This window comes from Streptomyces sp. NPDC053069 (assembly GCF_044546895.1).
Classification (GTDB): domain Bacteria; phylum Actinomycetota; class Actinomycetes; order Streptomycetales; family Streptomycetaceae; genus Streptomyces.
In genome coordinates, this window is sequence record NZ_JBITZN010000001.1 from 169458 (window position 1) to 224618 (window position 55161).

Below are 55161 nucleotides of genomic sequence, written 5' to 3' on the forward strand. Positions count from 1 at the left end.
GGTGACCTGGATCGGCGCCGTGGCGCTGTGGAAGCTGCGCCGCTACGACGAGCGGTATCCCACGCGCTCGGGCCTCCCGCTCACCTCCGCACCGCAGTCCGCCCCCTCGCCCTCCGCCGACCACGGCTGACCGGCGCCGACCGGGGCAGGCCCTGGCACGGGGACCGGCCCGGACGGAGAATGAAGTGTGGGGATGCCTCCTGGGGAGGTGAGCTGCGGTGATGTACTGGGACGGCGGCTGGGTCTGGATGGCGTTCATGCCGCTGCTGTGGATCGTACTGATCGGGCTGGCGGTCTGGGCCGTGGTCCGCCTGACACGACACCCGGCCGGTCGCGGTGACGGCCCGGATCGTGGGTGGACGCACAGGGAGACACCGGAGGAGATCCTCGACCGACGCTTCGCCTCCGGCGAGATCGACGCGGACGCCTACAACGAGGCACGCAAACACCTCGCCGCCCACCGGCCGGGGCCCAGGTGAACCGGCTGCGTGACCTCCGGCCCCGGCCCTTGGGAACGGCGCATCCAGCTTTTCGGAGTCAGACAGCGGTGGAGAGCGCGACGTGCCGCCATTCATCGAGTTCACGTCGCACCAGATCCAGCTTCGCCTCGACGCGCTCGACCGCGTCCGCGCCCAACTGCAGGCGCAGCGGGGGCTTTGCGACCTCGGTGACGTCGACGATGGCTTTGGCTGCCTTCACCGGATCCCCGGGCTGACGGCCGTCGTTCTTGGCCAGTGCCTCGCGCACCGGTCCCGCGCCGGCGACGTAGTCCACGATCGAGGCCGGTTCGACCTGGATGCTCGAACTGTTGAGGAAGTCGGTGCGAAAGCCGCCCGGCTCCACGACGGTGACGTGGACGCCCAGCGGTGCCAGCTCACCGTGCAGTGCCTCGGAGATGCCCTCGACGGCGAATTTGGACGCGCCGTACAGGCCCACGGCCGGCGCGGTGGCGAAGCCGCCCACGGAGCCGATGTTCACGATGTGCCCGGACCGCTGGGCACGCAAGGTCGGCAGGGTCGCCCGCAACGTGTTGAGTACACCGAACACGTTGACGTCGAACAGGTCCCGTACAGCCTCGTCGGAGACCTCCTCGACCGCGCCCACGAGGCCGTAACCGGCGTTGTTGACCACGATGTCGATCCGGCCGAACTCCTTCAGCCCGGCCTCCACCGCAGCAGTCAACTGCCCCGGTTCGGTCACGTCCGCGCTCACCGCCAGCAATCCGTCCGGCTTTTGCGGGTACGCCTGAAGCACCGCCGACACGTCCCTCGCCGTGGCGATCACGCCATGCCCCCGGTCCAGCGCCTCACGGGTGATCTCCGCGCCGAGCCCACGTGATGCACCGGTGACAAACCAAACGCTCATTCTTCTCCCCTGTTCCGATCGCCCGTTGGCCAACAGCTCGACGTTAGAAGCTGGAGTCGGCTCTAGATCAATAGCTGTGTGACGGAGGTCGCTCATGGACCGTCCAACGGCAGCCCTGTCGTCACGACGCACACCGCGCTCTCCCCGTCTCGACCGTGTCCTCCCGCCCCATTGTGTTGCACCTTGCGCCCCCTTACTGTTCGACTTTGCCTGAGTCTGTTGGATGTTGATTGCTCAGGCGGTATGGAGGCCGCAGTGCGGAGTAATCGGATCGGTTCAGAAACTGCGAGACCCGGTCGCCGTGGACGGTGGAGGGCGGTCCTCGCGACGGCCGCGACCATCGCCCTGGCCGCCGGCATGACCGCGCCCGCCACGGCGCAGGACGGCGGCGCACAGGCACCCGCCGCCGTGTCCGCCGCCAGTCCGGGGGCGCACACGGTGAGTTTCGACGGCTACTCGTTCCTCGTCGACGGGAGGCGCACCTACCTGTGGTCCGGCGAGTTCCACTACTTCCGGCTCCCGAGTCCGGATCTGTGGCGCGACATCTTCCAGAAGATGAAGGCCGCCGGATTCAACGCCACGTCGTTGTACTTCGACTGGGGATACCACTCGCCGAAGCCGGGTGTGTACGACTTCAGCGGGGTGCGTGACGTCGACAGACTGCTCGACATGGCGCAGGAAGCCGGGCTCTACGTGATCGCGCGCCCGGCGCCGTACATCAACGCGGAGGTCGACAGCGGCGGCCTGCCCGGCTGGTCGACCACCAAGGCCGGGCACAACCGCAGTGACGATCCGCAGTTCCTGAGGTACGCGGACGAATGGCTGACCCGGATCGACCAGGTCATCGCCCGCCACCAACTGACCAACGGCACCGGGTCGGTCATCGCCTACCAGGTCGAGAACGAGTACTACAACGGCTCGGCCGCCGGCCGCTCCTACATGAAGCACCTGGAGGACAAGGCCCGCGCCGACGGCATCACGGTACCGCTGACCGGCAACAACAACGGCACCTTCAACTCTGGTACCGGCGCCCTGGACATCGACGGACCGGACTCCTATCCGCAGGGCTTCAACTGCTCGAACCCGTCCAAGTGGAACGGCGTACCCGACATCGGCTACGACCACCCGGACGGCAGGCCGCTGTACACACCGGAGTTCCAGGGCGGCGCCTTCGACCCCTGGGGCGGGCCGGGCTACGACAAGTGCGCCCAGCTGATCAACGACCGGTTCGCCGACGTGTTCTACAAACAGAACATAGCCGTCGGCGCCACCGCGCAGAGCTTCTACATGACCTACGGCGGCACCAACTGGGGCTGGCTGGGCATGCCGGAGAACTACACGTCCTACGACTACGGGGCCGCGATCCGCGAGAACCGCCAGCTGGATCCGAAGTACTACGAGGACAAGCTCATCGGGTACTTCACGCAGTCGGTCGCCCCGCTGACCAAGACCGAGGCGATCAGGGCCACACCGCCGGACGACTCCGCGGTGGTCGACACCGCCCGGATGAACCCCGACACGAAAACGCAGTTCCACGTCCTGCGGCACGGCAACTCCACGTCCACGGCGGTCGACAGGACCCACATCTCGCTGGACTTCAACGCCCAGCCGTCCGCGGACACCACCTACACCTGGGACGACCCCGATTCCGCGCTGCAGTACGCCGGTTCGTGGTCCCACGTGGCCGACCAGAGCTACACGAGCGGCGACTACAGGCACACCGAGTCGTTCTCGAACAAGCCCGGTGACTCGGTCACCGTGCCCTTCGACGGCACCGCGATCCGCTGGATCGGCTCGAAGACCGACAACCACGGCTACGCCGACGTCTATCTGGACGGCACCAAGGTGGCGACGGTCGACGACTCGGGCGGCGAGAACCAGGCGGTGATCTTCCAGAAGACCGGGCTGACGGCCGGCGCGCACACCTTGAAGATCGTCGTAGCCGGGAAGCACAGCTCGGGGTCGTCCGACAACTACGTGTCCGTCGACGCCATCGACGTGCCGACGGCCGCCACCGCGACGCCGACCTACCCGGTCGTGCCGCAGCAGCCGGGGACCGCGATCACCCTCGACGGACGCGACTCGCACGTGATCGTGGCGAACTACCGGCTCGGGGACGCGCAGCTGCAGTACTCGACGTCGGAGATCATGACCCACGCGGACATCGGCAACCGGGACGTCGCCGTGCTCTACGGCGACCCGGGCAGCGACGGCGAGACCGTGCTGCGCTACGCCTCCGAGCCGACCGTGACCACCAGCGGCGGGCCGGCCACGACCACGTGGGACGCGGCCACCGGTGACCTGCGCCTGAACTACACGCACAAGGGCTTGATCCGCGTCGACATCAGCGGTGGCGGGAAGCGCCCGCTGCAGCTGCTCGTCGGCGACAGGGCGACGGCCGGGACCTTCTGGCGCCAGGACACGGCGACCGGCCCGGTGCTCGTGCGCGGCACCCACCTGCTGCGCACGGCGACCAGCTCGGACGGCGGCCACACTGTGGCTCTGACCGGCGACAACGCCGATGACAAGAACATCGAGGTGTTCACCTCCGCCGACCACGTCACCTGGAACGGCAGGGCATTGGACACCCGGACCGCCGACGCAGGAAGCCTCACCGGGACGATCCCGGTGGCTGCCCCGGTCCACCTGCCGACGCTGACCGACTGGAAGCACGCCGAGGAGTCGCCCGAAGCGGCCCCCGGTTTCGACGACTCCAGCTGGCAGGTGGCGGACAGAACGTCCACCAACAGCATCTCCGGCATCGACTCGCTGCCGGTGCTCTACGCGGACGACTACGGGTTCCACACCGGCACCACGTGGTACCGCGGCCGCTTCCGGGCCACCGGCAAGGAGACCGGCATCCACCTGGTCTCGGACTCCGGCGGGAACGCGCAGGCGTTCTCCGCCTGGCTGGGCGGCACCTTCCTGGGCAGTTCCACCACGGGCAGCGCCGACTTCACCTTCCCGGCCGGTTCGGTGAAGGCGAAGGGTGACAACGTCATCTCCGTGCTCACCGTGAACATGGGGCACGAGGAGGACTACAACTCGACCAACGGCAACAAGACCGCGCGTGGCCTGACCAGCGCCTCCCTCGTCGGGGCACCGCTGACGGCCGTCACCTGGCGGCTGCAGGGCGTACGGGGCGGCGAGGACCTCCAGGACCCGGTGCGCGGTCCGCTCTCGACGGGCGGTCTGTACGGCGAGCGGGCCGGCTGGTCCCTGCCGGGCTACCCGGACGGCGGCTGGAGCCGGGTGTCCCTGCCGACGACCGACACCCGTCCCGGGGTCTCCTGGTACCGCACGGACGTCAACCTGGACCTGCCGCACGGCCAGGACACCTCACTCGGGCTGACGTTCACCGACGACCCGTCACGCAAGTACCGTGCCACGATCTTCGTGAACGGCTGGCAGGTCGGCAACTACGTCAACTACCTCGGCCCGCAGCACACCTTCCCGGTCCCCGACGGCATCCTGAATCCGAACGGCCACAACAGCATCGCCATCGCCGTGTGGAACCTGGACGGCAGCACCGGCGGGCTGGGCAAGGTCGCGCTCACCGACTACGGCAGCTACGCCTCGTCCCTGCGCGTCGCGCAGAACGACAGCCCCCGCTACGACCACAGGAAGTACGCGATGCCGAAGCGTCCGGGAACGGATGTCACCCTGGACGTGCCCGACACCGCTCAGTCGGCACAGGCCTTCACCGCCGAGGCGACGGTGCGGGTGCCGAAGGACCAACCGTCCGCCTCCCGGCTGACGGCCTCGCTCTCCGCGCCCGACGGCTGGAACGTGACGGCCACGAGCCCCACGTCGGTCAAGCGCCTGCAACCCGGCGCATCGGCCACCTTCACCTGGAAGGTCCAGCCGCCGGCCGGGATGCTGCCCTCCGCCTCGGCACTCACCACCACCGTGCACTACCTGCAGAACGGACGGCAGGCTGCCGGCGGTGACGAGCGCATCGTCGGCGGGATCCCGCCGGCCCCGCCGGCCGGGAGGAGCGCGGTGAGCGACCTGCCGTTCCTGTCGTCCACCAACGGGTGGGGGCCGGTGGAGCGCGACACCAGCGTCGGCGAGCAGGCGGCCGGGGACGGCCGTCCGATCCGTATCGCCGGTGTCGGTCACGCCACGGGCCTGGGCACCAACTCGGTCAGCGACGTCGAGCTGTACCTCGCCGGAAAGTGCTCTCGGTTGGCGGCGGACGTCGGTGTGGACGACGAGACAGACGGTGCGGGAACGGTGACCTTCTCCGTGATCGCCGACGGCAGGACCTTGGTGACCACGCCGACGATCCGCGGTAAGCAGGCCGCGGTGCCGATCGACGTCGACGTCAGCGGCGTCCAGGTGGTCGACCTCAAGGTCGGCGATGCCGGTGACGGCAACGGCAACGACCACGGCGACTGGGCGACGCCGACGCTGACGTGCGGCTGACGTGCGGCTACCCATGCACCTGACGGACGCCTGGGACAGCGGATCCGGGGAGCACAGTGTCACCGGACGCTACAGACCGTACAGTCGCGCGGTCGCAGGTGACCTTCGCTGATGCAAGGTCGATACTTCCAGTAGACGGGACGGACGGCCGCCTCCACCGGGCGGCCGTCAGCACCTGACGTCCCGTCACCGACGTCAGCACTGAGTCGGCAGAAGCCCTGCCGCGAACCGCCTCCGACCGCAACGGACCGCCAAGATCAAGAACCGCCCTTCCGTGCCGGTGACCTGCTAAGACGCAGATCCCGGAGCGCCGGCGCTACGCGAACGAGGAGATACAGATGAGGATGCTGATCAACGTGCCGGAGACCGTCGTGGCGGACGCGCTGCGCGGGATGGCGGCCGCGTATCCGGACCTGACCGTGGACGTGGAGAACCGGGTGATCGTCCGCCGGGACGCCCCGGTGGCCGGGCAGGTCGCACTGGTGTCCGGCGGCGGGTCGGGGCACGAGCCCCTGCACGGCGGGTTCGTCGGACCGGGCATGCTCTCCGCGGCCTGTCCCGGAGAGGTGTTCACCTCGCCGGTGCCGGACCAGATGGCGCGCGCCGCGGCCGCCGTGGACAGTGGCGCCGGGGTGCTGTTCATCGTGAAGAACTACACCGGTGACGTGCTGAACTTCGACATGGCGGCCGAACTCGCCGAGGACGAGGGCATCCAGGTCGCCAAGGTGCTCGTCAACGACGACGTGGCCGTCACCGACAGCCTGTACACCGCCGGCCGGCGCGGCACCGGTGCGACCCTGTTCGTGGAGAAGATCGCGGGCGCCGCCGCGGCCGAGGGTCAGCCGCTGGAACGCGTCGAGGCCATCGGCCGCCAGGTGAACGAGAACGCTCGCAGTTTCGGCGTGGCCCTCAGCGCCTGCACCACCCCGGCGAAGGGCAGCCCCACCTTCGAACTACCCGATGGTGAACTGGAGTTGGGCATCGGCATCCACGGTGAGCCGGGCCGGGAGCGGCGGCCGATGATGACCTCCGGGGAGATCGCCGACTTCGCGGTGAACGCGATCCTGGAGGACATGCCCCCGCGCAACCCCGTGCTGGTGCTGGTCAACGGCATGGGCGCCACCCCGCTGCTGGAACTGTTCGGTTTCAACGCCGAGGTGCAGCGGGTGCTGCGCGAGCGCGGCGTCGCCGTCGCCCGCACGCTCGTCGGCAACTACGTCACGTCCCTGGACATGGCGGGTGCCTCGGTGACGCTCTGTCAGGCCGACGAGGAACTGCTGCGGTTGTGGGACGCGCCGGTGAAGACCCCGGCGCTGCGCTGGGGGATGTGATACGGCGGACGAGGCGACCCTCACCCGTGGCACGCCGGTCATCATCCCTACCACGCAAGGAGATCCAGTGCTCGACGCCGACTTCTTCCGCCGTTGGATGGCGGCGACCGCCGCATCCGTCGACCGTGAGGCGGGGCGGCTCACCGCCCTCGACTCGGCCATCGGGGACGCCGATCACGGCAGCAATCTGCAGCGCGGCTTCACGGCCGTGCGGACCGCCCTGGAGAAGGAGGCGCCGGACACCCCCGGTGGCGTACTGACCCTCGCCGGGCGGCAGCTCATCTCGACGGTCGGCGGTGCGTCCGGACCGCTGTACGGCACTCTGCTGCGCCGCACCGGCAAGGCGCTCGGCGATGCCGCCGAGGTCAGCACGGACCAGCTGGCCGAGGCGCTGCGCGCGGGTGTGGACGGGGTGATGGCGCTCGGCGGGGCGGCCCCCGGCGACAAGACCATGATCGACGCCCTGGCGCCGGCCGTGGACGCACTCGGAGCCGGCTTCGCCGCCGCTCGGGCCGCCGCCGAGGAGGGCGCGGTGGCCACCACGCCGCTGCAGGCCCGCAAGGGCCGGGCGAGTTATCTCGGCGAGCGCAGCATCGGCCACCAGGATCCGGGCGCGACCTCGTCGGCGCTGCTGATCGCCGCGCTGGAAGAAGCGGCGGAGGGCTGACGGTGAGTGACGAGAGGCTGGTCGGGATCGTGCTGGTCTCGCACAGCGCGGAGGTGGCCGCCTCGGTCGCCGAGCTGGCGAAGGGGCTGGCGGGCGGGGCCACGGCGGTGCCCGTGGCCACGGCGGGCGGCACCGAGAGCGGCGGGCTCGGCACCAGCGCCGAGCTGATCTCCGCGGCGGCGGCCTCGGTCGACCGGGGCGCCGGGGTCGCGCTGCTCACCGATCTCGGCAGTGCCGTGCTCACGGTGAAGGCGCTGATCGCCGAGGGCGACGAACTGCCGGACGGCTCACGGCTGGTGGACGCACCCTTCGTCGAGGGCGCGGTGGCCGCCGTGGTCACCGCCGCCGCCGGTGCCGACCTGGACGCGGTCGAGGCCGCGGCGAAGGAGGCGTACGGCTACCGCAAGGTCTGACCGTGCCAGGGGCGCGCGCTGGTCACCTGTCCGCGACGAACAGTCTGGCCAGCCGCGCTCCCGCGGCCGCCGCCGCCGTGTCGTCCTCCATGCGGTCCACGCGCGAGTTCTTGAAGATGATGTAGGTGACACCGGAGGGCGCCCCGCCACCGCGCGGGTCGGCCCGGATGCCGAGGCGCCGGGCGGTGGCGTAGGAGGCCTCGCCGATGAGGTCGCGCGGACCGGTGTCGCCGACCACGGCGTACTGCACCCGGTCCCGGTAGACGACGGCGGCGATGGCGCCGCCCCGTACGCCGTCCTTGCGGGGGTTCCAGATACGGCTGGGGGCCGGCACGACGATGTAGGGCAGGGTCTCGGCGTTCAGATGGCGGCCGTCGGACTGCTCGTAGGCGGTCGCGTCGGCGAACTGCGGGTCGGTCCGGCTGTTGCAGCGGGCGGTGGACTGTCCATCGCAGTCGATGTCCAGGTCGGCCTTCCAGTAGACGGCGTCCCGGGTGCCGCAGACGGGGACGCTCGCGGGGCTGTCGGTGTCGGTGCGGTACCGGCCCCGGGAGATCTGGTGGCACTCCCCGAGCCGGGCCAGCAGGTCGGTGGCTGCGACGGCGCCCCCGCCGCGGGCCATGGACCGTTCCCCGGGTGGCAGGGCGACCGCCGGAACGGGCAGCGCGGCCGGGGCGAGCAGGGTGGCGCCGGCGACGGCCAGCGTCAAGGACGGGACACGCACGATCAGGGACCCTCTCGACAGGGACGGGCGGACATCCAGCACACTGTGGTGCGCGTACACGGCCCCGGCTGTCCAGGCCACTCCGAATCGGCCGGATGGAGCACGCTTATGACACCCCGTGAGGGACAACTCCACCAAAAGGGCTAATGCACAGCGACAACAGGGGCCGGGGATCGCGACCGGAGCCGGTCCTGATCCCCCGGCCACCCGCGCCGGCGCGGATTCGGCGACGACAGCGTGCCCGCGCCGCAGGCGTGAACTTCCCTGCCCTCGCGGTCGGTTCAGCCGTAGAGAGGCTCAGCATACGAAACGCCCACGGCGGCCACCACTGCGGCCCTCTTGCCACCCCGCACCCATCGCGCCATATTGGTCCGGACCTTTACGTGATGCCGGCGCCGCCCCGGGGAGGCAGAGACGTGCGACGCGTTCCCTGGCCGCTCGTCCCGGTCTGCGGGGTCCTGCTGCTGGTGGCGGCCTGTGGCTGGACCCGGACCGCCGACGACGAGGGCCGGGCGCCGGGTCCTCCGACCGGGGTCACCGCGCAGGCGGGCAGCGCCACGAGCGTGCACGTCATGTGGAACGCGGTGGCAGGCGGGCCCGGCATCCGTTCCTACGAGGTATGTCGCGGCGCCACAAAGGTGGCCGAAGTGCCGGGTTCGCAGCACATGGTGGACGTCACCAGGCTCAGGCCGTCCACCGTGTATGCCTTCACCGTGCGGGCCCGGGACACCGCGGGCCGGCTGGGCCCGCCGAGCCGTGCGGCACGGGCCCGCACACCGGCCAGGGCGGCGGCGGACCGCTCGGCACCGACCCGGCCGTCGGGACCCGCCGGGCGCATCGTCTCCAGCCGCGCGGTCCAGCTGTCCTGGGGCGCCTCCCGGGACGACCGGGGCGTGGTGTCGTACGACGTGTACCAGGGTGGGACGAAGATCCACAGCGTCGGCGGGAACCAGACCGCGGCCGTGGTGACCGGACTGCGCCCCGGCACCCGCTATGTGTTCACGGTGCGGGCCCGCGACGCCGCCGACAACCTCTCCCCCGCCGGCGCGCCGGTCCACCTCACCACCCCGGGCACCGACGACGGCCGAAACACCGCGCCCACCGGCTTCACCATGACGACCCACCGGGCCGGTGGCGCGTACTACCTCGACCTGACCTGGGACCCGCCGCGCATGGACGGGGTGATCACCGAGTACCAGATCCGGCTCGACGGCGCCTCGGCCACCTCGCTGGTGTGGGGCGGCACGCCGCCGCGCGGAAGGGCGAGCTACAGCTTCTACGTCGGCCGCAGTGCGGGCGAGGAGCACCGGGTGCGGCTGCGGGCGCGGCTGCCCGACGGCACCTGGGGCGGCTGGTCGGCGCAGCGGAGGGTGACCACGGGCGGCTGACGGACGCCTCTTCGCGGCGTGTCGCCTTGCGCCGGACGGAGGAAACCGTCACCTGGCCGGGTGTCTCCCGGGTGCGGGCGGACCCGAGGCCGCGTTGGCTGCTGCCCAGGCAGCACGGACGTTTCCCGACCCCAGGCGGCGCATGGGACGTACCGCCAACCGTGCCGCCGGAGGCCAGCCCATGCACACCTCGCGACTCCTCGTCCGCTCCGGTCTGTTCCTGGCGGCCGCCGCGGCGCTCCCGACCGCTCTCGCCGGCCCGTCCGCCGCGGTCTCGGGCATCTCCGTCAGCACCACCGGGTCCACCGTCTCGGTGGTCACCAGCGCCTGTACCCAGATCAACGGCAGCTGGGGCACCGCGGCCCTGCTCGACAGCCGGCAGGCGAACTTCGCCCAGGGCCGGCAGGTGGCGCTGTCGGGCACGACCATCAGCCAGTCCGCGGCCTGGTCGGGGGTGAGCCCGGGGACGTACACCGTGGTCGTGGTCTGCTCCAGCGGCACCACGGCGGGCACCCAGTCGGTGATCGTCTCGGCGCCCTCGGCGCCGACCATCTCGTCGACGCGCACGCCGGCGCCCTCGCGGGGTGTGATGGGCGGCGCGGGCGGCGCCACCCGGGACTACGGCCCGCTGACGCTGGGCGTCGGCGCGGCTCTGGTCGGCTCCGGAGTGATCGCCGCGGGCTGGTATCTGCGCCGGCGTTCGCGGCCGTACCGGCTCTGAGCGGTACTCAGTCGCCGGGCAGTTCGGCGAACTCGGCCAGGGCGTGGGTGAGCCACTGGGTCCAGAAGGTCTCCAGGTCGATGCCGGCCCGCAGCACGAGGTGGCGCAGCCGGTCCTCGGGGGCGTCGCGGTCCGGCGGGAAGTCGCGCTCCTCGATCGCCCGGTATTCGGCCAACTGCCGCCGGTGGAGCTCCAGATGGCGGCGCAGGTCCGCCTCCAGACCGGCCGTGCCGACCACCGCCGCGGCCCGCAGCCGCAGCAGGAGCACGTCCCGCTGGGGCTTGGGGTCCTGGGCGGCGGCGGTCCAGCGGGCCAGTTCGGCGCGGCCCGCGGGCAGGACCTCGTAGCTCTTCTTCTGCCCGCGGGCCGGCTGCTCGGCCGGCAGGGTACGGATGAATCCCTCGGCCTCCAGCTTTCCCAGCTCGCGATAGATCTGCTGGTGCGTCGCGGACCAGAAGTAGCCGATCGACTTGTCGAACCGGCGGGTCAGTTCCAGTCCCGACGACGGCTTTTCCAGCAGGGCGGTCAGGATCGCGTGCGGGAGTGACATGGGATCATCCTAGGGACGTGCGTGGGGCGCCCTACAGGGCCGCCGCCAGCTCCGTGCCCTGCTTGATGGCCCGCTTGGCGTCCAGCTCGGCCGCGAGGTCCGCGCCGCCGATCAGATGGACGCTGCACCCGGCGGCGGCCAGCTCCTCGTACAGGTCGCGACGCGGCTCCTGGCCGGTGCAGAGCACCACCGTGTCGACGTCCAGGACCGTGCTCTCGTCCCCGACGGTGATGTGCAGGCCGGCGTCGTCGATCCGGTCGTAGCGCACGCCCGGCACCATGGTCACGCCGCGGTGCTTCAGCTCGGTGCGGTGGATCCAGCCGGTGGTCTTGCCGAGGCCGGCGCCGACCTTGGTGGTCTTGCGCTGGAGCAGGTGGACCTGGCGCGGCGGCGCCGCCCGCCGGGGGGCCGCGAGGCCGCCCGGCGCCTGGTACTCCATGTCGACGCCCCAGTTCCGGAAGTAGGTCTCCGGGTCCTCGCTCGCCTTGTCGCCGCCGTCGGTGAGGTACTCGGCGACGTCGAAGCCGATGCCGCCCGCCCCGAGGATCGCGACGCGGTCGCCGACGGGCGCGCCGCCCTGGAGCACGTCGAGGTAGCCGACGACGCGGGGGTGGTCGACGCCGGGGATGTCGGGGGTGCGCGGGGTGACGCCGGTGGCGACGACGACCTCGTCGTAGCCGGCCACGGTCTCGGCGGTGACCCAGGTGTCGAGGCGTACGTCGACCCCGTGGGCGTCCAGCTGGTGGCGGAAGTAGCGCAGCGTCTCGTCGAACTCCTGCTTGCCGGGGACCTTGCGGGCGACGTTGAGCTGGCCGCCGATCTCGCTCGCGGCGTCGAAGAGCGTGACGTCGTGGCCGCGTTCGGCGGCGCTCACCGCACAGGCGAGCCCGGCCGGTCCCGCGCCGACGACGGCGACGCGCTTCTTCAGCCGGGTCGGGGCCAGCACCAGCTCGGTCTCGTGGCAGGCGCGCGGGTTGACCAGGCAGGAGGTGATCCTGCCGCTGAAGGTGTGGTCGAGACAGGCCTGGTTGCAGCCGATGCAGGTGTTGATGGCCTCCGGTGTCCCGGCGGCGGCCTTGGCGACGAAGTCGGGGTCGGCGAGCATCGGACGGGCCATGGACACCATGTCCGCGTAGCCGTCGGCCAGCAGCTCCTCGGCGACCTCGGGGGTGTTGATGCGGTTGGTGGTCACCAGGGGCACGGACACCTCGCCCATGAGCTTCTTGGTGACCCAGGTGTAGGCGCCGCGCGGCACGGAGGTGGCGATGGTCGGGATGCGGGCCTCGTGCCAGCCGATGCCCGTGTTGATGATCGTCGCCCCGGCGGCCTCGACCGCCTTGCCGAGGGTGATCACCTCGTCCAGGGAGGAGCCGCCGGGCACCAGGTCCAGCATGGAGAGGCGGTAGATGACGATGAAGTCCTCGCCGACGGCCTCGCGCACCCGCTTCACGATCTCGACCGGGAAGCGCATCCGGTTCTCGTAGGAGCCGCCCCAGCGGTCGGTGCGCTGGTTGGTCTGCGCGGCGATGAACTCGTTGATGAGGTAGCCCTCGGAGCCCATGATCTCCACGCCGTCGTAGCCGGCCTGCCGGGCGAGGCGGGCGGCGCGGGCGTAGTCGTCGATGGTGCGCTCGACGTCGGCATCGGTCATCTCGCGCGGCACGAACGGGCTGATCGGCGCCTGCAGCGGGCTCGGCGCGACGAGCTCCTGGTGATAGGCGTACCGGCCGAAGTGCAGGATCTGCAGCGCGATCCGGCCGCCCTCGCGGTGCACGGCCCCGGTGACGACCTTGTGCTGCTCGGCCTCCGCCTCGGTGGTGAGTTTGGCGCCGCCGTCGTACGGCCGGCCCTCCTCGTTGGGTGCGATGCCGCCGGTGACGATGAGGCCGACGCCGCCGCGTGCGCGGGCCGCGTAGAACGCCGCCATCCGCTCGAAACCGCGCTCGGCCTCCTCCAGGCCCACGTGCATGGAGCCCATGAGCACGCGGTTGGGCAGTGTGGTGAAGCCCAGGTCGAGCGGGGTCATCAGGTGCGGGTAACGGCTCATGGGGCCCTCCGTGCGCGGTGTCGTCGCCTCTTGTTGTAGAGGACACCGGAGCGGTTATGCAACTAGTTGCACAACCGAGCTTGCGTGACGCCGCCCACTCTGTACCTACTAGTATGTACACGACCCGAGGAAGAAACGCGCGCCCGCTTCGAAAGGACACTCCGCCATGCCCCTCGTCCGGATAGACGCACTCGGCACCGACCCGGCCCGGCTCGACGCGCTCGGCCGGGCCGTCCACGACGCCCTGGTGGAGACGCTCGGCGTCCCGCCCGAGGACCGCTTCCAGGCGCTGACCGGCCACGACGGCGTCAGCAGCACGCTGCGGTACGACGACCACCTGGGCCTGCGCAAGGACGGCTCGGTGGTGTTCGTGGCGATCACCATGCGCTCGGGGCGGACGCCGGAGCTGAAGCGCGCGCTGTACCGCAGGATCGCCGAGCTGGTGCACGAGCGCACCGGTACCGAGCCGCGCAACGTCGTCGTCACCGTCACCGAGAACACGTCCGTCGACTGGTCCTTCGGCGACGGCGAGGCGCAGTACGCCCCGGCCGGCGCGGGGCCGGACGGGGCGTCTCGGTAGCGAGAAGCAGGGTCAGCGGCTCTGCAGCCGCAGATGCAGATCCCGCTCCTGGTCGCCGGAGGCCGTGCAGGTCTCCTCCACGGTGAACATCGAGTCCAGGGTGTGCCGGAACCGGTCCACGGCCCAGTAGCCGCCCTGGACGTCCGCCTGGACGGCCGCGCCGAGGTGGACCGGCGGGCAGCCCGGGCCACGGGCGTCCGCGACGTCGTACGTGCCGAGCCACACCATCGGCCGGACCTCGTGCAACTGCTGAGGGATCTCGTCCGCGCCCCGGTCGGACGCGAAGCAGGAGCTCAGCGCGTCGAAGACGAGGCGGGCGTCCTCCTTGTCACCGCTGATCTCCACCGTGACGGTTTCCGGATGCGACCGCTCCGTGGGTGCCATTGATCGCTCCTTTCGTGGCCGCGCTGCGGTGGAACGGGGTACCCCGCCGAACCGCGTCCACCCTCAGGAAAGCACCACCGGCCGGTCCGCACACCCCAGGCGGGCTCAGCCGCGGGAGAACTTGTACGTCTTGCTGTCGGTCAGGACGCAGAAGCCGGGCGACATGACGATCACGCGCAGGATGCCGGTGCGGCGGTCGTAGTCGATGCCCTCCGCCTCGAAGGCGCCCGAGCAGGAGCTGCGCAGCGGCAGCTGACGCAGGGCGGTGACATGGCCGGTGACGTCCGCGGAACCGCTGGGCGGGGCCGACAGGTCGATCTCCAGCAGCGGCTTGGTGAGCCCGAAGAGACTGCCGTCCGGGTCGTCGGAGGAGCACAGCAGGGTGGTGGGGCCGGAGAAGTCGCAGCCCTGGACGTCACGGACGGAGTGGTCCAGGTGGACCGCCGAGGCCTGCGGGAGGTTCGCGGAGGGCGAGGTGGCCGCGTTGACGCCGGGGGTCGGGAAGACCAGCAGGCGGTTCATCGTGCCCCACTCGCCCGAGAGCATCCACTGGCCGTCGGGCGAGACCGCGTCCCAGGAGTTGTTCAGGGCCTCGCCGGGGCTCAGCGTGTGGACGTACTCCGACCAGGTGCCGTCGGGCGCCTGCACGCGGTACATCTTCGAGTTGCCGGAGTCCTGCTGATAGGGCTCGATGTAGTAGCCGTTGTACGTGGCGTCGGGGTCGCCGACGTGGTTCCAGCCCCGGCTGGAGACGCCGATCGGGATCGTGCCGATGCCCGTGTAGCGGTTGGGGCTGTTCGCCGGGATCTCGACGGAGGTCAGCCCCTGGCTCTCGTCCAGCGGGCGGGCGCGGTCGGAGCCGGTTTCGGTCCAGGTGCCGGCCGCGGCGGCGGGCCCGGGTGCGGCGAGCGACACGACGGCGGCGGTGGCGAGGGTGACGAGTCCGGCGAGAACTGCGTGACAGCGTTGCCGGGCGGGCACGGGCATGGCCGACTCCTCGGACGGAGGGAACACAGGGCGGGAGACACTCGGACGGCGGACAGTCTGGCGTGGCGCGATGGTCATGTACAGGCCAATGGAGCAACATGAGCGTGAACTCTCCCGGACCGCCGCACCGGCGTGCACGATGTCCGGGAGAGGCGTCCCGCCCCCGTGGCGGCTTCGGCGGACGTGCACCGCTGGGGTGAGAGATGGTGGAGGTAACCGGCCGAGGCGTCGGAGAGTCGAGTGTGAGTGCGGTGGAACCAGGGGAGTCGGCACGGGGGACGACGTGCCGTGCCAACGGGCGAAGGCGGTGCATGGCATGAGTGCAGCCGAGGCTCCGGTGACGGAGGGCGGCGAGCCGGTGCGCGGGCCGGTGCCGCCCGGCGGTCTGCTCGACGTACTGGGCGTGGCCTCGGTGGTGCTGGACACCACCGGTCGGATCGTGCTGTGGAGTCCGCAGGCGGAGGAGCTGTTCGGATACAGCGCCGGCGAGGCCCTCGGCCAGTACGCCGCCCGGCTCATGGTCCACGAACGGCACTTCGAGCTGGTCGGCAAGCTCTTCGCCGATGTGATGCGCACCGGGCAGAGCTGGGCCGGCGGCTTCCCGATCCGGCACAAGGACGGCAGCACCCGCCTGGTGGAGTTCCGCAACATGCGGCTGCTGGACGACCGCGGTGACGTGTACGCACTCGGACTCGCCGCCGACCAGTCGACCGTACGGCGGCTGGAGCAGGACGTGGCGCTGTCCGAGCGGATGGTGAAGCAGTCACCGATCGGCTACGCCGTCCTGGACACCCAGCTGCGGTTCGTCTCGGTCAACCCGGCCCTGGAGAGGATCAACGGCGTGCCGGCCGCCGAGCACGTGGGCCGCACGCTGCGCGAAGTGCTCCCCATGCTGAACTCCGAGCCCGTGGAGACCGACGCCCGGCGGGTGCTGGACACCGGCGTGCCCGTGATCGACAACACGCTGGTCGGCCGTACCCCCGCCGATCCGGACCAGGACCACACCTGGGCACACTCGCTGTACCGGCTGGAGGACGCCACGGGCAACGTGCTCGGTGTCGCGGTCTCGGTGGTCGACATCACCGAGCAGCACCGGGCCTCGCTGGAGGCGGAGGCCGCCCGGCGCCGGCTCGCCGTCGTCGCCGACGCCTCGGCCCGGATCGGTACGACGCTGGAGCTGGACCGCACCGCCTGTGAGCTGGCCGACGTCGCCGTGCCGGAGCTGGCCGACGTGGCCGCCGTGGACCTGCTGGACGCGGTGGTGGAGGGCCGGCGCAGCACGCTCGGCCCGTCGCAGGCCGCGGTGATCCGCGCCCTCGCGGTGCGCCCGCATGACGACTCGGACGCCGTACGGGCCGCCGACCCGCCCGGCCGGATCGCCCGGTACGCACCCGACCGCCTGGTCACCGAGTGCGTGCGCTCGGGCGAGGCGGTACTGGTGCCGCACGTGAAGGACGACGACCTGCCGCGCATCGCCCGCTCCGCCGAGGCGGCCGAACTGCTCGGCCGGGCGGGACTGCACTCGTATCTCGCGGTGCCGCTGATCGCGCGCGGCGAGGTGCTCGGCGCCCTGGACCTCAAACGCACCAGCAATCCGGCGCCGTTCGACGACGACGACGTGCTGCTCGCCCGGGAGCTGGCCGCCCGCGCGGCCGTGCAGATCGACAACGCGCGCTGGTACCAGAGCGCCCGCAACACCGCCCTCACCCTGCAGCAGAGCCTGCTGCCCGGCCATCCGCCGGTCATGACCGGCCTGGAGGTGGCCTCCCGCTACCAGCCCGCCGGGGCCACCAGCGAGGTCGGCGGCGACTGGTTCGACGTCATCCCGCTGGAGGGCGACAAGACCGCGCTCGTGGTGGGTGACGTGATGGGCAGCGGGATCAGCGCGGCCGCCACCATGGGCCGGCTGCGCACGGCGACCACCACGCTGGCCGCCCTCGACCTCGACCCGGCGCTGCTGCTGGAGCACCTGGACAAGACGACTTCGGCCCTGGACCACTCCATCGCGACCTGCGTGTACGCCGTGCACGATCCGCATCTGCGGCAGTGCCGGATCGCCAACGCCGGCCATCTGCCGCCGGCCCGGGTCCGCCCGGGCCGGCCGCCGGAACTGCTGGAGCTGCCGACGGGAGTGCCGCTGGGGGTGGGCGGGGTCGAATTCTCCACCGTCACGGTCGACTTCGAGCCCGGCGACGAGCTGGTGTTCTACACCGACGGGCTGGTGGAGACCCGCCGCCACTCCCTGGACGAACGCCTGGACTTCCTGCTGTCCCTGCTCGATGACCCCGCCCGCCCGCTGGAGGAGACCTGCGACCTGCTCCTGCGGACCCTGCACCACCCGGACAACCACGACGATGTCGCCCTGCTGATCGCCCGGGCGCAGGAACTGCGCTGACGGCTACGGCAGTACGCCGATCACCACGTGCGCGGACAGCTCCTCCGACACCGCCAGACGGGTCGTCAGACCCGCGCCGGCCAAGGCCTGCACGGCTGCCGGTGCCTGGCGTTCGCTGGTCTCGGTCAGCAGACAGCCGCCCGGCGCGAGCCACTCGGGCGCCCCGGCGGCCACCCGGCGCAGCACGTCCAGGCCGTCCGCACCGCCGTCCAGGGCGACGCGCGGCTCGTGGTCGCGGGCCTCCGCCGGCAGCAGGGACAGTTCGGCGGTGGGGACATAGGGCACGTTGGCGGCGAGGATGCCGACGCGGCCGCGCAGTGCGGCGGGCAGGGCGCCGTAGAGGTCGCCGGTGTGGGCCCGGCCACCGAAGGCGGCGAGGTTGCGGCGGGCGCACCGTACGGCGGCGGGATCGATGTCGGCGGCATGCACCTCGGCACCGTCCAGGGCGGCGGCGAGTGCCGCGCCGAGCGCGCCCGAACCGCAGCACAGGTCCACGACCACGCTCGCGTACGGCGCCTGGGCCAGCGCCTGGCCGACCAGGAACTCGGTACGGCGGCGGGGGACGAACACCCCCGGTTCCAGGGTGATGCGCAGGCCGCGGAACTCGGCCCAGCCGAGGACCTGTTCCAGCGGGAATCCGGCGACGCGCCGGTCCACCATCGAGGACAGTTCGTCCGCGGTGCCGGCGGTGGCGAGGAGCAACTCCGCCTCCTCCTCGGCGAAGACGCACCCGGCGGCACGCAGCGCGGAGACGACGGCGGGGAGAGAGCGGGAAGATGACAAAGGCGAAGAAAAGGACGAAGTAAAAGACGAAGAAGATGACGAAGCCGACATGGGGGCGACGAGCCTTTCGCGAGCGCGAGATCTTCAGAGCGCTCCCGCGGTCACCGCTGCCGGTGCACCGCGTCGTCCTGAGGAGAGAGCACCCTGGCTGACACAGCGGTGATGGGTCCCACCTCCTCGCGATCGGGGCCGCGGGCGTCCGCGACCGGACGGACACCATACCCCAACGGGGCGCCCCGGTCCGGGCGGAAAACGCCTGGCGCGGTGGCGGGCCGGGCGGCTACGCTCGCCGCGATGAAGACTCACGCCTCTCAGAGATTGGGGGTCCCGTCCGCGCAAGGTGAGCGCTGATGCTCCCTTCCACCGCGTACGGGGATTCCCGGCTTTCGTTGTGGCTGCGCGTACGCCGGTACGCCGTGCCACCGTCCATGATCGAACGTGCCACCGGCCGCCGTGCCGCAGGGGACTGGGCAGGTGCCTGCGCCGCCGCCCGCATCGACCTGGACCTCGATCTGCGTTCCCTCGCCCGGGCCCACGGCCGGGAGTTGGCGGCCCGGCTGCGCGCCGACCTCCGCCATCTCGCACCCGACCTGCTGCGCTGGCACATGCCGAGGATCGCGCCCGACGGATTGCTGCGTCCGGGCCTGACCCTCACCCTGGCCCGTTACGAGCGGCCCGGCCGGGCCGGCCCGCTGCACCTCGTGGCCCGTACACCGCCGTCCTGGGCGGACGCCGGCCAGCGGATCAGCCTCGCGGTGTGGGACCCGGCGCGCGCGGAGACGGGCGGCCATCCGCATCCGCACCCGAACCGGCGCTACCGGCTCGACCTGCACCGCCATCTGTGGGACGCCCGCAGGGCCGCCGAGCTGCGCGACCGTGCGGGGGCCGTGCCGCGCAAGCCCGATCCGCTCGGGCTCGTACCGCCGGTCCCCGGCTGTGCCGTCGGCCGGTGGGCGGCCGAGGCGGCCCTCCTGCTGGCCGCCGAGGGCCGCTCCACCGGCGCCCTTGCGGTACGGCTCGGCGGCCGGCGCCGGCTGGCGCTGGAGCTGGTGACGGAGGCGGGCGGTGCCTCGGGGCCGGCCGCTCGCTCAACTCCGGCCGGCGAACACGGGTCTTGCCGAGACCCGGGCGCCGAGGGTGCCGCCCGCGCGCTGCGGGTGGTGACACAGCCTCCGCCGGGCGGGTTCTCCACGCTGCCCGTGCTGCCCGACGCGGCGACCTGGGTGCTGCCCGACCTGGAACTGCTCGATGCCGGGCTGCTCGATCCGGGGCAGCTGCACCCGCTGGTCGCCGCCGCGCTGGCCCCCGGGCGGGAGCTGGCCGGCCCGGCGCACGACGTCGATCCGGCCGCGGGAGCCCGACGCGTGGAGTGCCGGGGAGCCACGCACCGCATCGGACTGGTCGACGGCGTGCTTGGACCGCTCGATCACGATCCGGCCGAGCTCCGGCGGGAGGAGCTGCTGGCCGCGCTGGGCGGCCCGCCGCTGCCCTGTCTGCGGGCCGTCGACGAGGCGCACCGGCGTCCGGACTGCCTGGCCGGGGTCCGGGAGCGGCTGGACCACGGTGACACCGCCGGCGCCCTGGCCCTCGGCGGCCGACGGCTGGGAGTTGAGCCCGCCGCTGGCCAACCGGTTCGTGCATCTGCAGTGGGCGCACGACCACGACGTCGTCGTACGGGGCCTGGGCGGGACCTGGCCGCGGGCGACCCTGCCCAGGCTCGCTCCCGAGCGGCTGCCCGAAGCCGTGGCCTTCGCACGGCGCGCGGTGTGCGCGTTCCTCGTCGCACGACCGGGGCTCGTGCACCGGCTTCCCGGCGGGGAGAGCCGCCGGGGCGGCGCGTGGCCGTCGCCCCGGAGCTGGGAGGCGACCCTGCGGCTGATCGCCTTCGCGACCGCCGCCGGTTCCTCGCGGGACGTGCTGTCGCTGCTGGTCCGGGGCACCGTCGGGGACGGTCCCGGCCTGGAGCTGCTGGCGAGTCTGGACCGGCTGGACCTGCCCGACCCGGAGACGCTGCTCGCCGACCCGGCGGGCGCCGAACTGCCCGAGCGCGGGGATCTGCGGCAGGCCGTGCTGGACGGGGTGGTGGACGCGATCCGCAAGCGTCCGGAGCGGGCCCGCTGGGACGCCGCCTGGGCGCTGCTGGTGCGGGCGATGGAGACCGGGGCACCGGACGTGGTGGTCGTCCCGGCGACCACACTGGCCTCCCTGCGCCGGGAGGACTGGGACGTGCCGGCTGCGGTCGAGCGGCTCGCCGGGGCGGTGTCGCTGTCGCGGCGGGCGGACGAGGCCGCCCGCCACACCGCGCGGACGGCCGGGGCCCGCCGATGACGGCGGACGCGCCCGGCCCGCTGGATTTCGGCAAGCTCTTCGCCGCGCGGCTGCACGCGGCCCGCGTCCGGCCGTACCTCGCGACGGCACTGTTCGCGCTGCGGCCGGTGGAGTCGCGGGAGGTGCCGACGATGGGGGTCGACCGGTACTGGCGGTGCTATGTCTCCGCGGCGTTCGTGGACCGCACGCCGGTGGCGGAACTGGCCGCGGTGTGGGTGCACGAGGTGGCGCACCTGCTGCGCGACCATCACGGCCGCAGCGACCGCTTCGCCCGCGAGCACCAGCTGACCGGTCCCGCGGAACGACTGCGGATGAACATCGCCGCGGACTGCGAGATCAACGACGACGTGTTCGGCGACGGGCTGGTAACGCCCGAGGACGCCGTGACACCCCAGCGAGTGGGGCTGCCTTCGGGCTGGTTGATGGAGGACTACCTGCCCGGGTTCCGGCTCGGTCCGCAGCTGGAGCGGCTGGCCTGGCTGGACTGCGGCAGCGGTGCCGACGGGCTGGACCGGGCCTGGGAACTGGGGCCGGACGGCGCGCACGGACTGAGCGAGCAGGAGCGGGACGCGGTCCGGTTCCGGGTGGCGCAGGGCATCAAGGGCAACCCGGGCAGCGCCCCGCAGGGCTGGCGGCGGTGGGCGGAGGAGGCGTTCCATCCGCCGCAGCCGTGGCGCCAGTTGCTGGGTTCGGCGCTGCGCTCGGCGGTCTCCGCACCGGGCGAGGGCGAGGACTACAGCTACGGCCGCCCGGCGCGGCGCTCGGCGGGGCTGCCCGGAGTCGTCCTGCCGAGTCTGCGGCGCAGGCCGCCCCGGGTGTGCGTGGTCGTCGACACCTCGGGCTCGGTCAGCGACGCGGAACTGGGCAGCGCGCTGCTGGAGGTGGCCGCGATCTGCCGGGCCGTCGGCGGTCGGCGGGACCTGGTCTCCGTGCTGTCCTGTGATGCGGCGGCCCGGACCGTGCAGCCGCTGTGCCGGGCGGAGGGCATCGAGCTGGTGGGCGGCGGAGGGACGGATCTGCGCACGGGGTTCGCCCGGGCGCTGCGCACGCGGCCCGACGTGGTGGTGGTCCTGACCGACGGTCAGACACCGTGGCCCGAGGCGCGGCCGTCCTGCCGGACGGTGGTGGGGCTGTTCCCCCGGACCGGCGGGTCGTACGACGAGAACGACCCCGACTACTGGCCGGACGCACCGCCGGCGTGGGCGCGGGTGGTGACGATCGGTTCGGCAAGGAGATGAAGGGCCGACGGCGTCGAAGCAGCCGGCATCCCCTGAGGACGGACCGCGAACCGGCGGACAGCCCCGGACGGAAACCCCGACGGCGAGCGGAATGCCTGACGGCGAGCGAGCCGAACGACCGACGGCGATACCGAAACACCGGGCCGAACGACCGACAGCTGGGCCAACGGCCGGTGGCGGGCCGAACAGCCGGTGGCGGGCCCAACGACCGGTGGTGGCAAAACAGTCGGCAGCCCATGAAGGCCGACCGCGGACCCGAAGACCGGCCACGGACCGAAAAGAACCGGCGGCGGGCGCATGGCCGGCGGCGGTCTGGAGGCCGGCGGCCGAGCGCAGGGGCCGACGTCGGTGTGGAGACCGACGGCCGAGCGGAGGGGCCGGCGGTGGTCGGGAGACCGGCGGCCGAGTGGAGGGGCGGGAAAGCGGGGCGCTCCGGGAAGCCGGCAGGGAGCCCCGCCTGTCGCCGGGCGGTGTGTTCCCTGTCCTGGCCGGCCGGGGTCAGACGCCGACCGCCTCCTCGGCCTCTTCCTCGGCGGCCGCCTGCTCGGTGGCCCGCTCCGCCTCGCGCTCGGTGGGCGCCAGGGCCGGTGTGTCCGGCGCCTGCGTTGCGGTGCCGGCGTGGCCGGCCGCGTGCCGGGCCGTGCGGGGCCGCTCGTACAGGGCCGCGATCCCGGTCACGACCAGGCCCGCCACCAGCCAGAGCGCGAGGGTCCAGACGTTGCGCGAGAGACCGTCGTTGCCGAAGTACAGCAGGCTGCGGGCGCCCTCGACGAAGCCGGCGCCGTTCCAGAAGGCGTGCAGGGTGCCGAAGAAGCCGTTCTGCAGCTCGGGGCGGAACAACCCGCCGGAGCTGGTGAAGTTGAGCATCACGAACAGCACCATCATGGTGAGCGTGGTCCACCGCTTCAGGAAGGTGTGCAGACCGACGCCGATGAAGAGGATGCCGGCCGAGTACAGCCAGGCCATGCCCCACACACCGGCGAGGTCGTGGTGCGCCAGGTGGAACACCGGTCCGGCGAGCAGCGCGCCGATGCCGCTGACCACGGCGGAGACACCGAGCGCGAGCAGTGCCCGCAGCCGCATCGGCAGGCCCGCGCCTGCCGCACCGAGGGCCGCGACCGAGGCGTAGGAGCCGATGCTGAGGGCGATCAGCAGGAAGAACAGGCCCTGGCCCGTGGGGTCGTCGGCGACCGGTTCGGCCACGTCGGTGACCTTCAGCGGCACCCCCTCCTTCGCGGCGACCGGGGTGAAGACCTTCTCCACGGCCGTCGCGCCCATGTCGGAGGCGGCGCTCGCCACCAGCAGCTCGGGAGCCTCGACGCTCGGCACATAGGCGCCGGTCACCTCGCGGGACTTCAGCAGGCCGACGGCGTCGGCACGGGTGGCGACCGTGCGGACGTCGAGCTTGTCCCCAGCGGTGTCCTTGACCGTCTGGGCGAAGACCTTGGCCTGCGGGGCGGTGCCGACGACGGCGACAGGCAGGTGGTGCGGCTCGGGGGTGACGAAGGCCCCCATGTACGCGAGCCCCATGCCTATGCACATCAGCAGCGGGGTGATCAGGTGCGTCAGCACATGGCGCAGTGCCGGTGACCTCATCGCGGGCGACCTCCAAAGGTTGGCTTATACAACTTCCCGTTCAAGTTGTACTATACAACTAGAACGCCGGAGGAGGTATTCCCGTGAACGCAGCGGAGTCGGCCGTCGAGGCGATCCAGCGCGAGATGACCATCTTCGCCCGCCGGGCGCGCGCCTCGGCGGGCCGTATGCACCCCGAGCTGTCGCTGGTGTCCTACACCCTGCTCAGCCATCTCGAGGAGCAGGCGGGCTGCCGTGCGACCGACCTGGCGGCGCACTACGCGCTGGACAAGTCCACGGTCAGCCGCCAGGTGGCCGCGCTGGAGCGGGCCGGGCTGATCGAACGCCGCCCGGACCCGGAGGACGCCCGGGTCCAGGTGCTGCATCTGACGCAGGCCGGCCGGGAGATCCTCGCCCAGGTCACCTGCAGGCGCCGCGCCGCGTTCCGTGAGCGGCTCGCCAACTGGCCGGAGGAGGACCTGGTGCGCTTCGCGGCCTACCTGGAGCGGTACAACGCGGGTCCCGGCGAGACCGGCTCCGCCTGAGCCCCCTGCTGTCCTCGTCCCCTCACGCCACCGGTACGGCGGCCCGGTCGTCCGCCGGCCGCTGCGGGGCGCGGGCCGCCAGGAACGCCGTACGACGCCGCAGCCGGAAGCCCAGGGACTCGTACAGCCGGATCGCGTCCGTGTTCTCGGCGCTCGTGTGCAGGAACGGCGTCTCGCCGCGCTGCCGTATGCCGTGGGCGACCGCGAGGATCAGCCGGGTGGCGAGGCCCTCGCCCCGGAAGGCGGGGTCGGTGCAGACCGCGCTGATCTCGGTCCAGCCCGGCGGGTGCAGCCGCTCCCCCGCCATGGCGATCAGCGCCCCGTCGCGGCGGATGCCGAGGTAGGTGCCGAGTTCGACGGTGCGCGGCAGGAACGGTCCGGGCCGGGTACGCGCCACGAGGTCGAGCATCTCCGGCACGTCCGCGGGGCCCAGGCGGACCGCCTCCGCGTCCGGCGCGGCGGCCAGGCCGTCGTCCACGAACTGCACGCCGTCCACCCGGAAGGTGGTCTCCCAGCCGTCCGGCAGTGCGCCGCGGTAGCCCGGCAGCGGGATCTCCGCGCCGGGACCGGCCAGCGCGGCCAGGTCCGCCCAGTCGCGCGCGTCCGGCTCCTCGGGCAGCGCCAGCCACGGGGAGACGTCGGCCGGGTAGCGCAGCACCCGGCCGCGCCGCTCGGCGAAGTGGGCGTGCGGGCCGGTCAGCGAGGCGAGGGCCGGGTTGTCGAGGACGTGCGGGGTGTCCGCGGCGCTCCGGTCGCCGACGCCCGCGCCGGCGGTGACGCTCACGCGGCCCCCTCGATCACGGTCTCGCCGAGGGTGTGCCGGTCGGACAGCTTCTCGTTCTCCGGTCCGCCGTGCCGCGGGTGGACATACGCCTGGGGCATGCTCTTCCTCGCTTCTCTCGCGCTGTCACCGGTGTACCGGTGCCGGCATCGAGCGCAGGTGCCGGCATCGAGCGCCAAGGAGAAGCGTGGCGGCGCTATTCCCTGGCCCGGAAGAGTTCATACGGGCGCAACGAGCCAGGGGGTGACCAGGGACGGAGCACCCGGAGCGACAGCGTACGGTTGACGGATGAACGTCACGCGAGGCTTCACTGGCCGCCCGCGCGTCCACAACCCGGGGCTGCCGCCCGGGCAGTACGACGCGGGCGAGGACTGGCCCGTCCTGTCCGCCGAGGTCACCCCCGACCTCGCGCCGGCCGACTGGTCCTTCCGCATCGACGGACTGGTCGAGCGGCCGCACACCTGGGACTGGGACGCCGCGCACGCGCTGCCGGCCTCGGCGTACGACGGCGACATCCACTGTGTGACCGGCTGGTCGAAGTTCGGCGTGCGGTTCGGCGGTGTCTCCCTGGACGCGTTCCTCGATGTGGTGCAGCCCCATGGGTCCGCCACCCATGTGCTCGCGCGCTCCCACACGGGGTACACCACCAACCTGCCGCTCGCCGACGTCACCGGCGGGCGGGCCTGGATCGTCTGGGAGTACGGCGGCGAGCCGCTGCCGTCCGAGCACGGCGGCCCGGCGCGGCTGCTGGTGCCGCACCTCTACTTCTGGAAGAGCGCCAAGTGGATCGCGGGCCTCACGCTCCTCGACCACGACGAGCCCGGCTTCTGGGAGCGCAACGGCTACCACGCGCGCGGCAACCCCTGGGAGGAGCAGAGGTACTCCGGTGACTGACACGGCGACGACAAACCCGAGCACCCCGCTCGCTTCTCCGAACCCGGCAGCACCCACCGCCGCCCCGGACTCGGCCGCCTCCTTCCCGGCGACCGGCGCAGGCGTTCCCGAGAAGCGGTTCGCGGTGCCCGGGCGTATCGCTGTCAGCGAGCAGGTGGCGGCGGTGTGGCAGACGGCCACGCTGACGGAGATCCGGCGGGAGACGCCGCACGCGGCCACCTTCCGGCTGGCGGTGCCGGGCTGGGCGGGGCATCTGCCCGGGCAGCACCTGATGCTGCGGCTGACCGCGCCGGACGGCTATGTGGCGCAGCGTCACTACTCGATCGCGTCGGCACCGGATGACTCCGGGCACATCGAGCTGACCCTGGACCATGTGCCGGACGGCGAGGTCTCCGGCTGGTTCCACACCGTCGCCCGTCCCGGGGACACGGTCGAGGTCCGCGGGCCGCTGAGCGGGTTCTTCGCCTGGCCGGGCGACCGGCCCGCGCTGCTGATCGGCGCCGGTTCCGGGATCGTGCCGCTGATGTCGATGGTGCGGCACCACCGGCGGCGCGGCCTCACCGTGCCGCTGCGCATGCTGGTGTCCGCGCGCAGCCCCGAGGAGCTGATCTACGCCTCGGAACTGGACGCGGAGACGACGCCCGTGTTCACCCGCAGCGCTCCCGAGGGTGTGCCCGTGGGACGTATGGCGGCCGCACATGTGGCCCCGCTCCTGGCCGAGCAGCCTCCCGGTGGGTGGGAGGCCTATGTGTGCGGGTCCAACGCATTCGCCGAGCACGCGTCCCGGCTGCTGGTCGCGGCGGGCCAGCCGGTGGACCGGATCCGCATCGAGCGCTTCGGCTGATCCCGGGGCGCGCACCGCGGCCGCTCGCGCGATCGTGGGGCGCATGGCGCGTTCCGTGCTCCAGACGGACTTGAACTCGCGGTTCGCAGCGTGAGCGAGGTGCTCCGTACGGGGTACGAGACGGGTGTGGACGCTCGTGTGCGTGAGCGGCGGGGGTGACGGGCCGCGGGAGCGGCTCGACGGCTCTCCGGCTCCGACCGTGCGAGGAGGTGGACATGCGTACCCGGGTGCGTGGCTGGCGCTGGCGGCGCAATCCGCTGCGGCGCCGCTCGGATCTCGTGGAGGCGTGGACGGTGTTGATCGTCGCCGTCCTGCTGTTTGTCGTCGCGCCCCTGGCCGGCGTGGCCGCGGGCCTGCGTGCGCATGACGAGGCCCGGACGCTCGCCGCCGAACAGCGGGCCCAGCGACACCAGGTGCGCGCGCAGGTGATCGGCGATCCGCCCGAGCGGGTGTCCGCCGTGCAGGGCGACCGCGAACACCCGTACCGCGCCGAGGTCCGCTGGACCGAGCCGGGCAAGGGTGCCCGGACGGCGTGGGCCCGGGTGCCGGCGGGGACCCGGACCGGAGACACGGTCTGGGTGTGGTTCGACGCCCGGGGCCGCGATGTCTCACCGCCGGCCGGCGATGCGGCGGTGTGGCAGCACGCGGTGACCGTGGGAGTGTGCGCGGCGGGCGGTGCGGCGGCCGTCGTCCTCCTCGGACACGCCGTCGAGCGCCGGATCGCGTTGCGCCACCGGCTGGCCGAGTGGGAACGGGAGTGGGCGCGCACGGGACCGAAGTGGACCCAGCCACGGACGTGACGGTGATTCCGGCCGCCGAGCGGGAGCAAACGTTTACTGGTCAGCCTCCGACCGTCCACTTACGGTGAGCTGACGCTGTTTCCTCCACAAAGGCGGTTGGTGATGGCCCTGTTCGACCTTCCCCTCGATGAACTGCGCACGCATCGCAGCGAGTCCATCGAGCCCGAGGACTTCGACGCCTTCTGGGAGAAGACCCTGGAGGAGGCACGCGAACACGAGCTGGACGCCCGCTTCGAGCCGGTGGACACCGGGCTGTCGACGGTCCGGGTGTACGACGTGACGTTCGCCGGTTTCGGCGGGCACCCGGTCAAGGGCTGGCTGCGGCTGCCGGCCGGAGCGAGTGAACCCCTGCCGCTGGTCGTGGAGTTCATCGGCTACGGCGGCGGGCGCGGGCTGCCGCACGAGAACCTGCTGTGGGCGTCGACGGGCCGGGCGCACTTCGTGATGGACACCCGCGGCCAGGGCAGCGCCTGGGGCGCCGGGGGCGGCACGGCGGACCCGGTGGGTGCGGCACCGGCGTACCCCGGGTTCATGACGCGGGGCATCGACGCGCCCGAGAACTACTACTACCGCCGGGTGTACACGGACGCCGTGCGCGCCGTCGAGGCGGCCCGCTCGCACCCGCTCACCGACGCGGCGCGCACCGTGGTGCTCGGCGCCAGTCAGGGCGGCGGCATCTCCCTGGCCGTCGGCGGCCTGGTCCCCGATCTGGTCGCGGTGGCGCCGGACGTGCCGTTCCTGTGCGACTTCCCGCGCGCGACGGTGCTGACGGACCGTCACCCGTATCGTGAGATCGGTCTGTTCCTCAAGACGCACCGGGGCCGCTCGGCTCAGGTGCAGCGCACGCTGTCCTACTTCGACGCGGTGCACTTCGCGGCGCGGGGCCGGGCTCCTGCGCTGTTCTCGGCGGCGCTGGAGGACCAGACCTGCCCGCCGTCGACCGTGTTCGCCGCGTTCAACGCCTGGGCGCACGAGGACAAGGCGATCGAGGTCTACGACTTCAACGACCATGAGGGCGGCGGCCCCTTCCACGAGGGGGAGAAGGTGCGCTGGCTGAGGTCTTACGCCTGAGGCCGCGGGCGGCAGCGGGGCACTTCCCTCCAGTCCGACCAGTCGGTACGTTCGGGGAACCCGGGTCGCGGCGTCGCGGCCCGGGTTCCCGGCGACGACGGAGGCCCCATGTCCGCACACGAGACCCAGGTCCACGGCCACTGCGACCCACGCTTCGCGGCGGTGCGGGAGGCGTTCGAGGAGAACTTCCGTGAGCGGGGCGAGTTGGGCGCCGCCGTGGCGGTGACCGTGGACGGCACCACGGTGGTGGATCTGTGGGGAGGCTGGGCGGATGCCGCCGGCACCCGCCCGTGGGAGCGGGACACGCTGGTCAACGTGTGGTCGACCACCAAGGGCCCGGTGGCGCTGTGTGCACACCTGCTCGCCGACCGGGGGCTGCTCGACCTCGACGCGCCCGTGGCCACGTACTGGCCCGAGTTCGCGGCGGCCGGCAAGGAGAAGGTGCTCGTACGGCATCTGCTGTCGCACCGCGCCGGCCTGTCCGGGCTGCGCGAGCCGCATTCCCTGGCTCAGTTGTACGACTGGGAGCTGACGACCGCTCGGCTGGCGGCGACCGAGCCGTGGTGGGAGCCGGGCACCCGCTCCGGCTACCACGCACTGACGTACGGGTTCCTGGTCGGCGAGGTGATCCGGCGGGTCAGCGGGATGCGGCCGGGGGCCTTCCTGGAGCGGGAGGTGACCGGGCCGCTCGGGATCGACTTCACGATCGGGCTGCCCGCGAAGGAGGCGGGCCGGCTGGCCGAGCTGGCCCACTCGCCGGCCGCGGGTGACAGTGAACAGGTGGCGGTCTTCAGCCAGTTGCCGCCCGCCGCGCTCGCGGCACTGACGAATCCCGTGGTCGGCGCGGCGCAGGCGAACACACCCGAGTGGCGGGCGGCGGAGATCCCCGCGGCGAACGGCCACGGCACCGCACGCGCGGTCGCGGCCCTGTACGGCGTCTTCGCCGGGCGCGGCTCCCACGGTGGGCGGCGTCTGCTGTCGCACCAGGCGGCGGAGCGGGTGCGTGAGGGTCAGGGCAGCTGCCGCGATCTGGTGCTGGGCGCGGGCTTCGCGGGCGAGACCGAGGTGGGGCTCGGTCTGTGGCTGAGTGGTCCGCAGGGTTCGTACGGCCCGAACCCGCGGGCTTTCGGTCATGACGGGTTCGGCGGTTCGTGCGGGCTCGCCGACCCGGAGGCGGGTGTGGCGCTGGGGTATGTGATGAACCGGATGGGGCCGCGTATCGCCAACGACCCGCGGAAGACGGCGTTGATCGACGCACTGTACAGCGCGCTGTGACCACGGCATCGCGCGGGTGGGTTTCGGCCGAACCGGCAGGCCGCTCTTCCCTTGTGGTTTAGACCAATGCTAATTGTGGTCGCGCAACGAGCCCGCACGACTACGTCTTGTCACAACAGGAGGGCGCGGCATGGCCCGCACCACCCCGCACGAACCCGCCCAGATCGACGACCGGCCCCTGTACGGGCGCATCGCTGCGCTGCTGCTCGACGAACTGCGCGACGGCACCATTGCGCCGGGCGAACGGCTGCCGGGCGAACGGCACTTGGCCGCGTACTTCCAGGTCAGCCGGGAAACCGTCCGGCAGGCGCTGGAGGTGCTGCGGCGCAGCGGTCTGGTCGCCACCGACCGGCGGGGCAGCCATGCCGCGCTGCCCGCCCGGCCGGTCCAGGAACAGGGGACGCCGGCCTTCCCGCTGGGATCCCGCTCGGCGGACCCGTGCGCGGTCGACCGGGCCACGGTGACCTGGCAGACTCCGCCGCCGGAGCACGCGCGGGCGCTGGGCCTGGCCCCGCACCGGCCCACGCTGGTGCACCGCTACCGGTCGGCCACGCCGGACGGCCGTTCGCTGCGGACGGCGGTGACCTCCTTCTCGGCGGTGGCGCTGGCGGAGGTCGAGGAGCTGGCCCGCTACCGGGACCGGGCCGACGGCGCCACGCCCGCGCATCTGCGGCGGGCCTACGACTGGATGCGCAAGGCCGGTCTGTCGCTGCACCACCGCGACTCCATCACCCAGGTGGACGGCGCCTCCTCGGTACGGGTGACCCGGCGGGTGCACGACCAGTACGCCCGGCCGCTGGAGATCACCGATCTGGTGGTGAACGCCGAACGGGACACCCTGGTCTACGAGTTCACGCTGCCCGCGGCGGGCTGAGCCCGCCGGGCCTCGACCAGCCGGGCCCGTGGGCTGCCGTCGCAGCGCCGCCCGAACTCGGGCAGAGCGTGCAGCTCGACGGTGAATCCTGCGCGCTCCAGCTCGCCGAGCACGTCGCCGAGGCGGACGGCCCGGTAGTACATGACGAACGGCGGCCGCCACAATGCGTTGCGCACCCGCATCACCGCGTCGAAGCCGAGCAGCACCCAGAAGCCGGGCTGCTTCGGGCGGGGCGGGGCGAGCACGGGGAAGGCGAACCGGCCGCCGGGCCGCAGCACGGAGTGGACCTGGGCGAACAGTCCGGGCAGCTCGCGCGGCAGGAAGTGACCGAACGCCCCGAAGGAGACCACGAGATCGAAGGCGGTCCGCAGCGGCAGGGCACGGGCATCGCCGCGCACCCAGGCGACCTCGGGTCCGCCGGCGGGCCGCACCCGGTGCCGGGCGACATCGAGCATGCCCGCGCTGAAGTCGACCCCGGTGACGCTCCGACGGCACAGCCCGGTCAGCACCTCCACGCCGGCGCCCGTGCCGCAGCACAGGTCGAGCCCGTCCTCGAACGGCCCGAGCGGGGCCAGCGCCTTCGCCACGGACTCCAGCACCCGGTCGGAGGTCCGGAACGGGGTGTGGTCGAACTTCGGCGCGAGCAGGTCGTAGCCGTGCTCGACGGACGACAGCGCCTGGACGGCCAGTTCACGCAGACTGGGGCCTTCGGGACCGAACACCTCCTCAGCCTAGGGCCACCCGCTCGGCGATGACCGCGAGGGCCCGCTCGCACCAGCGCAGGTTCTCCTCCTCGAAGGCGATCCCGGCCATCAGGGTGAGGTAGGGGCCGACGCGGTGGGCCTCGCGGAGGTACGCCTCCTCGGTGCGGCCGTCGAGGAGGCGGGCCTGCACACGCCGGTAGCGGTCGAGCTTCCCGCGTGCCCAGCCCCTGCGTTCCTCGATCAGCGCGCGGGTGACCTCGGGGTCACCGCCGTCCATCGCCTGGATCTTGATGAGGAGTTCGTCACGGATGGCGGTGGGCCGCTTCGGCGGCTCGGCGGCGAACGCGCCCAGCTCCGCCCGGCCGGCCTCGGTGAGCGTGAACATCCGCTTGTTCGGCCGCCGTTCCTGCTGCACCGTCCGGGCCTGGACCAGCCCGTCCCGGGCCAGGCGCTCCAGCTCCCGGTAGAGCTGCTGCGGGGTGGCGGGCCAGAAGTTCGCGAGCGAGACGTCGAACGCCTTCGACAGCTCGTAGCCCGAGGCCTCACCCTCCAGCAGGGCGGCCAGGACGGCGTACTTGAGCGACATATGGACAGGCTAGCAGCAGTTGAATAATGTCTTCCGCACCTATTCAACAAATTTACTATGCGAGGTGGTTCGATGCGTGCGTTCCGCGAGGCGGTGGAGGCCGGGGACATGGACGCCGTCGAGGCGCTGCTGGCCGAGGACGTCGTCTTCACCAGCCCCGTCGTCTTCAAGCCGTACCCGGGCAAGGCGATCACCGCGGCGATCCTGCGCGCGGTCTCCCAGGTGTTCGAGGACTTCCGGTACGTCCGCGAGATCGGCGACCCGGCCGGCTCCGACCACGGGCTGGTCTTCACGGCCCGCGTCGGCGACCGGGAGCTGACCGGCTGCGACTTCCTGCACGTGAACGAGGAAGGCCTGATCGACGACTTCATGGTGATGGTCCGCCCGCTGTCCGGGGCCCAGGCCCTCGCCGAGGCCATGGGCGCGCGGTTCGACCGGATCACCAAGGAGGCGGAGGCCCGGTCGGCATAGCCCGGCCCGGCGACACGAAGGGCCGGCCGGCGGCCGGCCCTTCGACCGGCCCTGGCCGACGAGTAGGCGTCGGCACACGGGGAGCCGGTCCGGCACCGGCTGCGCGGCGACTGCCCGCAGCGGTGGCATCACACAGCTGACGGAACTTCAGTTCCCGGGAATGTCCGTGGACGCCGTCATGTTGACTCCACCGAACGCACCGGTATAGTGCGATCAGCGCGTGTGCGTGTCCTCTCGTACGGACACCGGCGCCGCTTTCTCTCCACCAGCCCCTCGGCCGAGGCTTCCGACCGGCCCGGGCTTCTTCTCTGCACCACCTCGTGACCAGGGCGTCCGCGCCGAACCCGAGGTGCCGTTCCCGCCGCCCGGAGGCAGCTGTCAGCGCCTCCCGCTCGCGGCCTCCCCCCCTTCCCACCGCCTTCTTCCGTCCGCAGGAGGACGCACTCTCTTCCGTCCGCGAAAGGACCTCCGCCCATGACCACCACACTCGAACACCCTCCCGTGGTCCAGCAGACCCCGGCCCCCCGGCTCATCACCGGTGTCCTCGACATCGACGCGCACGGGAAGGGGCATCTGCGGCCCGCACACCTGCTCGCCTCCCCCGCCGACCCCCAGGTCCCGCCGGCCCTGATCCGGCGCCACGGGCTGCGCAAGGGCGACCTCGTCGAAGGCGCCCGGGGCGACCGGCGCGCCCTGACCGAGGTCACCCGCGTGAACGGACGCGACCCGGCGGACCTGCGCGGCCGGCGCCACTTCCGCGACCTCACCCCGCTCCATCCCCACGACCGCATCCGCCTCGAACACCCCGCGTCCGGGCCGGCCGGTCGGGTCGCGGATCTCTTCGCCCCCGTCGGCAAGGGCCAGCGCGGACTCATCGTGGCACCGCCGAAGAGCGGCAAGACGGTGCTGCTCCAGCAGCTCGCCGCCGCCGTGGCCGGCAACCATCCCGAGTGCCGGCTGATCGTCCTGCTGCTCGACGAGCGTCCCGAAGAGGTCACCGAAATGCGCCGCTCGGTGCGTGGCGAGGTGTACGCCTCCACCTTCGACCGGACCCCCAAGGAGCACATCGCTCTCGCCGAACTCGTCGTCGAGCGGGCCAAGCGCCTGGTGGAGGCCGGCGAGGACGTCGTCGTCCTGCTGGACTCGCTGACCCGGCTGTGCCGGGCCCACAACAACGCCTCCGCCGCCGGCGGCCGTACGCTGAGCGGCGGTGTCGACGCGGGCGCGCTGCTCGGTCCCAAGCGGCTCTTCGGCGCCGCGCGCCAGGCCGAGGAGGGCGGCTCGCTGACCGTCCTCGCCACCGTCCTGGTGGACACCGGCTCCCGCGCCGACGGCTACTACTTCGAGGAGCTGAAGAGCACCGGCAACATGGAGCTGCGGCTCGACCGGGAAGCCGCCGCCCGTCGCCTCTTCCCCGCCGTGGACCTCGACGCCACCGGCACCCGCCGCGAGGAACTTCTGCTCACTCCGGCCGAGTTGACGGCCGTACACGGCCTGCGCCGCGCCCTGCGCTCCCGCGAGAGCGGCCCGTCCGGCCTGGAAACCCTCCTGGAGCGGCTGCGCTCCACCCCCGACAACGCCGCGTTCCTGCGGCAGATCCTGCCCACCCTGCCCACCGGCTGAACCCCGCCCGCGGGCGTGCCGGGGTGCGGCATCCGGGTTGCTCCGATGGGCCGAACGGCCCCGACAGCGCGAGCGACGGCGACCCCGTTCGTACGTTGATCATATGTTCACAGCCCTTTCTCATCGGGCGGCCGTGTCGGCCTGTTCCCTGTGCGTGGCGGGCGTGCTGGCACTCGCGCCGGCCGCCGCCGCTGCCGGGCCCCGTGCCGGCGAGCCCGCACCGCCCGGACCCCGGGCGGCGATGCCCGGGCCGTCCCTGCTCTACCGCTCCGGCCCCCAGGTCCGGCCGCGCCGGGGCGCGCCCGAGGTGCCGGAGGTGTCGGCGCTGTCCTGGGTGGTCGCCGACGCGGGCAGCGGGGAGGTGCTGGCCGCGAACGACGCGCACCGCAGGCTGCCGCCCGCGAGCACCCTGAAGACGCTGTTCGCCCTCACCGTGCTGCCGACGCTGCCCGCCGGGATGCAGCACACCGTGCGGTACGAGGAGCTGGCGGACATCGGTCCGGGCAGCAGCCTGGTCGGCGTCGAGGAGGGGCACTCCTACCAGGTGGCCGACCTGTGGCGCGGGGTCTTCCTCAGCTCCGGCAACGACGCGGTGCACGTGCTCGCCTCGCTGGACGGCGGATGGGCGGCCACGGCCGCGCGGATGCAGGGCAAGGCACGCTCGCTCGGCGCCCTGGACACGCATGTCGTGTCCCCCGACGGCTACGACGCCCCCGGCCAGGTGTCCTCCGCCTACGACCTGGCGGTCTTCGGCCGGGCCGGACTGCGCAATCCCGACTTCGCCCGCTACTGCTCCACCGCCGAGGCACAGTTCCCCGGCGAGGGTTCGTCGTACGGCATCGAGAACACCAACCGGCTGCTGACCGGTGAGGACGGAGTGGCCCCGTACCCGGGGCTGATCGGCATCAAGAACGGCTACACCACCGATGCGGGCAACACCCTCGTGGCCGCGGCCCGCCGGGGCGGGCGCACGCTGGTGGTGACCGTGATGAACCCTCAGGAGGGCGGGGGGCTGACCGTGTACGAGGAGGCACGCCGGCTGCTCGACTGGGGCTTCGCGGCGGCCGGGCGGGTGGATCCGGTCGGCTCGCTGGACGGGCTGCGCCCCAAGTCGTCCCCGGCGTCCGCCGCCGCACCGGTGGCCGCGGCCACCGCACAGGACGACGACTCGGACTGGTCGGGCACCGCCGTCGTCGTGGGGCTGTCGGGGCTCGGCGCGGGAGCTGTGGCACTTGCGCTGCGGGCCAGGGGCAGCCGGGCCGGGCGCGGCTGACCCGTCGGCAGCCCGAACAGCAGACCCAGCGTGATCCACGTGTAGGTGTTGCTGCCGAGGAAGCCGCCGATGCCGGAGGCGTCGTCGAACCACAGCCAGACCACGCTCGTGCACAGCACCGCGTACAGGACGGCCGCGATCCGCCGGCGACCGGCGCGGACCAGTACGGCGAAGGACGGCAGCAGCCACACCAGGTGGTGCACCCAGGTGATGGGGCTGACCAGGCAGGCCGCCGCCGCGGTGAGCGCGAACGCCGCCGTCCAGTCGCCGGCCGACACCGCCCTGCGGGCCCGCCACGCCCAGACGCACAGGGTCAGCAGGACCACCGTCGCCCACAGCGGGCGGCCCGGCTCACCCAGACGGGCCAGCACGCCCTGGAGCGACTGGTTCGACACATAGTCGAGCCGGCCCACCCGGCCGGTGTCCCACAGCGCCTCGGTCCAGTAAAAACGGGACGCCCCGGGGTCCGCCCAGACGGCCAGCCCGGTCGCCGCGGCGGCGACGGCCGTGGCGAGGCCGGCCGACCGGCGCCGCCCGGCGAGCAGCAGCAGGCCGATGAACAGGGCGGGCGTGAGCTTCACGGCGGCGGCGAGCCCGATCCCGGCACCCGCCCAGCGCTCCCGGCCGGTCGACAGCAGCAGGCAGTCGCCGAGGACGAGGGCGAGCAGCACCACGTTGACCTGGCCGAAGCTGAAGGTGTCCCGCAGCGGCTCGAACAGAGCGAGCAGGCACAGGCACAGCGACCACCGGTACCAGCCGTGCCGCCGCCAGTCCGGCCCGGCCAGGCTCCGCAGGACCACCGCCAGCGCGGCCAGGTTGACCAGCAGGGACGCCACGATCGCCGAGGTACGGCCCAGCAGGGCCAGCGGCAGCATGGCGAGGGCCGCGAACGGCGGATAGGTGAAGCCGTACGAGGTGCCCGGCACCTGGTAGTCGTAGATCCGGCCGCCGTGGTGGACCCAGGTGTGCACGGTGCCGTAGTAGACACGCAGGTCGAAGAAGCCGCGCAGCAGCGGCACGGTGGCGGTGAAGACCGTGACGGCCGCGACGAGGGCGAGAACGAGCAGCGCGCGTCCGCGGTCCGTACGGGGGCGCAGCGGGCCGCTCACGCCGTGCGTCCCGGCGCCGGGGCCTGAGCCGCCTGGTGGGCCTGCCACAGCACGACCACACCGAGCACCCCGCCGGAGACGGCGAGCACCAGCTGGCCGGGGTCGGCCGGGCCGCCGCTCGGCAGGACGGCGAGGGCGAGGACGCCGGCCAGGGCCGCGACCCGGTGCCGCACCGAGGTGTCGGGCGCACCGGCGGCGATGAGGAACAGGCCCCACAGCACGTACCAGGGGCGGATCGCCGGGCCGAACACGGCGACCGTCAGCAGGCTGAGTCCGAGCGCGTACTCCGGTCTCAGGCGCAGCCGGAGCCATATCAGTGCCACGGCGACGGCGGTGGCCGCGAGCCCGAGCAGGTGCCACGCCGGGACGGCCAGCGGGGCCAGGCTGCTGCCGAGGTGTTCCAGCAGCGCTCCGGTGGCGCGGCCGGCCAGGCTGGTCAGGGCCCAGTTCTGCGGGGAGACCGGGGTGGCCAGGGCGCCGATCCAGCCGTAGCCGGTGCCGGCGACTGCGGTGGCGGCGACCGTGGTCAGGGCGGAGGCGCCCGCCGTGGTCAGGGTGGCCGGCAGCGGGCGGCGGCCGGAGCGGATCTGGAGGGCCAGGACGGCGAGGAGGCCGAGGGCCGCGGGTGCCTTGACCAGCGCGGCGAGGGTGACGAGGACGACGCCGAGGGCGGGCCGGCGACCGCGCGCGGCGACCAGTCCGAGACCGAGCAGGCCGAGCATGAGGGCGTCGTTGTGGGCACCGGCCACCAGGTGCAGCAGGACCAGCGGATTGAGGGCGCCGAGCCACAGGGCGGCGGCCGGGTCGGCACCGCTGTGCCGGGCAAGGCGGGGCAGCGCCGCCGCCATCAGGGCCACCCCGAGCAGGGCGAGCAGGCGCATGCCCAGCAGCCCGGCCGGGAGCCGGCCGCGGGTCAGGCCCGCGAGGGCGGAGGCCACGGCCAGGAAGGCGGGGCCGTAGGGGGCGCCGGTGTGCCGCCACATCGGGGCGACCTCGTCGGCGAGCGGACCGCCGAGCACGGCGGGCCCGTGGGCGTAGACGTCCATGTGGGCGTCGGCCATGGCGCCCTGCGCGAGGTAGCTGTAGACGTCCCGGCTGAACAGCGGCGGGGCGAGCAGCAGCGGGGCCGCCCACACGGCGAGCACCAGCAGCAGGGCGCGCGGGGTGGGCGGCTGGGGGCCGCGCACCAGGCGGCCGAGGAGCACCCAGGCCGCGATGAGCAGCACGACACCGAAGTACACCCCGACCAGGCCGAGCGCGACCCGCGCGGAGGCGGGTGCCAGGAGGTCCTGTACGGGCAGGGCACCGGCTGTCTCACCGCCCAGCGCGAGGACGGCGGTGCCGGCCAGCCCGAGCAGCCGGCAGCGGCGGAGATCGACGGGAAATGCCATGGCCAACACTGGTTCAGCGTGTCGACGCCGGGTGGCCGGAAGGCGACACTCCGCTCACCTGCGGGCGACCCGCGTGTGACGGGCGTGTGTGCGCCGCCGTGCCCGCGGCGTGCGCGAGCATGACCGTATGCCGATGTGGATCCGTGTGTACGACGATGACCAAGATCTTTGGCGGTACTTCGAGGGCGACGAGGAAGGGCGCGTGACGCGGCAGGTGGATCTGCGGGGTGAGGACGGCACTCCGGTGACCGCCGCCTCCCTGGAGGAGGTGCTGCGGTTCCAGGAGCGGTCGGACTTCGCCACGATGGGCCGTTACCTGCGACGGTACGGTCAACTCGCCGAGGGCAGGCTCGCGTCCTGGCACGGAGCGTGGCCCACCGACGAGATCCCGGCGGAGGAGTTCGAGCGGGTGTGGCTGGACGCCCGGCGCGTCCTCGGCTCCACAGCTCCTCACCCGGACGGGTACTGACCGGGACAACCGCTCCCTCAGAACACCGAGAGCCCGGTCAGCGTGGTGAACCGGTCGAGGGCCGCCACTCCGGCCACCGAGTTGCCCCGCTCGTCCAGGCCCGGACTCCACACGCACAGGGTGCACCGGCCGGGGACGACCGCGATGATCCCGCCGCCGACGCCGCTCTTGCCCGGCAGGCCCACGCGGTAGGCGAAGTCCCCGGCCGCGTCGTACGTCCCGCAGGTCAGCATCACCGCGTTGACCTGCTTGGCCTGGCTGCGGGTGAGCAGGCGGCTGCCGTCGGCGCGTATGCCGTGCCGGGCGAGGAAGCCGGTGGCGAGGGCCAGGTCGGCGCAGGAGGCGGTGAGCGAACACTGCCGGAAGTACTGGTCGAGAAGGGTCGGCACGTCGTTGTCGATGTTGCCGTAGGACGCCATGAAATGGGCGAGGGCGGCGTTGCGGTCGCCGTGGGCGGTCTCGGAGGCGGCGACCTCCTGGTCGAAGTCCAGGGAGGCGTTGCCGCTCTCGGCGCGCAGAAAGGCCAGCAGTTCCCCGGCCGCGTCTCCGGTACGGGTCTGGAGGCGGTCGGTGACGACGAGGGCGCCCGCGTTGATGAAAGGATTCCGCGGGATGCCGTTCTCGTACTCCAGCTGGACCAGTGAGTTGAAGGGGTTGCCGGAGGGCTCGCGGCCCACGTGCTCCCAGAGTTCGTCGCCCTCGCGGGCCAGGTCCAGGGCGAGTGTGAAGACCTTGGTGATGGACTGCGTGGAGAACGGCTCGCGCCACTCCCCCACCCCGTACACCGTGCCGTCCAGCTCGGCGACGGCCATGCCGAACCGGCGGGGATCGAGGGCGGCGAGGGCCGGGATGTAGTCGGCGGCCCGGCCGCGGCCGGGCGTGCGTTCCATCTCCTCGGCGATGCGCTCCAGGACCGGCAGGAAGGTGAGGGACGACGTCGTTGTCATGATCACCATTGTGCCTCCCGCTCGGTCCCGGAGCGCAATCGGCCTTGCGTCGCCGCAGGTCAGGCAGCCGGTGCCCCACTGCCGGCGACAACCTCGGGGCGCAGCAGCTCGGCGAGCCGCTCGGCCGGGAGCAGGCCCTTCTCCAGCACCAGTTCGGCCACGCCCCGGCCGGTGACGAGCGCCTCCTTGGCGATGTCGGTCGCGGCCGTGTAGCCGATGTGCGGGTTGAGCGCGGTGACCAGCCCGATGGAGTTCTCGACGGTCGCGCGCAGCCGCTCGGTGTTGGCGGTGATGCCGTTCACGCACCGCTCGGCCAGCGTCAGACAGGCGCTCCGCAGATGCGTGATCGACTCCGACAGCGAGTGCAGGATGATCGGCTCGAAGGCGTTGAGCTGGAGCTGTCCGGCCTCGGCGGCCATGGTGATGGCGACGTCGTTGCCGATCACCTCGAAGGCGACCTGGTTGACCACCTCGGGGATCACCGGGTTGACCTTGCCCGGCATGATGGACGAACCGGCCTGCACCGGCGGCAGGTTGATCTCGCCGAGGCCGGCGCGCGGACCGGAGGACAGCAGCCGCAGGTCGTTGCAGCTCTTGGAGAGCTTGACCGCGATCCGCTTGAGCACGCCGGACATCTGGACGAAGGCACCGCAGTCCTGGGTGGCCTCGACCAGGTTGGCGGCGGTGACCAGCGGCAGGCCGGTGATCGCGGACAGGTGCCGGCGGGCGGCCTCGGCGTAGCCGGCGGGCGCGTTGAGCCCCGTACCGATCGCCGTGGCACCCAGGTTGATCTCATGGATCAACTCGACGGCCTCGGCAAGACGGCTGCGGTCCTCCTCGATCATGACGGCGAACGCAGAGAACTCCTGACCGAGCGTCATCGGCACCGCGTCCTGCAACTGTGTACGGCCCATCTTGAGCACGTCACGGAACTCGACCGCCTTGCGGGCGAACGCGTCCTGGAGCACGGCCATCGCCCTGAGCAGTCCACGCACCGCGAAAACCGTCGCCACCTTGACGGCGGTCGGGTAGACGTCATTGGTCGACTGGCCGAGGTTGACGTGCTCGTTGGGGTGCAGGTACTCGTACTGGCCCTTCTCGTGCCCGAGCAGTTCCAGCGCACGGTTCGCCACGACCTCGTTGGCGTTCATGTTCGTGGAGGTGCCGGCGCCGCCCTGGATGACGTCGACGACGAACTGGTCGTGCAGCTTGCCCTCGCGGATCTCGCGGCAGGCCTCCACGACGGCGGCGGCCTTCTTCGGCTCCAGCAGGCCGAGTTCCTCATTGGCGAGGGCGGCGGCCTCCTTGACGGCGGCCAGGGCGTCGATCAGATGCGGGTAGGCGGAGATCGGGGTGCCGGTGATGGGGAAGTTCTCCGTCGCACGCAGGGTGTGCACACCCCAGTACGCGTCGACGGGTACGTCACGGTCGCCGAGCAGATCGTGTTCGCTGCGGGTGGCGGCGGTCATGAGAGATGGGTCCTCTTTCTGAGGTACGGAGGTGAAAGCGGCCCGTAAGGGGCGCGGGGAACTGCGTGGTCAGCCACGACGGACCCGCAGCTCCAAGACGGCCTGCCCAGCGGAGCGCTACGCGCAGGTGGTGAAGGGAACCGGGTCCAGTGCGCGCACCGCACGCACACGGCCCACCGGCTCCCCGCCCCCGAGCAGCGGCTCACCCGCGAACTCGGTCAGCAGCCCGGGATCCACGCCCGCACGAGCGAGAGCAGCCGCGGCCACCGGAATCCGTGCCCGGTTCGCCCCGTCGGCGATCTTCACCGCGACGGCCCGGCCATCGGGCAACGCGGCGGCCTGCACGCCCTCGAAGCCGTCCTTCGCCAGCAGCCCCGGCACGGCCCGCATCAGCGCAGCCACGTCACGCCCCGAGCCGGAGGCCATCTCCGCATGCAGGCGCATCGCGTCGGCGACCCGTGCCTCGGGCGTGCCGGGGGCGGCCGAGGTGATGCGGGACAGGGCGCGGGCGAGTCCGTGCAGCGAGATGGAGAACAGCGGAGCCCCGCAGCCGTCGACGGTGACCCGGGCGACCCGCTGGCCGGTCAGGTCCTCGACGATCTCCTCGATCGCCTGCTGCAGCGGGTGCTTCGGGTCGAGGTAGTCCTTCAGGGACCAGTCGTTGAGCTTGGCGGTCCACAGCATGGCCGCGTGCTTGCCGGAGCAGTTCTGGGCGAGCCGGGAGGGCATACGGCCCTCGCGCACCCAGGCGTCCCGGACGACCGGGTCGAACGGCATGTCGGGGACGTTGCGCAGGTCGTCCTCGGTCAGTCCGGCGAGTTCGAGGATGCGCCGGGTGCCGGCGAGGTGGCGTTCCTCGCCGGAGTGGCTGGCTGCGGCCAGGGACAGCAGTTCGCCGTCGAGCGGCAGTCCGGCCCGCAGCATGGCCACGGCCTGGAGGGGCTTGACGGCCGAGCGCGGGTAGAAGGCGGCCTCGATGTCGCCGAGTTGGAACTCCACCCGGCCGTCGGCGCCGAGGACGACGACGGAGCCGTAGTGGATGCCCTCGACGACTCCGCCGCGGACGAGGTGGGCGACGGGCGCGTGCAGGGGTTCGCGGACGACGGGTGCGTCGGCGGGGGAACTGCTGTACATCACTGCCTGTATCGATGGGTCGGGGCGAGCCGGGTCGCGGATCACGCGTCGGCGCCGGTGGAGGTGCGCGCTGTGCGGCCGCGGATGGCGTACCAGCCCGCGACCAGCGCTGCGACGATCAGCGGCAGACAGAGCACGGTGGTGCGTCCGGCGCCGCCGTCGGCGTACATGAGGACCAGGACGGAGGCGAGGAACGCCAGCGTCACGAGTTCGGTCCAGGGGGAGCCCGGCAGCCGGTACGACGGCCGGGTCAGTTCGCCGTCCTGGGTCTTCCGCCAGAAGAGCAGGTGGCAGACCATGATCATGCCCCAGGTGGCGAGGATGCCGATCGCCGCGAAGTTGAGGACGATCTCGAACGCGTCGGCGGGGACGACGTAGTTGAGGCCCACGCCGAGGACGCAGATACCGCTGGTGAGCAGGATTCCGCCGTAGGGGACCTGGCTGCGGCTCATCCTCGCGGTGAACTTGGGGGCAGAGCCGCTCATGGCCATGGAGCGCAGGATGCGACCGGTGGAGTACAGGCCGGAGTTCAGCGATGACATGGCTGCGGTGAGCACGACCAGGTTCATCACGCCGCCGGCCGCCGGGACGCCGATGTTCGACAGAACGGTCACGAAGGGGCTCTCACCGGCGCTGTACTTGTTCCAGGGCAGCAGCATCGAGAGCAGGACGACGGAGCCGACGTAGAACAGGCCCACACGCCACATGATCGAGTTGATCGCCTTCGGCATGATCTTCTCGGGGTTCTCGGTCTCACCGGCGGCGACGCCGACCAGCTCGACGGAGGCGTAGGCGAAGACGACGCCCTGGATGATCAGCAGCATGGGCAGCAGGCCGTTGGGGAAGACGCCGCCGTTGTCGGTGATCAGGGACGGGCCGGGGTGGTGGCCGTCGACAGGGTGCTGGGTGACCAGCAGGAAGATGCCGATGCACATGAAGACGACCAGCGCCGACACCTTGACGATCGCGAACCAGAACTCCAGTTCGCCGAAGATCTTGACCGAGATCAGATTGACGGTCAACACGACGGCCAGGGCGATCAATGCGATCAACCATTGAGGGATGTCCGAGAACATGCCCCAGTAGTGCGTGTACGTGGCGACCGCCGTGATGTCGGCGATGCCGGTGGTCGCCCAGTTGAGGAAGTACATCCAGCCCGCGGTGTAGGCACCCTTCTCGCCCAGGAACTCCCGGGCGTACGACACGAAGGCGCCGGACGACGGGCGGTACAGGACGAGTTCGCCGAGGGCCCGGACGACCAGGAAGGCGAAGACGCCGCAGACGGCGTACGCGATGAAGAGGGAGGGCCCGGCGTCGGCGAGCCGGCCGCCCGCGCCGAGGAAGAGGCCGGTGCCTATGGCGCCGCCGATGGCGATCATGTTGACGTGCCGGTGCTTGAGGCCTTTGCTGTAGCCGGCGTCTCCGGCGTCGACATGGCCGGACGAGGGGCGCGTCTCGTCTTTGAGGTGCTGCTCGCTCACGCCTCGGGTCCGCCTTCCGTGGGGAGGTCCGTGCGCCCGGGGCGCACGATGTCGGTGAGGGTCGTCTCGACACGGTCGAGGTGGTGGCTCATGGCCTCCACCGCGTCGTGCTCGGAACCGTCGATCAGCGCCTCGACGATCGCCCGGTGCTCGCGGTTGGACTGTTCGCGACGGCCGCCGAGCTCGTTGAGGAAGGCCGACTGACGCGCCAGTGCGTCGCGGATCTCCTCGATGACCCGGCGGAAGACCGGGTTCTGGGCGGCCTCGGCCACGGCGAGGTGGAAGAGCGTGTCCATCGCGACCCACGCGGTGGTGTCCGTCTCCCGCTCCATGCGGTCGAGCAGGTGGGCCAGATGGTCCAGGTTCTCCGGGGTGCGGCGCACGGCCGCGTACCCGGCGACCGGGATCTCGATGTGCCGGCGCACCTCCAGCAGGTCGCTGGCCGCGTAGTCGCCGAACGTGGGGTCCTCGACGGCGTTCGCGACGACGAAGGTGCCCTTGCCGGTCCGGGAGACCGTCAGGCCCATCGTCTGCAGGGCGCGCAGCGCCTCGCGGAGCACGGGCCGGGACACCTCGAGCGTGCGGCACAGCTCGGCCTCGGAGGGGAGCTTGTCGCCCATGGCGTACTCGCCGCGCTCGATGGCACCGCGGAGGTGGGCGAGGACCGCTTCCATGGCGCTCACGCGCCGAGGTCCCCGACCACCTGTCTGGCTGTCTGACAGGTTCACGGGAGCGATCCTGCGGGTTGCGCGCCGGAGCTGTCAAGAGGCGGCGTAAGGAAACATTCACGGGGTGCGGCGCCTGAATGAAGGCATCCGCACCCCGTGGGTGATCAGCAGGGTTTGTCAGGCATTGAGCGTGCCCGTGGCGAGCAGGCCGAGCAGGCCCACGCCGATCACGATGCGGTAGATCACAAAGGCGTTGAAGGAGTGCTTGGCGACGAACTTCAGCAGCCAGGCGATGGAGGCGTAGGCGACGACGAAGGACACGATGGTGCCGACGGCCAGCGGGGCGGCGCCCACGCCCGCGCCGAGGGCATCCTTGAGCTCGTAGATGCCGGCACCGGTCAGGGCCGGGATGCCGAGGAAGAACGACAGACGGGTGGCGGCGACGCGGTCCAGGTCCAGGATGAGCGCGGTCGACATGGTGGCGCCGGAGCGGGAGAAGCCGGGGAAGAGCAGGGCGAGGATCTGCGAGCAGCCGACCCACATCGCGTCCTTGAAGGAGGTGTCGTCCTCACCGCGCTTGTGCCGGCCCATCTGGTCCGCGCACCACATCACCGCGGAGCCGACGATCAGCGACCCGGCCACCACCCACAAGGAGGCGAGCGGGCCGTCGATCAGCGGCTTTGCGGCAAGGCCCACCACGACGATCGGAATGGTCGCGGCGATGACCCACCAGGCGAACTTGTAGTCGTGGTGGTAGCGCTCCTCGCGGTTGGTCAGACCGCGGAACCAGGCGGAGACGATCCGCTTGATGTCCTTGAAGAAGTACACGAGCACGGCGGCGATGGCGCCGACCTGGATGACGGCGGAGAAACCGACGACGGACTTGTCGTCGACGGGGATGTCCATGAGCCCCTCAGCAATCTTGAGGTGACCGGTCGAGGACACCGGGAGGAACTCGGTCACCCCCTCGACTACTCCGAGGACGACGGCCTGACCGACGGAGATGGCGCTCATGGGATCCAGTTCTGAGGAGAGTTGGTCGACAATGCTGTAGACAGTACTTGCTGTGTCCGGCGGTGCCGCAAGCGCCTAGGCCCACAGGGCGCCGGCGAGCGAGACCCCGGCGAAGGCCGCGGCGAGCCCCGCCGTCACGCTTGCGACGGCGTTCACGGCAGCGTAGAGGCCGGAGCCGGCCTCGGTAAGGCGCAGGGTCTCGTAGGAGAAGGTCGAGTAGGTCGTCAGCGCGCCGCACAGCCCCGTGCCGATGAGAAGCTGCAGGTGGGGGCCGGCGGCCCCGGCGGCCACGGCGCCGGTGAGCAGCCCGAGGACCAGCGAGCCGGTGACGTTCACCACGAAGGTGCCCCAGGGGAAGACCGAGTCGTGGCGGGCCTGCACGGCGCGGTCGGTGAGATAGCGCAGCGGTGCGCCGACCATGGCCCCCGCGATGACCAGCAGCCAGTTCACAACGACTTCTTACCCTTCGGATCCGTGTCCTCCGGGCCGGCGGAGCGCCCCACGTACCGGACGACCTCGCACTCCTCCAGGGTCACCAGACCCTCGTCGACGAGTTCGTCGAGCTGCGGCAGGAACGCCCGGACGCGCTCCTCGCCGTCCACCACGACGACCGCCACCGGCAGGTCCTCGCTCAGCGACAGCAGGCGGGAGGTGTGGATGCGGGAGGAGGCGCCGAAGCCCTCGATGCCCCGGAAGACGCTCGCCCCGGCGAGTCCGGCCGCGTGGGCGCGGTGCACGATCTCGGAGTAGAGGGGCTTGTGGTGCCAGGTGTCGTCCTCGCCGATGTAGACGGTCAGCCTGAGGGCGCGGCCGGTGAGTGATGTCATCGCTGCCTCCTGATCAGCACCCGGCGGGCTGCGACCGAGGCGAGCCACACCGCGGCGAGGGCCGCGCACAGTGTCGCGGCGAGATAGGCGAGCCCGAGTCCCGGGCGGCCGGCGTCGACCAGTTTGCGGGTGTCGACGGCGTAGGTGGAGAACGTGGTGAAGCCGCCGAGGACACCGGTGCCGAAGAAGGGGCGTACGAGGCGGTGGGCTGCCCACACATCGGTGATCAGCACCATGAAGACACCGATCACCGCACAGCCGACGACATTGGTCCAGAAGGTCGCCCAGGGGAAGCCGCCCGGCGGTGTGGGCCAGGCGAGGGTGACCCCGTGACGGGCGCATGCGCCAAGGGCGCCGCCGACCGCGACCACCGCGACGACGGGTATCTGGTGATGCCACAGGGACCGCCGCCGTGCCGTGGGGCGGACACGGAGGCTCTCGGCTTCCGGGGCTGTCATGCGCTTGCGTCTCCTGTTCGGCCTGCCCCGACGGGTGATCACGGCCGGACACCAGCCTACCGCCGCGTCAGCGGGCTGCGGGCCGCGCGCAGACCGCGACGCCGGGCTCCCGGAGGCTGCCGAGGACCAGGTGGTCCCCGGTCGCACAGACGCTGGTGACCATGCGGAAGCCGGAGCGGCGGCGGGTGAGGTGGTGCACGGTCCGTCCGGCGTCGTCGAGGGCCATGACCCCGATCGTGCCGCTCGGGCGGTAGGGCGCGTGGACGGCGGTCCGGGCGGCGGCGCCGCGCACGGCGGGCGGGGTGCGGTGCAGGACGTCCAGCGGCGGGACCCGCGGACTGGCGAGCGCGACCCACAGCGGGCCCCCGGGGCCCTCGCGCCAGAGGTTGTCCGGCATACCGGGAAGCGCGGCGAAGAGGTCGGTGCGGCCGGCGCGCGGGCCGGTGAGGTGGTAGCGGGTCAGCCGGCAGGCACCGGTCTCGGCGATCACCAGGAAGGCGCCGTCGCCTCCGGCTGCCAGGCCGTTGGCGAACTGCAGCCCCTCCAGCAGGACGTCCGGCTCGCCGCCCTCGGGCGCAAGGCGCAGCAGGCGTCCGGTGCCGGTGTGTTCGACGATGTCACCGATCCACCGGTCCAGCGGGTATCGGCGGCTGGAGACGGTGAAGTACACGGTGCCGTCCGGCAGGGCGACGACGTTGCTGCAGAAACGGAGCCGCTCCCCCGCCACCGAGTCCGCGAGCACGCGCACGGCGCCGGCGGCGCCTTCCACGGGATCGACGCGCAGCAGGCCGCGTTCCGCGTCGCACACCAACAGACCGCCGTCCGGGAGCGGTTCGAGCCCGAGCGGACGGCCGCCGGTCTCGGCCAGCACCTCCACACGGGCTGTGCGCGGGTCGCCGAGATGGTGGACGCGCAGGATCCGCCCGTCCTCCGCCCCGGTCAGCACGCGTCCGTGCGCGTCGGCGACCACGTCCTCGGGGCCCCGGGCGCCCAGCGAGACGTAGTGGAGCGGGACGAGTGCCGTCGGTCGGTCCATGCGCGGTGCCCTTTCGCCGTCGGTCGCCCCCGCCTGCCCGGCCACTCTGTCCTGCCCGGCCTCCGCTCACCACCCCTTCTCGAACATCCGGGCCACCTCGGCGATACGGATCTCGTCGCGCCGGTAATAGGTGCGGCAGCGGATGCGGCGGGCGCGCAGCACACCGAGGCGGGTGAGGAAGTCCAGGTGGGCCACGGCGGTCCGGCGGGGTACGCCCAGCTTGACGGCCACGGCCCGCGCGGTGACGCCCCTCGCGACGGGGTCGCGGCGGCAGTGCGCCGGGAAGTTGTCCGCCGGGTCCTTGAGCCATTCCAGGATCGTCTGCCGCATCCGGCCCGAGGGAGTTCCCATCATTGCGTCCGCCTCCGTCCCCGGCCTCCTCATACGCAGTGTTCCCACTGTCGCCCCGGCGACTCCGTCACGTCCGGGAGTCGTCGGTCGTTGTCCGGTACCGAACGGCCGTACCGCATGAGCAATTCGGGGGGCCGGCGCAAACCGCCGACGATCCACGACGTGGCGCGCGAGGCAGGCGTCTCGCGCGGCACCGTCTCACGTGTGCCGAGGACCACCAACTTCCATGTCCTGCTGCGCGGTTGCACCCGGGCGCCGGCCGCGCACGACATCCCGCTGCTGATGATCGCGGGCACGGAGGGCGAACGGCGCCGGATGACGCGGCACATCACCGCCGGGCATGTCGACGGGGTGCTGCTGGTGTCCAGTCACTCCGGCGATCCCGTCGCCGAGGAACCGCGGGGGAGGGCGTGCCGCTCGTCGCCTGAGGCAAGCCGATCGACCGCGGCTCCAAGGTGAGTCATGCGGCCGCCGACGACCGGGACGGCGCCCGGGACATGGTCCGGCATCTGCTGTCGCCGGGCCGGCGGTGAGGCGGGCGCGCAGCGGCTGCCGGCGCAGGCTCCGCGTGTGGATGCGGTGTTCGTCGTCTCCGACCTGATGGCGCAGGGCGTGCCGGCGGCGCTGCACCGGGCCGGGAAGCGGGTGCCCGACATCGCCGTCGGCGGCTTCGACGACTCCCCGGCGGCTACGGCCGCGGCACCGGCGCACCACCATCCGTCAGCCGTGGGACCGGATCAGCAACGAGATGGTGCGGGTGCTGCTCGCGCAGATCGCCGGCGAGGACACGGCCACGGTGATTTCTGCCCACGGAGCTGGTGCGGCGCGAGTCGGCCTGCGCGGTAGCGCCCCTTGGGGCGCTACCGCGCAGCGGGGCGGACCAGCCCTGTCTCATAGGCGAGGACCACCGCCTGAGCGCGGTCGCGCAGGCCCAGCTTGGCGAAGATACGGGCCACGTGGGACTTGACCGTGGCCTCGCTCAAGGTCAGCTCGGCGGCCAGTTCCGTGTTGGACAGGCCGCGGCCCATCAGGGTCAGCACCTCCCGCTCGCGGGGTGTGAGCGCGGCCAGGTCGGCGGGCACGGGCTTGGCCGTCCGCTCGGCCTCGGCCGCGTACCGCTCCACCAGGCGCCGGGTGATCTGCGGGGCGAGCAGGGCGTCGCCGGTGCTGACGAGCCGTACGGCCGCCGCCAGGTGCTCCGGTGTGACGTCCTTGAGCAGGAAGCCGCTGGCGCCGAGGGCGAGAGCCTCGTACACATACCGGTCCAGGTCGAACGTGGTCAGCATGAGCACTCTGCAGTCCGGGGTCCGCTGCAGGATGCGGCGGGTGGCCTCCAGGCCGTCCATGGCCGGCATGCGGATGTCCATGAGGACGACGTCCGGGCGCAGTTCGCCCGCCGCGGACACCGCCTCGGCGCCGTCGGCGGCCTCGCCGACCACCTCGATGCCCCGGGCGGTGAGGATCAGCCGGAAGCCGGTCCGGATCAGCGTCTGGTCGTCGGCGATCAGGACCCGGGGCGCCCGCTCGGGCGCGACCCCCGTCATGGCCGGTCCAGGGGGATGCGTGCGCGGACGCGATAGCCGCCGCCGAGTCTGCGGCGGGCGTCGAGGTCACCGCCGTACACCGCGACCCGCTCGCGCAGACCGAGCAGGCCGCGCCCGGTGCCGCCGGCCGCCGGTCTCGGGATGACCTGGGCGGTGCCGGTCAGCACGCTGGGGCCGGTGTTGAGCACCTCGACCCGCAGGGCGTGGTCGGCATAGCGCACGGTCACCTCCGCCTTGCCGCCGTCGCCGTGCCGGAGCGCGTTGGTCAGGGCCTCCTGGATGATCCGGTAGGCGGTCACGTCGATGCCCTGGGGCAGCGGGCGCGGCTCGCCGGAGACACGGACCTCGACCGGGAGCCCGGCGAACGATATGCGGTCCACGAGCGGGCCGAGCCGGTCGAGGCCGGGCTGCGGGGCGAGCGGCGTGCTCACCGCGTCCGCGTCCGCACCCGCGCCCTCTTGCGCGCCCGTTCCCGGGTCGGTGTCCGTGCCGTCCTGTGCGGGCGCCAGCAGTCCCAGCAGATGTCTGAGGTCGGTCATCGCGCCCCGCCCCGCGTCCTCGACGGCCCTGAGAGCCGTCGCCGCCTCGTCCGGCATCGTCCCCAGCACCTCGCGTGCGGCGCTCGCCTGCACGACCATGAGGCTCACATTGTGGCTGACGATGTCGTGCAACTCCCGGGCGATCCGGTCGCGTTCGGCCGTGATCGCGGCCTCGGCCGCGCTCTCCCGCTCGCGCTCCAGCAGCCAGCCCCGCTCCCCGACCGCCGTCTGCCAGCGGCGCCGGGTGCGCACCAGCGCCACGCCCATCCCGGCAACGGCCGCGCACGCCACCGCGAGCGCCGCCGTCAGCACCTCGTAGTCCCCCATGCCGTTCATGGTCGCAGACGGCACTGACAGCCGCATCGACCTGGGGGTTCATCGTTCTGCATCCCCAGGATGAGCCCTGCGGCGCAATGCCGTCCGGGGAGGGATGCCGACCCCGTCGTCCCACGTCTAGCGTCCTGTCCATGGTCACCGAGGTGAGAACGGGAGACACCGTCGTACGGCTCGACGGTGTGCGCAAGGAGTACGGCGAGACGGTCGCGCTCGACGGGGTGTCGCTGGACGTCCGGGCCGGGGAGGCGGTCGCGGTGATGGGCCCCTCGGGGTGCGGCAAGTCCACGCTGCTCAACATGATCGCCGGCCTGGACCGGCCGACGGCCGGCAGTGTCGTCGTACACGGCGAGAACGTCGGGGAGCTGAGCGAGAAGGGGCTCGCGCTGTTCCGGCGGCGCCGGATCGGCATGATCTTCCAGTTCTTCAACCTCATCGACGACCTGTCGGCCCTGGACAACGTGGCGCTGGCCGCCCAGTTGACCGGCACACCGGCCCGGCAGGCCCGGCGGCGGGCGCTGGAGCTGTTCGAGGAGCTGGGCATCGCGGACCGCCGCAACGCCTACCCGTCGGTGCTCAGCGGGGGTGAGCGCCAGCGAGTGGCGGTGGCACGGGCGTTGATGAACCGGCCCGCGCTGCTGCTGGCCGACGAGCCGACCGGCGCGCTGGACAGCCGGGCCGGGGAGCAGGTGATGGATCTGTTGCTGGACCTGAACCAGATCGGCCAGACGCTGGTCATCGTCACACACGACCGGCAGCTGGCGCAGCGCTGCGCGAGCCGTCTGGTGGAGCTGTCCGACGGCCGGGTGACCGACGAGCACACCCTGGAGCCGTCGGTATGAGAGCGGTGTGGAAGGCGGCGCGTGCGGCGGCGCGCAGGCGCAGACTGCAGACGGTGGTGATCTGGCTGGTCGCACTGGTGTCGACAGGGTCGATCGTGGTGGCGCTGGGGCTGGTGGACGCGGCGTCGGCGCCGTTCGACCACGTCTTCGCCGGCCAGCGCGGGCCGCATGTCACCGCCGTGTACGACCGGGAAGCGGTGTCGGACGCCCAACTGACGCGCGCGGCACGGCAGCCGGGCGTGGAGGCGGTGGCGGGCCCGTTCCCGCAGGCGACGTTGGAGATCCCGCGCGGCCCCGGTGACTTCGGCATCGGCGGCGAGGCGACCGTGGTCGGCCGCCCCGGCCCCGGCGGCCCGGTGGACCGGGTGGACCTGTGGGCGGGCCGGTGGCCCACCCGGCCGGGCGAGATGGTCCTGAACCGGCCGTCCGACTGGAGCGCCGACGACCTCGGCAAGAAGTGGCACCTGCGGTCGGGTCCGACGCTCACCGTCGTCGGGTTCGCCTTCGATCTGAGTCATACGGCGGACGTGTGGGTCGCCCCGGACCAGATCGCCGCCCTGCACCCGAACGCCTCCCAGATGCTGTACCGGTTCCGGGACGCGTCGTCGCAGAGCGGGCTGCGCGCCGGGCTGGGCGAGGTGACCGCGGGTCTGCCCGAGGGCGCACTCACCGGTTCGCAGACGTACCTGGCGCTCAAGCACCGGATCGGCAGCAACGCGCGCGGGTACGCGCCGTACCTGATGGCGTTCGGCGTGCTCGGCATCCTGGTCGCCGTCCTGATCGTCGCCAACGTGGTGGCCGGAGCGGTGGTCTCCGGGTTCCGGCACATCGGCATCCTCAAGGCCCTCGGGTTCACTCCGGGACAGGTCCTGGGCGTCTACCTCTCGATGATCTCCCTGCCGGCGGTGCTGGGCTGTGCGCTGGGCACACTGGCCGGCAATCTGCTCGCCAAGCCGTTCCTGCAGTTCGTGTTCACCGGGCCCATGTCGGGGATGCTGCATGACAAGTTGGGCATCGCGCCCTGGGTGAATCTGCTCGCGCTGCTCGGTGTGCCGCTCGTCTGTGTGCTGGCCGCGCTGGGCCCTTCGGTGCGGGCGCAGCGGCTGCCGGCCGTGCGGGCGATCAGCGCGGGCAGCGCGCCACGCGCCGGTCGGGCACTCGGCATCCAACGGCGGCTGGCCGGCCTGCGGTTGCCGCGATCGGTGAGCCTCGGTGTCGGGCTGCCGTTCGCCCGGCCCGCGCGCAGCGCGCTCACCCTGGCCGCCGTGGTGCTGGGCGTGACGACGGTGACGTTCGCGACCGGCCTGGCCGCGACGTTGACCGGCTACGGGAACGCCGGTCACCGCGCCTACGACGTCACCGTCTACGTGGGCGGCCAACGGCACGGCAAGGAGGTGCACCCCACGCACAGCGACCGGCAACTCCAGTCGATGCTGGGCGGATTGCCCGGTGCGAGCGGGGTCACCGCGCGGGCGGACGACGAGGCGCTCCTCGTCGGCACCACGCAGGTGGTGATGTTCGAGGGCCGGCGCGGACCCGATCCGCACCTGGACAGCGTACTGACGCGGGGGCGCTGGACGCACCGTACGGGAGAGGTGCTGGCCTCCTCGGCCTTCCTGCGCAGGAACGAGGTGGGCGTCGGCGACCGTCTGCGGCTGCGGAAGGGAGCCCGTGAGGAGGTGGTGACGGTCGTCGGCGAGACGATGGACAACGACGACCGGCTGATCATCGGCACCTGGCCGACGATGACCGCCCTGATCCCCGGCGAGAAGCCCATCGCCTACCACGTGAAGCTGCGCGAGGACACGGACATAAAGGCGTACGCCCGTGCCGTCGCGGCCGCCGACGAGGGGCTGTCCGTACAGCTGACCGAGCCCAACAGCGTCACCGGCGCCATCGTCGGTTCCGCGACCGCCCTCACCCTGATGCTGTCCCTGGTCGCCTCCCTCGGTGTCTTCAACACGGCCGTGCTCAACACCCATGACCGGCGCCGCGACCTCGGCATGCTGAAGTCGATCGGCATGACACCCGGCCAGGTCACGGTGATGACGGTGACGTCGATGGCGGTGCTCGGCACGCTGGGGTCGGTGCTGGGCGTCCCACTGGGCATCGCGGCCTACGAGGCGGTGATCCCGCGCATGGCGGCGGGGATCGACATCACTCTGCCGTCGTACATGACGGATGTCTGGCATGCGCCGATCCTGGCGCTGCCGGCCCTCGCGGGCGTCCTGATCGCGGTCATGGGCGCGCTGGTCCCCGCCCGGCGCGCGGCCCGGCTCACCGTCGCGGAGGTGCTGCACAACGAGTGACGCCCGGGGAGCCCGCAAGCGGTCAGGATCGAAGAAGCCGCGGCGGGCTCCCCGGCCCTAGCGTGAAGTGCACCGGCGGAAAGACGCCGCCGGGCCACGCACCTCAGAAGGAGAGTCCCATGACCGCCGGCCTGCAGACGATCATCTACCCCGTCAAGGACCGCGACCGTGCCAAGGCCCTGTTCACGGTTCTGCTGGGTGTCGAGCCGTACGTGGACGAGCCGTACTACGTCGGTTTCAAGGCCGAGGGACAGGACGTCGGCCTCGACCCGAACGGACATGCCCAGGGACTGACCGGGCCGGTGCCGTTCTGGCACGTCACCGACCTCCGGGAGCGGCTCGCGGCGTTGGTGCAGGCGGGCGCCGAAGTGGTCCAGGACGTGCGGGACGTCGGCAACGGCAGGCTCGTCGTCTCGGTGAAGGACCCGGACGGCAACCTGGTCGGCCTCCTCCAGGACCCGGTCGTCTGAGCGGCGGCGCCGACATTCTTGCGCCCGCACTATTTGCATACTCAATGACTGGCCGGATCGGTGCTACGGTGCGGGTATGGCAGTCAAGACGGCCGACGCCCGGCTCGAGGAACGATGGCGGGACATCCTCGCCGTGCACGCACGCACGATGTGCGAGATCGACCGGGCCCTGCACCCGCACGGGCTGGGCGCCAGCGACTTCGAGGTGCTGGACATCCTGGCCTCCGAGTCGCCCGCGGAAGGCGACCAGTGCCGGGTGCAGAACCTGGTCGGACGGGTCCATCTCAGCCAGAGCGCGCTGTCCCGGCTGATCGGCCGGCTGGAGAAGGACGGGCTCGTGAAGCGCTCGGTGTGCGCGGAGGACCGGCGCGGGGTGTGGGTGGCGCTCACCCGCAAGGGCCGCGCGCTGCACGCCGAGGTGCTGCCACTGCAGCGCGCCGTGCTGGAGCGCATGCTGAGCGAGCAGCAGGGTGGGAGCAGCTGAGCGAGCGGCAGGGTCAGAGCAGCAGCTCGGCCCCGTCGAGCAGGACCTCGACGCCCTCCTCGGCGGCACGCGCGCGTGCCGGTGACGCCGGATCGAGAAGCGGGTTCGTGTGGTCGAGGCGCGTGTGGATCCGGCGTGCGCCGGGACGGCGTGCCGGAGCCGCCACAGAGCCGTCGGGACCGGTGACCGGGAGCTGTCCCATGGCGGCCTGCCCGGAGCCGGACCGCACCGCCGTGCCCATCGCGTCGGCCGCGAAGAAGGTGCCGTCCAGCAGGACGCAGTCGGCCTGGGCGCACAGGTCCTCCAGCGCCGGGCTCCAGGCAGCGACACACGGCGCGTAGACCAGCACTCCCCCACTGGCCAGGTCCTCGACGCGATACGCCGTCATCCACGGGCCGGCCGGTTGCGGCGCCTGCGCCGGTACATACGCCGGGATCTTCACGCCCACCGGGTGGGCCGTGACCACCAGCCCGCCGGCCAGCACGAATCCGCCCTCTGCCAGGCTGTCCGGCCACTCCCAGGGGGCATAGCGGTCCAGGGCGGCTCGGGCGGGAGCCAGGACGTCCCGCACCGGCGGGGCGGCGTACACCTTCAGGCCCGCCGCTCCGCGCAGCTCGGCCAGGCCGGTGACGTGGTCGGGC

At 72.3% G+C, this 55161-nt stretch carries 53 protein-coding genes and 3 pseudogenes (2 of these 56 running past the window's edge); 28 read left to right on the forward strand and 28 right to left on the reverse strand.

The annotated features are described in order from the left end of the window. Window positions 1-130, forward strand: the end of a protein-coding gene (locus ACIGXP_RS00765; RefSeq protein WP_399762661.1) for a HoxN/HupN/NixA family nickel/cobalt transporter. It extends 1052 nt beyond the left edge of the window; the window shows 130 of its 1182 coding nt (coding positions 1053-1182); its start codon lies beyond the left edge, outside the window; it ends in the stop codon at window positions 128-130. An 88-nt stretch (window positions 131-218) separates the two neighbouring features. After that, on the forward strand, window positions 219-479 hold the full coding sequence (locus ACIGXP_RS00770; protein WP_399762663.1) for an SHOCT domain-containing protein: 261 nt from the start codon (window positions 219-221) through the stop codon (window positions 477-479). A 58-nt stretch (window positions 480-537) separates the two neighbouring features. Here ACIGXP_RS00770 and ACIGXP_RS00775 read toward each other — a convergent pair whose 3' ends face one another. Continuing rightward, the gene (locus ACIGXP_RS00775) at window positions 538-1365 is read right to left on the reverse strand and encodes an oxidoreductase (RefSeq protein WP_399763502.1); all 828 of its coding nucleotides are present in this window, start codon (window positions 1363-1365) and stop codon (window positions 538-540) included. Between the two features lie 255 nt (window positions 1366-1620). Between ACIGXP_RS00775 and ACIGXP_RS00780 the strand changes: the two genes are divergently transcribed. The 4 genes from ACIGXP_RS00780 (at window position 1621) to ACIGXP_RS00795 (ending at window position 8204) form a co-directional block, all read left to right on the forward strand. Then, window positions 1621-5793 (forward strand): beta-galactosidase, encoded by a 4173-nt coding sequence (locus ACIGXP_RS00780; protein ID WP_399762665.1) that lies wholly within the window; start codon window positions 1621-1623, stop codon window positions 5791-5793. Between the two features lie 338 nt (window positions 5794-6131). Beyond that, on the forward strand, window positions 6132-7124 hold the full coding sequence (gene dhaK / locus ACIGXP_RS00785; RefSeq protein ID WP_363217956.1) for a dihydroxyacetone kinase subunit DhaK: 993 nt from the start codon (window positions 6132-6134) through the stop codon (window positions 7122-7124). 67 nt (window positions 7125-7191) lie between these two features. After that, a complete protein-coding gene (gene dhaL, locus ACIGXP_RS00790; protein WP_363217955.1) occupies window positions 7192-7791 on the forward strand; it encodes a dihydroxyacetone kinase subunit DhaL in 600 nt (199 codons plus the stop codon). Between the two features lie 2 nt (window positions 7792-7793). After that, the gene (locus tag ACIGXP_RS00795) at window positions 7794-8204 is read left to right on the forward strand and encodes a PTS-dependent dihydroxyacetone kinase phosphotransferase subunit DhaM (protein WP_399762667.1); all 411 of its coding nucleotides are present in this window, start codon (window positions 7794-7796) and stop codon (window positions 8202-8204) included. Window positions 8205-8226: 22 nt separating this feature from the next. Here ACIGXP_RS00795 and ACIGXP_RS00800 read toward each other — a convergent pair whose 3' ends face one another. Beyond that, window positions 8227-8928 (reverse strand): glycoside hydrolase family 75 protein, encoded by a 702-nt coding sequence (locus ACIGXP_RS00800; protein ID WP_399762669.1) that lies wholly within the window; start codon window positions 8926-8928, stop codon window positions 8227-8229. Window positions 8929-9344: 416 nt separating this feature from the next. On the opposite strand from ACIGXP_RS00800, the gene ACIGXP_RS00805 reads away from it, so the two are divergent. After that, a complete protein-coding gene (locus ACIGXP_RS00805; RefSeq protein ID WP_399762670.1) occupies window positions 9345-10316 on the forward strand; it encodes a fibronectin type III domain-containing protein in 972 nt (323 codons plus the stop codon). Between the two features lie 181 nt (window positions 10317-10497). Next, window positions 10498-11037 carry a hypothetical protein gene (locus tag ACIGXP_RS00810; RefSeq protein WP_363217951.1) on the forward strand — a complete coding sequence of 180 codons (540 nt, stop codon included), beginning with the start codon at window positions 10498-10500 and terminating at the stop codon, window positions 11035-11037. Between the two features lie 7 nt (window positions 11038-11044). Here ACIGXP_RS00810 and ACIGXP_RS00815 read toward each other — a convergent pair whose 3' ends face one another. Together ACIGXP_RS00815 and ACIGXP_RS00820 are read right to left on the reverse strand one after the other, a co-directional pair. Continuing rightward, the gene (locus ACIGXP_RS00815; protein ID WP_399762671.1) at window positions 11045-11587 is read right to left on the reverse strand and encodes a PadR family transcriptional regulator; all 543 of its coding nucleotides are present in this window, start codon (window positions 11585-11587) and stop codon (window positions 11045-11047) included. Between the two features lie 31 nt (window positions 11588-11618). Beyond that, a complete protein-coding gene (locus tag ACIGXP_RS00820) occupies window positions 11619-13634 on the reverse strand; it encodes an FAD-dependent oxidoreductase (protein WP_399762673.1) in 2016 nt (671 codons plus the stop codon). Window positions 13635-13800: 166 nt separating this feature from the next. Here ACIGXP_RS00820 and ACIGXP_RS00825 point away from each other — a divergent pair, with 166 nt between their 5' ends. Beyond that, window positions 13801-14214: a tautomerase family protein gene (locus tag ACIGXP_RS00825; RefSeq protein WP_399762675.1), complete on the forward strand. Its 414-nt coding sequence runs from the start codon at window positions 13801-13803 to the stop codon at window positions 14212-14214. 12 nt (window positions 14215-14226) lie between these two features. Here the strand turns inward: ACIGXP_RS00825 and ACIGXP_RS00830 are convergent, their stop codons facing one another. Continuing rightward, window positions 14227-14598, reverse strand: coding sequence for a hypothetical protein (locus ACIGXP_RS00830; protein ID WP_363220772.1), 372 nt, complete (start codon window positions 14596-14598; stop codon window positions 14227-14229). A gap of 105 nt (window positions 14599-14703) precedes the next feature. Beyond that, the gene (locus ACIGXP_RS00835) at window positions 14704-15585 is read right to left on the reverse strand and encodes a hypothetical protein (RefSeq protein ID WP_399762677.1); all 882 of its coding nucleotides are present in this window, start codon (window positions 15583-15585) and stop codon (window positions 14704-14706) included. Between the two features lie 316 nt (window positions 15586-15901). Between ACIGXP_RS00835 and ACIGXP_RS00840 the strand changes: the two genes are divergently transcribed. Beyond that, window positions 15902-17980, forward strand: a complete 2079-nt coding sequence (locus tag ACIGXP_RS00840; protein WP_399762680.1) for a SpoIIE family protein phosphatase — start codon at window positions 15902-15904, stop codon at window positions 17978-17980. A 3-nt stretch (window positions 17981-17983) separates the two neighbouring features. On the opposite strand, the gene ACIGXP_RS00845 is transcribed toward ACIGXP_RS00840, so the two are convergent. Beyond that, window positions 17984-18814: a putative protein N(5)-glutamine methyltransferase gene (locus tag ACIGXP_RS00845; RefSeq protein WP_399762682.1), complete on the reverse strand. Its 831-nt coding sequence runs from the start codon at window positions 18812-18814 to the stop codon at window positions 17984-17986. Between the two features lie 1037 nt (window positions 18815-19851). Next, a complete protein-coding gene (locus ACIGXP_RS00850) occupies window positions 19852-20325 on the reverse strand; it encodes a hypothetical protein (RefSeq protein WP_399762684.1) in 474 nt (157 codons plus the stop codon). Between the two features lie 16 nt (window positions 20326-20341). On the opposite strand from ACIGXP_RS00850, the pseudogene ACIGXP_RS00855 reads away from it, so the two are divergent. Together ACIGXP_RS00855 and ACIGXP_RS00860 are read left to right on the forward strand one after the other, a co-directional pair. Further along, a pseudogene (locus tag ACIGXP_RS00855) lies at window positions 20342-21091 on the forward strand (AAA family ATPase); the annotation flags it as partial. Then, window positions 21088-22329: a VWA-like domain-containing protein gene (locus ACIGXP_RS00860; RefSeq protein WP_399762685.1), complete on the forward strand. Its 1242-nt coding sequence runs from the start codon at window positions 21088-21090 to the stop codon at window positions 22327-22329. The pseudogene ACIGXP_RS00855 and the gene ACIGXP_RS00860, both read left to right, overlap by 4 nt. A 498-nt stretch (window positions 22330-22827) precedes the next feature. On the opposite strand, the gene ACIGXP_RS00865 is transcribed toward ACIGXP_RS00860, so the two are convergent. Beyond that, a complete protein-coding gene (locus ACIGXP_RS00865; protein WP_399762687.1) occupies window positions 22828-23925 on the reverse strand; it encodes a hypothetical protein in 1098 nt (365 codons plus the stop codon). Window positions 23926-24050: 125 nt separating this feature from the next. Here ACIGXP_RS00865 and ACIGXP_RS00870 point away from each other — a divergent pair, with 125 nt between their 5' ends. Continuing rightward, complete coding sequence (locus ACIGXP_RS00870; protein ID WP_399763505.1) at window positions 24051-24449, forward strand: MarR family winged helix-turn-helix transcriptional regulator; 399 nt, start codon at window positions 24051-24053, stop codon at window positions 24447-24449. A 22-nt stretch (window positions 24450-24471) separates the two neighbouring features. Here ACIGXP_RS00870 and ACIGXP_RS00875 read toward each other — a convergent pair whose 3' ends face one another. Beyond that, the gene (locus ACIGXP_RS00875; RefSeq protein WP_399762688.1) at window positions 24472-25233 is read right to left on the reverse strand and encodes a GNAT family N-acetyltransferase; all 762 of its coding nucleotides are present in this window, start codon (window positions 25231-25233) and stop codon (window positions 24472-24474) included. Between the two features lie 285 nt (window positions 25234-25518). Here ACIGXP_RS00875 and ACIGXP_RS00880 point away from each other — a divergent pair, with 285 nt between their 5' ends. From ACIGXP_RS00880 to ACIGXP_RS00905, 6 genes are all read left to right on the forward strand, one after another. Next, entirely contained in the window at window positions 25519-26124 is a 606-nt protein-coding gene (locus ACIGXP_RS00880) for a sulfite oxidase-like oxidoreductase (RefSeq protein WP_399762690.1), read from the forward strand. Window positions 26125-26248: 124 nt separating this feature from the next. Then, the gene (locus ACIGXP_RS00885) at window positions 26249-26968 is read left to right on the forward strand and encodes a ferredoxin reductase (RefSeq protein ID WP_399763507.1); all 720 of its coding nucleotides are present in this window, start codon (window positions 26249-26251) and stop codon (window positions 26966-26968) included. Window positions 26969-27183: 215 nt separating this feature from the next. Beyond that, window positions 27184-27768, forward strand: a complete 585-nt coding sequence (locus ACIGXP_RS00890) for a hypothetical protein (protein WP_399762692.1) — start codon at window positions 27184-27186, stop codon at window positions 27766-27768. A gap of 102 nt (window positions 27769-27870) precedes the next feature. Then, window positions 27871-28839 carry an acetylxylan esterase gene (locus ACIGXP_RS00895; RefSeq protein ID WP_399762694.1) on the forward strand — a complete coding sequence of 323 codons (969 nt, stop codon included), beginning with the start codon at window positions 27871-27873 and terminating at the stop codon, window positions 28837-28839. Window positions 28840-28947: 108 nt separating this feature from the next. Beyond that, window positions 28948-30114 (forward strand): serine hydrolase domain-containing protein, encoded by a 1167-nt coding sequence (locus tag ACIGXP_RS00900; protein WP_363220088.1) that lies wholly within the window; start codon window positions 28948-28950, stop codon window positions 30112-30114. A 130-nt stretch (window positions 30115-30244) separates the two neighbouring features. After that, on the forward strand, window positions 30245-30988 hold the full coding sequence (locus ACIGXP_RS00905; protein WP_399762697.1) for a GntR family transcriptional regulator: 744 nt from the start codon (window positions 30245-30247) through the stop codon (window positions 30986-30988). Here ACIGXP_RS00905 and ACIGXP_RS00910 read toward each other — a convergent pair. Both ACIGXP_RS00910 and ACIGXP_RS00915 read right to left on the reverse strand, forming a co-directional pair. Then, window positions 30958-31710 (reverse strand): class I SAM-dependent methyltransferase, encoded by a 753-nt coding sequence (locus ACIGXP_RS00910; protein ID WP_399762699.1) that lies wholly within the window; start codon window positions 31708-31710, stop codon window positions 30958-30960. The genes ACIGXP_RS00905 and ACIGXP_RS00910 overlap by 31 nt on opposite strands. Before the next feature lie 4 nt (window positions 31711-31714). Next, complete coding sequence (locus ACIGXP_RS00915) at window positions 31715-32278, reverse strand: PadR family transcriptional regulator (protein WP_363220085.1); 564 nt, start codon at window positions 32276-32278, stop codon at window positions 31715-31717. 72 nt (window positions 32279-32350) lie between these two features. On the opposite strand from ACIGXP_RS00915, the gene ACIGXP_RS00920 reads away from it, so the two are divergent. The 3 genes and pseudogenes from ACIGXP_RS00920 to ACIGXP_RS00930 all read left to right on the forward strand — a co-directional run. Further along, entirely contained in the window at window positions 32351-32749 is a 399-nt protein-coding gene (locus ACIGXP_RS00920) for a nuclear transport factor 2 family protein (protein ID WP_399762702.1), read from the forward strand. Between the two features lie 474 nt (window positions 32750-33223). Continuing rightward, window positions 33224-34372, forward strand: a complete 1149-nt coding sequence (gene rho, locus ACIGXP_RS00925) for a transcription termination factor Rho (RefSeq protein WP_399762704.1) — start codon at window positions 33224-33226, stop codon at window positions 34370-34372. A 241-nt stretch (window positions 34373-34613) separates the two neighbouring features. Then, window positions 34614-35309 (forward strand): annotated as a pseudogene (locus ACIGXP_RS00930) (D-alanyl-D-alanine carboxypeptidase family protein); the annotation flags it as partial. 59 nt (window positions 35310-35368) lie between these two features. On the opposite strand, the gene ACIGXP_RS00935 reads toward ACIGXP_RS00930, so the two are convergent. Further along, window positions 35369-36754: a glycosyltransferase family 87 protein gene (locus tag ACIGXP_RS00935; protein WP_399762706.1), complete on the reverse strand. Its 1386-nt coding sequence runs from the start codon at window positions 36752-36754 to the stop codon at window positions 35369-35371. Continuing rightward, complete coding sequence (mptB, locus tag ACIGXP_RS00940) at window positions 36751-38145, reverse strand: polyprenol phosphomannose-dependent alpha 1,6 mannosyltransferase MptB (protein WP_399762707.1); 1395 nt, start codon at window positions 38143-38145, stop codon at window positions 36751-36753. The genes ACIGXP_RS00935 and mptB overlap by 4 nt, the downstream gene beginning before the upstream one ends. Before the next feature lie 202 nt (window positions 38146-38347). Here mptB and ACIGXP_RS00945 point away from each other — a divergent pair, with 202 nt between their 5' ends. Further along, window positions 38348-38614 carry a hypothetical protein gene (locus tag ACIGXP_RS00945; RefSeq protein WP_399762710.1) on the forward strand — a complete coding sequence of 89 codons (267 nt, stop codon included), beginning with the start codon at window positions 38348-38350 and terminating at the stop codon, window positions 38612-38614. 17 nt (window positions 38615-38631) lie between these two features. Here ACIGXP_RS00945 and ACIGXP_RS00950 read toward each other — a convergent pair whose 3' ends face one another. The 11 genes from ACIGXP_RS00950 to ACIGXP_RS01000 form a co-directional block, all read right to left on the reverse strand. Next, window positions 38632-39570, reverse strand: a complete 939-nt coding sequence (locus tag ACIGXP_RS00950) for a glutaminase (RefSeq protein ID WP_363220562.1) — start codon at window positions 39568-39570, stop codon at window positions 38632-38634. 50 nt (window positions 39571-39620) lie between these two features. Then, window positions 39621-41030, reverse strand: coding sequence for an aspartate ammonia-lyase (aspA, locus tag ACIGXP_RS00955; protein ID WP_399762711.1), 1410 nt, complete (start codon window positions 41028-41030; stop codon window positions 39621-39623). 117 nt (window positions 41031-41147) lie between these two features. Continuing rightward, window positions 41148-42164, reverse strand: coding sequence for an asparaginase (locus tag ACIGXP_RS00960; protein ID WP_399762713.1), 1017 nt, complete (start codon window positions 42162-42164; stop codon window positions 41148-41150). A gap of 41 nt (window positions 42165-42205) precedes the next feature. Further along, window positions 42206-43645 (reverse strand): amino acid permease, encoded by a 1440-nt coding sequence (locus ACIGXP_RS00965; RefSeq protein WP_399762715.1) that lies wholly within the window; start codon window positions 43643-43645, stop codon window positions 42206-42208. Continuing rightward, entirely contained in the window at window positions 43642-44319 is a 678-nt protein-coding gene (locus ACIGXP_RS00970) for a FadR/GntR family transcriptional regulator (RefSeq protein ID WP_363219087.1), read from the reverse strand. The genes ACIGXP_RS00965 and ACIGXP_RS00970 overlap by 4 nt, the downstream gene beginning before the upstream one ends. A gap of 171 nt (window positions 44320-44490) precedes the next feature. After that, window positions 44491-45327, reverse strand: coding sequence for an undecaprenyl-diphosphate phosphatase (locus ACIGXP_RS00975; RefSeq protein ID WP_363219084.1), 837 nt, complete (start codon window positions 45325-45327; stop codon window positions 44491-44493). Window positions 45328-45402: 75 nt separating this feature from the next. Next, a complete protein-coding gene (gene crcB / locus ACIGXP_RS00980) occupies window positions 45403-45777 on the reverse strand; it encodes a fluoride efflux transporter CrcB (protein ID WP_399762717.1) in 375 nt (124 codons plus the stop codon). Next, window positions 45774-46154, reverse strand: coding sequence for a DUF190 domain-containing protein (locus ACIGXP_RS00985; RefSeq protein ID WP_399762719.1), 381 nt, complete (start codon window positions 46152-46154; stop codon window positions 45774-45776). Before ACIGXP_RS00985 ends, crcB (ACIGXP_RS00980) begins: the two co-directional genes overlap by 4 nt. After that, on the reverse strand, window positions 46151-46612 hold the full coding sequence (gene crcB / locus ACIGXP_RS00990; protein ID WP_399762721.1) for a fluoride efflux transporter CrcB: 462 nt from the start codon (window positions 46610-46612) through the stop codon (window positions 46151-46153). The genes ACIGXP_RS00985 and crcB (ACIGXP_RS00990) overlap by 4 nt, the downstream gene beginning before the upstream one ends. Window positions 46613-46679: 67 nt before the next feature. Next, on the reverse strand, window positions 46680-47648 hold the full coding sequence (locus tag ACIGXP_RS00995) for an SMP-30/gluconolactonase/LRE family protein (RefSeq protein WP_399762723.1): 969 nt from the start codon (window positions 47646-47648) through the stop codon (window positions 46680-46682). Between the two features lie 66 nt (window positions 47649-47714). After that, entirely contained in the window at window positions 47715-48002 is a 288-nt protein-coding gene (locus ACIGXP_RS01000; RefSeq protein WP_399762725.1) for an ArsR family transcriptional regulator, read from the reverse strand. Window positions 48003-48116: 114 nt separating this feature from the next. Here ACIGXP_RS01000 and ACIGXP_RS01005 point away from each other — a divergent pair. Continuing rightward, window positions 48117-48832, forward strand: a pseudogene (locus ACIGXP_RS01005) (LacI family DNA-binding transcriptional regulator); the annotation flags it as partial. 27 nt (window positions 48833-48859) lie between these two features. Here the strand turns inward: ACIGXP_RS01005 and ACIGXP_RS01010 are convergent. Beyond that, window positions 48860-49543, reverse strand: coding sequence for a response regulator (locus tag ACIGXP_RS01010; protein ID WP_399762727.1), 684 nt, complete (start codon window positions 49541-49543; stop codon window positions 48860-48862). Continuing rightward, the gene (locus ACIGXP_RS01015; protein ID WP_399762729.1) at window positions 49540-50409 is read right to left on the reverse strand and encodes a sensor histidine kinase; all 870 of its coding nucleotides are present in this window, start codon (window positions 50407-50409) and stop codon (window positions 49540-49542) included. The genes ACIGXP_RS01010 and ACIGXP_RS01015 overlap by 4 nt, the downstream gene beginning before the upstream one ends. Before the next feature lie 140 nt (window positions 50410-50549). Here ACIGXP_RS01015 and ACIGXP_RS01020 point away from each other — a divergent pair, with 140 nt between their 5' ends. The 4 genes from ACIGXP_RS01020 (at window position 50550) to ACIGXP_RS01035 (ending at window position 54520) form a co-directional block, all read left to right on the forward strand. Continuing rightward, on the forward strand, window positions 50550-51257 hold the full coding sequence (locus ACIGXP_RS01020; RefSeq protein WP_399762731.1) for an ABC transporter ATP-binding protein: 708 nt from the start codon (window positions 50550-50552) through the stop codon (window positions 51255-51257). Continuing rightward, window positions 51254-53566, forward strand: a complete 2313-nt coding sequence (locus tag ACIGXP_RS01025) for an FtsX-like permease family protein (RefSeq protein WP_399762733.1) — start codon at window positions 51254-51256, stop codon at window positions 53564-53566. The genes ACIGXP_RS01020 and ACIGXP_RS01025 overlap by 4 nt, the downstream gene beginning before the upstream one ends. Before the next feature lie 119 nt (window positions 53567-53685). Beyond that, window positions 53686-54036, forward strand: a complete 351-nt coding sequence (locus ACIGXP_RS01030) for a VOC family protein (RefSeq protein ID WP_399762734.1) — start codon at window positions 53686-53688, stop codon at window positions 54034-54036. Between the two features lie 76 nt (window positions 54037-54112). Next, the gene (locus ACIGXP_RS01035; protein WP_399762736.1) at window positions 54113-54520 is read left to right on the forward strand and encodes a MarR family winged helix-turn-helix transcriptional regulator; all 408 of its coding nucleotides are present in this window, start codon (window positions 54113-54115) and stop codon (window positions 54518-54520) included. Window positions 54521-54533: 13 nt separating this feature from the next. On the opposite strand, the gene pqqB is transcribed toward ACIGXP_RS01035, so the two are convergent. Continuing rightward, window positions 54534-55161, reverse strand: the 3' portion of a protein-coding gene (gene pqqB, locus ACIGXP_RS01040) for a pyrroloquinoline quinone biosynthesis protein PqqB (RefSeq protein WP_399762737.1). 263 nt of this gene lie beyond the right edge of the window; the window shows 628 of its 891 coding nt (coding positions 264-891); its start codon lies beyond the right edge, outside the window; the stop codon is at window positions 54534-54536.

Coding starts and splice junctions, on each gene's coding strand:
- ACIGXP_RS00895 (WP_399762694.1), top strand. CDS start 27,871: ATGGCCCTGTTCGACCTTCCCCTCGATGAACTGCGCACGCATCGCAGC.
- ACIGXP_RS00995 (WP_399762723.1), bottom strand. CDS start 47,648: ATGGACCGACCGACGGCACTCGTCCCGCTCCACTACGTCTCGCTGGGC.
- ACIGXP_RS00835 (WP_399762677.1), bottom strand. CDS start 15,585: ATGCCCGTGCCCGCCCGGCAACGCTGTCACGCAGTTCTCGCCGGACTC.
- ACIGXP_RS01020 (WP_399762731.1), top strand. CDS start 50,550: ATGGTCACCGAGGTGAGAACGGGAGACACCGTCGTACGGCTCGACGGT.
- dhaK (WP_363217956.1), top strand. CDS start 6,132: ATGAGGATGCTGATCAACGTGCCGGAGACCGTCGTGGCGGACGCGCTG.
- mptB (WP_399762707.1), bottom strand. CDS start 38,145: ATGGCATTTCCCGTCGATCTCCGCCGCTGCCGGCTGCTCGGGCTGGCC.
- ACIGXP_RS00820 (WP_399762673.1), bottom strand. CDS start 13,634: ATGAGCCGTTACCCGCACCTGATGACCCCGCTCGACCTGGGCTTCACC.
- ACIGXP_RS00975 (WP_363219084.1), bottom strand. CDS start 45,327: ATGAGCGCCATCTCCGTCGGTCAGGCCGTCGTCCTCGGAGTAGTCGAG.
- ACIGXP_RS00915 (WP_363220085.1), bottom strand. CDS start 32,278: ATGTCGCTCAAGTACGCCGTCCTGGCCGCCCTGCTGGAGGGTGAGGCC.
- ACIGXP_RS00970 (WP_363219087.1), bottom strand. CDS start 44,319: ATGGAAGCGGTCCTCGCCCACCTCCGCGGTGCCATCGAGCGCGGCGAG.
- ACIGXP_RS00810 (WP_363217951.1), top strand. CDS start 10,498: ATGCACACCTCGCGACTCCTCGTCCGCTCCGGTCTGTTCCTGGCGGCC.
- ACIGXP_RS01010 (WP_399762727.1), bottom strand. CDS start 49,543: ATGACGGGGGTCGCGCCCGAGCGGGCGCCCCGGGTCCTGATCGCCGAC.
- ACIGXP_RS01000 (WP_399762725.1), bottom strand. CDS start 48,002: ATGATGGGAACTCCCTCGGGCCGGATGCGGCAGACGATCCTGGAATGG.
- ACIGXP_RS00880 (WP_399762690.1), top strand. CDS start 25,519: ATGAACGTCACGCGAGGCTTCACTGGCCGCCCGCGCGTCCACAACCCG.
- ACIGXP_RS00960 (WP_399762713.1), bottom strand. CDS start 42,164: ATGTACAGCAGTTCCCCCGCCGACGCACCCGTCGTCCGCGAACCCCTG.
- ACIGXP_RS00870 (WP_399763505.1), top strand. CDS start 24,051: ATGACCATCTTCGCCCGCCGGGCGCGCGCCTCGGCGGGCCGTATGCAC.
- ACIGXP_RS01035 (WP_399762736.1), top strand. CDS start 54,113: ATGGCAGTCAAGACGGCCGACGCCCGGCTCGAGGAACGATGGCGGGAC.
- ACIGXP_RS00890 (WP_399762692.1), top strand. CDS start 27,184: ATGCGTACCCGGGTGCGTGGCTGGCGCTGGCGGCGCAATCCGCTGCGG.
- ACIGXP_RS00840 (WP_399762680.1), top strand. CDS start 15,902: ATGAGTGCAGCCGAGGCTCCGGTGACGGAGGGCGGCGAGCCGGTGCGC.
- ACIGXP_RS01030 (WP_399762734.1), top strand. CDS start 53,686: ATGACCGCCGGCCTGCAGACGATCATCTACCCCGTCAAGGACCGCGAC.
- rho (WP_399762704.1), top strand. CDS start 33,224: ATGACCACCACACTCGAACACCCTCCCGTGGTCCAGCAGACCCCGGCC.
- ACIGXP_RS00920 (WP_399762702.1), top strand. CDS start 32,351: ATGCGTGCGTTCCGCGAGGCGGTGGAGGCCGGGGACATGGACGCCGTC.
- ACIGXP_RS00900 (WP_363220088.1), top strand. CDS start 28,948: ATGTCCGCACACGAGACCCAGGTCCACGGCCACTGCGACCCACGCTTC.
- ACIGXP_RS01025 (WP_399762733.1), top strand. CDS start 51,254: ATGAGAGCGGTGTGGAAGGCGGCGCGTGCGGCGGCGCGCAGGCGCAGA.
- ACIGXP_RS00860 (WP_399762685.1), top strand. CDS start 21,088: ATGACGGCGGACGCGCCCGGCCCGCTGGATTTCGGCAAGCTCTTCGCC.
- ACIGXP_RS00865 (WP_399762687.1), bottom strand. CDS start 23,925: ATGAGGTCACCGGCACTGCGCCATGTGCTGACGCACCTGATCACCCCG.
- ACIGXP_RS00950 (WP_363220562.1), bottom strand. CDS start 39,570: ATGGTGATCATGACAACGACGTCGTCCCTCACCTTCCTGCCGGTCCTG.
- ACIGXP_RS00845 (WP_399762682.1), bottom strand. CDS start 18,814: ATGTCGGCTTCGTCATCTTCTTCGTCTTTTACTTCGTCCTTTTCTTCG.
- ACIGXP_RS00830 (WP_363220772.1), bottom strand. CDS start 14,598: ATGGCACCCACGGAGCGGTCGCATCCGGAAACCGTCACGGTGGAGATC.
- ACIGXP_RS00775 (WP_399763502.1), bottom strand. CDS start 1,365: ATGAGCGTTTGGTTTGTCACCGGTGCATCACGTGGGCTCGGCGCGGAG.
- aspA (WP_399762711.1), bottom strand. CDS start 41,030: ATGACCGCCGCCACCCGCAGCGAACACGATCTGCTCGGCGACCGTGAC.
- ACIGXP_RS00825 (WP_399762675.1), top strand. CDS start 13,801: ATGCCCCTCGTCCGGATAGACGCACTCGGCACCGACCCGGCCCGGCTC.
- ACIGXP_RS00985 (WP_399762719.1), bottom strand. CDS start 46,154: ATGACATCACTCACCGGCCGCGCCCTCAGGCTGACCGTCTACATCGGC.
- ACIGXP_RS00905 (WP_399762697.1), top strand. CDS start 30,245: ATGGCCCGCACCACCCCGCACGAACCCGCCCAGATCGACGACCGGCCC.
- crcB (WP_399762721.1), bottom strand. CDS start 46,612: ATGACAGCCCCGGAAGCCGAGAGCCTCCGTGTCCGCCCCACGGCACGG.
- ACIGXP_RS01015 (WP_399762729.1), bottom strand. CDS start 50,409: ATGGGGGACTACGAGGTGCTGACGGCGGCGCTCGCGGTGGCGTGCGCG.
- ACIGXP_RS00815 (WP_399762671.1), bottom strand. CDS start 11,587: ATGTCACTCCCGCACGCGATCCTGACCGCCCTGCTGGAAAAGCCGTCG.